Source organism: Shimazuella sp. NTD247, from assembly GCF_059510415.1.
On the sequence record NZ_JCAJZU010000007.1, the window covers coordinates 57,672 to 115,342 of the forward strand.

At 38.7% G+C, this 57,671-nt stretch carries 54 protein-coding genes (2 of these 54 cut by a window edge); 31 read left to right on the forward strand and 23 right to left on the reverse strand.

Annotated features, from left to right (window positions below; genetic code table 11):
- The 12 genes from agaB to AC5WOC_RS16825 all read left to right on the forward strand — a co-directional run.
- Positions 1-368, forward strand: partial view of a PTS galactosamine transporter subunit IIB gene (agaB, locus tag AC5WOC_RS16770; protein ID WP_496056568.1) — the 3' portion only. It extends 106 nt beyond the left edge of the window; only the last 368 of its 474 coding nucleotides appear in the window; its start codon lies off the left edge, out of view; the stop codon is at positions 366-368.
- Between the two features lie 13 nt (positions 369-381).
- Complete coding sequence (gene agaC, locus AC5WOC_RS16775; protein ID WP_496056569.1) at positions 382-1,185, forward strand: PTS galactosamine transporter subunit IIC; 804 nt, start codon at positions 382-384, stop codon at positions 1,183-1,185.
- A complete protein-coding gene (gene agaD / locus AC5WOC_RS16780) occupies positions 1,175-2,002 on the forward strand; it encodes a PTS galactosamine transporter subunit IID (RefSeq protein ID WP_496056570.1) in 828 nt (275 codons plus the stop codon). The genes agaC and agaD overlap by 11 nt, the downstream gene beginning before the upstream one ends.
- A gap of 63 nt (positions 2,003-2,065) precedes the next feature.
- Entirely contained in the window at positions 2,066-2,497 is a 432-nt protein-coding gene (gene agaF, locus AC5WOC_RS16785) for a PTS galactosamine/N-acetylgalactosamine transporter subunit IIA (protein WP_496056571.1), read from the forward strand.
- 28 nt (positions 2,498-2,525) lie between these two features.
- On the forward strand, positions 2,526-3,398 hold the full coding sequence (locus AC5WOC_RS16790) for a tagatose bisphosphate family class II aldolase (protein WP_496056572.1): 873 nt from the start codon (positions 2,526-2,528) through the stop codon (positions 3,396-3,398).
- Positions 3,385-4,341: a 1-phosphofructokinase gene (pfkB, locus tag AC5WOC_RS16795; RefSeq protein WP_496056781.1), complete on the forward strand. Its 957-nt coding sequence runs from the start codon at positions 3,385-3,387 to the stop codon at positions 4,339-4,341. Before AC5WOC_RS16790 ends, pfkB begins: the two co-directional genes overlap by 14 nt.
- 104 nt (positions 4,342-4,445) lie before the next feature.
- A complete protein-coding gene (locus AC5WOC_RS16800; RefSeq protein WP_496056573.1) occupies positions 4,446-5,024 on the forward strand; it encodes a GNAT family N-acetyltransferase in 579 nt (192 codons plus the stop codon).
- Positions 5,025-5,627: 603 nt separating this feature from the next.
- Positions 5,628-7,667, forward strand: a complete 2,040-nt coding sequence (locus AC5WOC_RS16805; protein ID WP_496056574.1) for an alpha-helical endospore appendage domain-containing protein — start codon at positions 5,628-5,630, stop codon at positions 7,665-7,667.
- Between the two features lie 22 nt (positions 7,668-7,689).
- Positions 7,690-9,342: an alpha-helical endospore appendage domain-containing protein gene (locus AC5WOC_RS16810; protein ID WP_496056575.1), complete on the forward strand. Its 1,653-nt coding sequence runs from the start codon at positions 7,690-7,692 to the stop codon at positions 9,340-9,342.
- Between the two features lie 35 nt (positions 9,343-9,377).
- Positions 9,378-11,000, forward strand: a complete 1,623-nt coding sequence (locus AC5WOC_RS16815; protein WP_496056576.1) for a DUF11 domain-containing protein — start codon at positions 9,378-9,380, stop codon at positions 10,998-11,000.
- A gap of 16 nt (positions 11,001-11,016) precedes the next feature.
- Positions 11,017-11,688, forward strand: coding sequence for an alpha-helical endospore appendage domain-containing protein (locus AC5WOC_RS16820; protein WP_496056577.1), 672 nt, complete (start codon positions 11,017-11,019; stop codon positions 11,686-11,688).
- Between the two features lie 18 nt (positions 11,689-11,706).
- Entirely contained in the window at positions 11,707-13,743 is a 2,037-nt protein-coding gene (locus AC5WOC_RS16825) for a DUF7507 domain-containing protein (protein ID WP_496056578.1), read from the forward strand.
- 49 nt (positions 13,744-13,792) lie between these two features.
- On the opposite strand, the gene AC5WOC_RS16830 is transcribed toward AC5WOC_RS16825, so the two are convergent.
- The 5 genes from AC5WOC_RS16830 to AC5WOC_RS16850 all read right to left on the reverse strand — a co-directional run bounded on the left by AC5WOC_RS16830 (position 13,793) and on the right by AC5WOC_RS16850 (position 19,545).
- Complete coding sequence (locus AC5WOC_RS16830; RefSeq protein ID WP_496056579.1) at positions 13,793-14,389, reverse strand: class I SAM-dependent methyltransferase; 597 nt, start codon at positions 14,387-14,389, stop codon at positions 13,793-13,795.
- A 175-nt stretch (positions 14,390-14,564) separates the two neighbouring features.
- Positions 14,565-15,278 carry a hypothetical protein gene (locus AC5WOC_RS16835; RefSeq protein ID WP_496056580.1) on the reverse strand — a complete coding sequence of 238 codons (714 nt, stop codon included), beginning with the start codon at positions 15,276-15,278 and terminating at the stop codon, positions 14,565-14,567.
- Between the two features lie 112 nt (positions 15,279-15,390).
- On the reverse strand, positions 15,391-16,791 hold the full coding sequence (locus AC5WOC_RS16840; protein WP_496056581.1) for a YfcC family protein: 1,401 nt from the start codon (positions 16,789-16,791) through the stop codon (positions 15,391-15,393).
- A gap of 17 nt (positions 16,792-16,808) precedes the next feature.
- On the reverse strand, positions 16,809-17,984 hold the full coding sequence (locus AC5WOC_RS16845) for a M20 family metallopeptidase (protein ID WP_496056582.1): 1,176 nt from the start codon (positions 17,982-17,984) through the stop codon (positions 16,809-16,811).
- Between the two features lie 337 nt (positions 17,985-18,321).
- The gene (locus AC5WOC_RS16850; RefSeq protein WP_496056583.1) at positions 18,322-19,545 is read right to left on the reverse strand and encodes a cytochrome P450 family protein; all 1,224 of its coding nucleotides are present in this window, start codon (positions 19,543-19,545) and stop codon (positions 18,322-18,324) included.
- 150 nt (positions 19,546-19,695) lie between these two features.
- Between AC5WOC_RS16850 and AC5WOC_RS16855 the strand changes: the two genes are divergently transcribed.
- Complete coding sequence (locus AC5WOC_RS16855) at positions 19,696-19,908, forward strand: hypothetical protein (protein WP_496056584.1); 213 nt, start codon at positions 19,696-19,698, stop codon at positions 19,906-19,908.
- Between the two features lie 152 nt (positions 19,909-20,060).
- Here AC5WOC_RS16855 and AC5WOC_RS16860 read toward each other — a convergent pair whose 3' ends face one another.
- Positions 20,061-20,276: a hypothetical protein gene (locus tag AC5WOC_RS16860; protein ID WP_496056585.1), complete on the reverse strand. Its 216-nt coding sequence runs from the start codon at positions 20,274-20,276 to the stop codon at positions 20,061-20,063.
- A gap of 8 nt (positions 20,277-20,284) precedes the next feature.
- Complete coding sequence (locus AC5WOC_RS16865; protein ID WP_496056586.1) at positions 20,285-21,496, reverse strand: NAD(P)/FAD-dependent oxidoreductase; 1,212 nt, start codon at positions 21,494-21,496, stop codon at positions 20,285-20,287.
- A gap of 170 nt (positions 21,497-21,666) precedes the next feature.
- Between AC5WOC_RS16865 and AC5WOC_RS16870 the strand changes: the two genes are divergently transcribed.
- On the forward strand, positions 21,667-22,272 hold the full coding sequence (locus AC5WOC_RS16870; protein ID WP_496056587.1) for a TetR/AcrR family transcriptional regulator: 606 nt from the start codon (positions 21,667-21,669) through the stop codon (positions 22,270-22,272).
- 125 nt (positions 22,273-22,397) lie between these two features.
- Here the strand turns inward: AC5WOC_RS16870 and AC5WOC_RS16875 are convergent, their stop codons facing one another.
- On the reverse strand, positions 22,398-23,294 hold the full coding sequence (locus AC5WOC_RS16875) for a LysR family transcriptional regulator (protein ID WP_496056588.1): 897 nt from the start codon (positions 23,292-23,294) through the stop codon (positions 22,398-22,400).
- 182 nt (positions 23,295-23,476) lie between these two features.
- On the opposite strand from AC5WOC_RS16875, the gene AC5WOC_RS16880 reads away from it, so the two are divergent.
- Positions 23,477-23,800 carry a hypothetical protein gene (locus tag AC5WOC_RS16880; protein ID WP_496056589.1) on the forward strand — a complete coding sequence of 108 codons (324 nt, stop codon included), beginning with the start codon at positions 23,477-23,479 and terminating at the stop codon, positions 23,798-23,800.
- 56 nt (positions 23,801-23,856) lie between these two features.
- On the opposite strand, the gene AC5WOC_RS16885 is transcribed toward AC5WOC_RS16880, so the two are convergent.
- From AC5WOC_RS16885 to AC5WOC_RS16900, 4 genes are all read right to left on the reverse strand, one after another.
- Positions 23,857-24,510, reverse strand: a complete 654-nt coding sequence (locus AC5WOC_RS16885) for an amino acid ABC transporter permease (protein WP_496056590.1) — start codon at positions 24,508-24,510, stop codon at positions 23,857-23,859.
- 11 nt (positions 24,511-24,521) lie between these two features.
- The gene (locus AC5WOC_RS16890) at positions 24,522-25,178 is read right to left on the reverse strand and encodes an amino acid ABC transporter permease (RefSeq protein WP_496056591.1); all 657 of its coding nucleotides are present in this window, start codon (positions 25,176-25,178) and stop codon (positions 24,522-24,524) included.
- A 96-nt stretch (positions 25,179-25,274) separates the two neighbouring features.
- Positions 25,275-26,111, reverse strand: a complete 837-nt coding sequence (locus AC5WOC_RS16895) for a glutamate ABC transporter substrate-binding protein (protein WP_496056592.1) — start codon at positions 26,109-26,111, stop codon at positions 25,275-25,277.
- 77 nt (positions 26,112-26,188) lie between these two features.
- Positions 26,189-26,917, reverse strand: a complete 729-nt coding sequence (locus tag AC5WOC_RS16900) for an amino acid ABC transporter ATP-binding protein (protein WP_496056782.1) — start codon at positions 26,915-26,917, stop codon at positions 26,189-26,191.
- Between the two features lie 359 nt (positions 26,918-27,276).
- On the opposite strand from AC5WOC_RS16900, the gene hisC reads away from it, so the two are divergent.
- The 4 genes from hisC to AC5WOC_RS16920 all read left to right on the forward strand — a co-directional run bounded on the left by hisC (position 27,277) and on the right by AC5WOC_RS16920 (position 31,620).
- A complete protein-coding gene (gene hisC, locus AC5WOC_RS16905; protein ID WP_496056593.1) occupies positions 27,277-28,377 on the forward strand; it encodes a histidinol-phosphate transaminase in 1,101 nt (366 codons plus the stop codon).
- A 140-nt stretch (positions 28,378-28,517) separates the two neighbouring features.
- Positions 28,518-29,576 (forward strand): NAD(P)/FAD-dependent oxidoreductase, encoded by a 1,059-nt coding sequence (locus AC5WOC_RS16910; RefSeq protein ID WP_496056594.1) that lies wholly within the window; start codon positions 28,518-28,520, stop codon positions 29,574-29,576.
- A gap of 160 nt (positions 29,577-29,736) precedes the next feature.
- Complete coding sequence (locus AC5WOC_RS16915) at positions 29,737-30,738, forward strand: DUF4097 family beta strand repeat-containing protein (protein ID WP_496056595.1); 1,002 nt, start codon at positions 29,737-29,739, stop codon at positions 30,736-30,738.
- Between the two features lie 18 nt (positions 30,739-30,756).
- Positions 30,757-31,620 (forward strand): hypothetical protein, encoded by an 864-nt coding sequence (locus AC5WOC_RS16920; protein ID WP_496056596.1) that lies wholly within the window; start codon positions 30,757-30,759, stop codon positions 31,618-31,620.
- 28 nt (positions 31,621-31,648) lie between these two features.
- Here the strand turns inward: AC5WOC_RS16920 and AC5WOC_RS16925 are convergent, their stop codons facing one another.
- Positions 31,649-32,212 (reverse strand): DUF2179 domain-containing protein, encoded by a 564-nt coding sequence (locus AC5WOC_RS16925; RefSeq protein WP_496056597.1) that lies wholly within the window; start codon positions 32,210-32,212, stop codon positions 31,649-31,651.
- Positions 32,213-32,609: 397 nt separating this feature from the next.
- Here AC5WOC_RS16925 and AC5WOC_RS16930 point away from each other — a divergent pair, with 397 nt between their 5' ends.
- Complete coding sequence (locus tag AC5WOC_RS16930; RefSeq protein WP_496056598.1) at positions 32,610-32,777, forward strand: hypothetical protein; 168 nt, start codon at positions 32,610-32,612, stop codon at positions 32,775-32,777.
- Positions 32,778-32,871: 94 nt separating this feature from the next.
- Here AC5WOC_RS16930 and AC5WOC_RS16935 read toward each other — a convergent pair whose 3' ends face one another.
- The 4 genes from AC5WOC_RS16935 to AC5WOC_RS16950 all read right to left on the reverse strand — a co-directional run bounded on the left by AC5WOC_RS16935 (position 32,872) and on the right by AC5WOC_RS16950 (position 39,809).
- Positions 32,872-33,990: a class II histone deacetylase gene (locus AC5WOC_RS16935; protein ID WP_496056599.1), complete on the reverse strand. Its 1,119-nt coding sequence runs from the start codon at positions 33,988-33,990 to the stop codon at positions 32,872-32,874.
- 338 nt (positions 33,991-34,328) lie between these two features.
- Positions 34,329-36,965 (reverse strand): phosphoenolpyruvate synthase, encoded by a 2,637-nt coding sequence (gene ppsA / locus AC5WOC_RS16940; RefSeq protein WP_496056600.1) that lies wholly within the window; start codon positions 36,963-36,965, stop codon positions 34,329-34,331.
- Positions 36,966-37,193: 228 nt separating this feature from the next.
- A complete protein-coding gene (locus AC5WOC_RS16945) occupies positions 37,194-39,233 on the reverse strand; it encodes a hypothetical protein (RefSeq protein ID WP_496056601.1) in 2,040 nt (679 codons plus the stop codon).
- 141 nt (positions 39,234-39,374) lie between these two features.
- Positions 39,375-39,809, reverse strand: a complete 435-nt coding sequence (locus tag AC5WOC_RS16950; RefSeq protein ID WP_496056602.1) for an Lrp/AsnC family transcriptional regulator — start codon at positions 39,807-39,809, stop codon at positions 39,375-39,377.
- A 155-nt stretch (positions 39,810-39,964) separates the two neighbouring features.
- Here AC5WOC_RS16950 and AC5WOC_RS16955 point away from each other — a divergent pair, with 155 nt between their 5' ends.
- Positions 39,965-40,966, forward strand: coding sequence for an oxidoreductase (locus AC5WOC_RS16955; RefSeq protein ID WP_496056603.1), 1,002 nt, complete (start codon positions 39,965-39,967; stop codon positions 40,964-40,966).
- A gap of 155 nt (positions 40,967-41,121) precedes the next feature.
- Here the strand turns inward: AC5WOC_RS16955 and AC5WOC_RS16960 are convergent, their stop codons facing one another.
- Positions 41,122-42,321, reverse strand: coding sequence for an MFS transporter (locus AC5WOC_RS16960; RefSeq protein WP_496056604.1), 1,200 nt, complete (start codon positions 42,319-42,321; stop codon positions 41,122-41,124).
- 191 nt (positions 42,322-42,512) lie between these two features.
- Between AC5WOC_RS16960 and AC5WOC_RS16965 the strand changes: the two genes are divergently transcribed.
- The 5 genes from AC5WOC_RS16965 (at position 42,513) to AC5WOC_RS16985 (ending at position 45,474) form a co-directional block, all read left to right on the forward strand.
- Positions 42,513-42,833, forward strand: a complete 321-nt coding sequence (locus AC5WOC_RS16965; RefSeq protein ID WP_496056605.1) for a MerR family transcriptional regulator — start codon at positions 42,513-42,515, stop codon at positions 42,831-42,833.
- A 369-nt stretch (positions 42,834-43,202) separates the two neighbouring features.
- A complete protein-coding gene (locus AC5WOC_RS16970) occupies positions 43,203-43,748 on the forward strand; it encodes an NAD(P)H-dependent oxidoreductase (RefSeq protein WP_496056606.1) in 546 nt (181 codons plus the stop codon).
- A 19-nt stretch (positions 43,749-43,767) separates the two neighbouring features.
- On the forward strand, positions 43,768-44,241 hold the full coding sequence (locus AC5WOC_RS16975; protein WP_496056607.1) for a hypothetical protein: 474 nt from the start codon (positions 43,768-43,770) through the stop codon (positions 44,239-44,241).
- A gap of 116 nt (positions 44,242-44,357) precedes the next feature.
- Positions 44,358-44,642, forward strand: coding sequence for a hypothetical protein (locus tag AC5WOC_RS16980; RefSeq protein ID WP_496056608.1), 285 nt, complete (start codon positions 44,358-44,360; stop codon positions 44,640-44,642).
- 430 nt (positions 44,643-45,072) lie between these two features.
- A complete protein-coding gene (locus AC5WOC_RS16985; protein WP_496056609.1) occupies positions 45,073-45,474 on the forward strand; it encodes a hypothetical protein in 402 nt (133 codons plus the stop codon).
- Positions 45,475-45,679: 205 nt separating this feature from the next.
- Here the strand turns inward: AC5WOC_RS16985 and AC5WOC_RS16990 are convergent, their stop codons facing one another.
- From AC5WOC_RS16990 to AC5WOC_RS17010, 5 genes are all read right to left on the reverse strand, one after another.
- Complete coding sequence (locus AC5WOC_RS16990) at positions 45,680-47,458, reverse strand: ankyrin repeat domain-containing protein (RefSeq protein ID WP_496056610.1); 1,779 nt, start codon at positions 47,456-47,458, stop codon at positions 45,680-45,682.
- Between the two features lie 273 nt (positions 47,459-47,731).
- Positions 47,732-48,118, reverse strand: a complete 387-nt coding sequence (locus AC5WOC_RS16995) for a hypothetical protein (RefSeq protein WP_496056611.1) — start codon at positions 48,116-48,118, stop codon at positions 47,732-47,734.
- A gap of 118 nt (positions 48,119-48,236) precedes the next feature.
- Positions 48,237-49,370, reverse strand: coding sequence for a Ger(x)C family spore germination protein (locus AC5WOC_RS17000; RefSeq protein WP_496056612.1), 1,134 nt, complete (start codon positions 49,368-49,370; stop codon positions 48,237-48,239).
- Complete coding sequence (locus AC5WOC_RS17005; protein ID WP_496056613.1) at positions 49,367-50,869, reverse strand: spore germination protein; 1,503 nt, start codon at positions 50,867-50,869, stop codon at positions 49,367-49,369. The genes AC5WOC_RS17000 and AC5WOC_RS17005 overlap by 4 nt, the downstream gene beginning before the upstream one ends.
- Positions 50,838-51,965 (reverse strand): endospore germination permease, encoded by a 1,128-nt coding sequence (locus AC5WOC_RS17010; RefSeq protein ID WP_496056614.1) that lies wholly within the window; start codon positions 51,963-51,965, stop codon positions 50,838-50,840. The genes AC5WOC_RS17005 and AC5WOC_RS17010 overlap by 32 nt, the downstream gene beginning before the upstream one ends.
- Before the next feature lie 157 nt (positions 51,966-52,122).
- On the opposite strand from AC5WOC_RS17010, the gene AC5WOC_RS17015 reads away from it, so the two are divergent.
- The 5 genes from AC5WOC_RS17015 to AC5WOC_RS17035 all read left to right on the forward strand — a co-directional run.
- Positions 52,123-53,658, forward strand: coding sequence for an FAD-dependent oxidoreductase (locus AC5WOC_RS17015; protein WP_496056783.1), 1,536 nt, complete (start codon positions 52,123-52,125; stop codon positions 53,656-53,658).
- 220 nt (positions 53,659-53,878) lie between these two features.
- Positions 53,879-54,376: an NUDIX hydrolase gene (locus tag AC5WOC_RS17020; protein ID WP_496056615.1), complete on the forward strand. Its 498-nt coding sequence runs from the start codon at positions 53,879-53,881 to the stop codon at positions 54,374-54,376.
- A 192-nt stretch (positions 54,377-54,568) separates the two neighbouring features.
- Positions 54,569-55,084 carry a hypothetical protein gene (locus AC5WOC_RS17025; RefSeq protein ID WP_496056616.1) on the forward strand — a complete coding sequence of 172 codons (516 nt, stop codon included), beginning with the start codon at positions 54,569-54,571 and terminating at the stop codon, positions 55,082-55,084.
- Between the two features lie 109 nt (positions 55,085-55,193).
- Positions 55,194-57,242 carry an NHL repeat-containing protein gene (locus AC5WOC_RS17030; RefSeq protein ID WP_496056617.1) on the forward strand — a complete coding sequence of 683 codons (2,049 nt, stop codon included), beginning with the start codon at positions 55,194-55,196 and terminating at the stop codon, positions 57,240-57,242.
- A 109-nt stretch (positions 57,243-57,351) separates the two neighbouring features.
- Positions 57,352-57,671: the 5' portion of a DUF4397 domain-containing protein gene (locus AC5WOC_RS17035; RefSeq protein WP_496056618.1), read on the forward strand. The gene runs 274 nt beyond the window's last position; 320 of the gene's 594 nt are visible here — the first part of the coding sequence; the start codon lies at positions 57,352-57,354; its stop codon lies off the right edge, out of view.

Here is a 57,671-nt window from a genome sequence, read left to right on the forward strand (position 1 = left end):
TTGATGATGACGCGGCAAATGATCCATTGCAACAGCAATTGATGTCAGTTACTGCGGAGTCATCTGGTGCAGGTATTCGATTTTTCACAATTCAAAAGACCATTGACATTATTCATAAAGCGGCAGAACGCCAAAAAATGTTTTTGATCTGTCGCACCCCTGAAGTAGTTCGTAAATTGGTTGATGGCGGTGTGCCGATTGATAAATTAAATGTGGGAAATATGCATTTCTCCTCCGGAAAAAGACAGCTTACCAAAAAAGTATTTGTCGATGATAAGGATCTCGATGATCTGCACTATATTCAATCCAAAGGAGTACAAGTATTTATTCAAGATGTACCAGGAGACACCAAACATTCGATTGATTAAGAGGTGAGGAGTTTTGGATATTACACTTACACAGGGGATACTATTAGCAATCCTCGCTATCATTGTAGGATTTGATTTTTGGTTAGAAGCGCTATATATATTTCGACCGATTATTGTTTGTACATTGACAGGTTTTATTTTGGGTGATGTGACCTTGGGCGTGATTGCTGGAGGATTAACTGAATTGGCATTTGCCGGATTGACTCCTGCTGGAGGTACACAACCACCGAACCCCATTCTAGCAGGTATTATGACGGTTGTGATTGCTCATACAACAGGAAAGACTCCTGCGACAGCAATTGGTCTGGCGCTGCCATTTAGTTTCTTGATGCAATATATCATTTTATTTTATTACTCTATCTTTTCTGTGTTTATGGAGAAAGCAGACAAATATGCAGAAGAAGCAGATACGAAATCTTTTGCTCGTATAACGATTATTCCGATGGTGATCGTGGCGATTACCTATGGTATTGTCGTATTTTTATCAGCATATATAGCACAAGGACCAATGAAAAGCTTGGTTGAGGCAATGCCGACTTGGTTGAGCCATGGTTTTGAAATTGCTGGAGGAATTTTGCCGGCTGTAGGTTTTGCCTTGCTCTTAAAAGTAATGTTGAAAGGCAGATTCTTTGCTTATTTATTGCTTGGATTTTTAGTTGCTTCCTTTATCCATTATGGAAACTTACTCCCTGTAGCTGTACTTGGGATTGCAGTAGCGTTGTATCAGTTCTACAACGATAAAGAACGTCAAAAGTTAGTAGCAGCGATGGCTGCATCGAATCAAACGGCGAGGGAGGACTATGAAGATGGAATCTAACAACGTAGAGAACGTAGAACAAGAGCCAAAACGTGTGCTTTCGAAAAAAGATATTACCAAATTAGGTTTTCGCTCAGTGCTCCTTCAAGCAAGTTTTAACTATCAACGAATGCAAGCTGGTGGATGGTTATATTCTCAACTCCCTTTTCTCAAAAAAATATATAAAGATGATAAAAAAGGTCTTTCCGAGTCTATGAAAGATAACATGGAGTTCATCAATACAAGTCCACCGCTTGTTTCGATGTTGATGGGGCTGCTATTGTCACTGGAAGAAAATAAAGAGAAAAGAAGTACGATCAAAGGATTAAAGCTGGCCTTATTTGGTCCGATGGCTGGTATCGGTGATGCGATTTTTTGGTTTACTTTGCTGCCGGTAATTGCAGGAATATCTGCTTCACTCAGTCAATCTGGAAGTTTATTAGGTCCGATTATCTTTTTCCTCGTGTATTTGGCTGTATTCTTTATGAGGGTTTTTTGGGCTCATGCAGGATATAACTTAGGTGTTCGAGCCATTTCTAAAATCAAAGAGAACTCAGAAGTGGTATCAAAAGCGGCTACGATTCTTGGGGTTACTGTAATCGGCGGATTGATTGCAACTTATGTTCATATTGATGTCGCTCTATCATGGGCAATCAGCAAAGGACATGAATTTTCTGTGCAAAAAGATTTCTTCGATCGTATTTTTCCAAACATCTTGCCTTTGGGCTATACGTTCCTAATGTATTACTTTTTGAAATATAAAAACGCCAATCCAGTAGTGTTAATCCTTGTTACGTTTGTGTTAGCGATTCTTCTGTCTTTCCTTGGCGTTTTATAAGACTGATCCATATTCCATGTTTTTATACATGGAATATTTCATCTTGTATGTATGGAGTTGAGAATGATGATTGGTTTGATTATTTGTGGACATGGAAATTTTGCTACGGGTTTGCGAACTTCTTTGCAGCTCATTGCAGGTGAGCAGCGATTTGTTCAGTTTGTTGATTTTGCAGCAGATGATTCTACTGAAGCACTGGATGAAAATATAAGATCAGCGATTGCCGCATTAGCAGAGACAGATGGGATTCTCGTGTTAAGTGATTTAGTTGGAGGTTCTCCTTTTAAAACGGCAGTCACCATAGCAGCGAATGACATCAATATGCAAGTAGTAGGTGGTACGAATTTGGCGATGGTGCTGGAAGCTTCTTTATCCAGAGAGTTTACTTCTTTAGAAGAATTAGCAAAACAAGCAGTTGATGTGGGTAAAGCAGGGATACAGCTTTTTGAACACAGAGAAAAAGCTCAAACAATGGCAGAAGACGACGGAATTTAATGATGTTTGAAGAAAGGTTGGCATGATGATGAGTACAAACACGGCAGCGAAAATCGTAAATACAAAAGAAATGTTCTCCAAAGCATACGCGGGAAAATACGCAATTCCAGCGTTTAATATTCATAATCTAGAGACGATCCAAGTGGTAGTCGAAACAGCAGCTGAATTGCATTCTCCTGTTATTTTGGCAGGTACTCCAAGTACTATCGATTATGCGGGCGGGGATTATTTGGTAGCCATTGTGGAAACAGCAGCGCGAAAATATAACATTCCGATTGCCCTTCATCTCGATCATTTTGAGAGTTTTGCAGAGATAAAAAAATATCTTGATCTAGGTGTTCGTTCATGTATGATTGATGCGTCACATCATAGCTTTGAAGATAATGTTCGTATTGTGTCAGAGGTTGTTGCCTATGCTCATAAAGTCGGTGCTACCGTCGAAGCAGAGCTTGGACGACTCGGCGGAATCGAAGATGATTTGGTCGTGGATGAAAAAGATGCCAAATATACAAATCCGAAACAAGCCAAAGAATTTGTAGAGCGAACCAATATTGATTCCCTTGCGGTTGCCATTGGTACAGCTCATGGTTTATACCATGGTACTCCAAAACTCGACTTTGAGCGCTTGGAAGAAATTCACGCAGAAGTCGATTTACCTCTTGTATTACATGGTGCATCAGATATTCCCGAAGCAGATGTGAAACGGACCATCCAGCAAGGTATTTGCAAAGTGAATATCGCGACGGATCTAAAAATTCCATTTTCCGATGCTGTTAAAAAATACTTTGCCGAAAATCCAGATGCTAATGATCCACGTAAATACCTTACACCCGGGAAACAAGCGATGAAGCAAATTGTAATCAATAAGATTAAGATGTGTGGCAGTGATGGAAAAGCCTAAAAAAATCATCACAGTAACGTTAAATCCTGCTGTGGATATGACTTATACATTTGGGCATTTTCAACTTGGGCATGCCCATCGTCCATTAGAACGATCAAAAACAGCTGGAGGAAAAGGGATCAATGTTTCTCGTGTCAGTCGTATCCTTGGTGAAGATGTGAAAGCCACTGGTTTTTTGGGCGGTGCAGATGGACAATTTATCCATGATCAAATTCAATCACTGGGAATTGAAACAGATTTTGTCTCCATTGAAGAGGAAACGAGAAGAGCTTATGCGTTTATCGATCAAACAGGTAGGGAACAAACCGAAATCATGGAACAAGGGCCGGTTATTTCCCGGGAAAAACAAGCGCATATCAAACAGAAATTTTTAATGCTTTTAGACGAAGCGTCAGTAGTTGTTGTGAGTGGTTCTGTACCAAAAGGCGTGACACTTGAACTATATCGCTTCTTTTTGCAGGAATCACAGAAAAAAGGTATTCGCCTTCTTTTGGATACAAGTGGTCAGATGTTGGGAGACTGCTTATCTTACAAGCCATATTTAGTAAAGCCAAATCGGCAGGAAGTAGAACAAATCGTAGGTCACTCCTTAAATACGGAACAAGCTATTTGGAAAGCAGCAGAAGGCATTGCAAATAATGGTATTGAGCTTGTTGTTATATCTGATGGGGCAAATGGTTCATTTGTTATTTATAAGGGAAAAAAGTATCGAGTCAAAACTCCTTGTATAAATGTCGTCAATCCAGTTGGATCAGGTGATTCATTTGTTGCCGGAGTGGCAGTAGGATTAATTCGCGGTCTGTCCATAAGAGAAATTCTCGCTCTTGCTTCAGCCTGTGGTGCAGCCAATGCCATGGAATTGAAAACAGGATTTGTACAGGTAGAGAATGTAGAAACTATTCTTCAGAATATTATCATAGAGAAATTGGAGCGGGATTTTTAACAGAGTTTCGCTTTTTTTTTATTTGGACATTAGTTATTTCTGGTAAACTGTGAGTAAGCCTATATTGGCAACCAACACTCTCAACTAGTCATCTTGGAGCTGTAGTGACCAAGCTTGTTTTCCCCATGGCCAATCAGCGTCCGATTCTCTCGACCGTCACAAGGGACGATATGAGGATCATCCTCGTGCCGAGGAAGCTCAGTTGGACGAAGAAGTGGGTGAGGGAAGTATTCCTTCCGTTCTGTCTGGACGTCGACTGGAAGTTCTTCAACAAGGAGCGTTCCCACGTCACCAAGGACACGCCTGAAAAGGCGATGAGCGGTCACCTCCTGCGAGCTCGTACGGAGTTCTTCAAGGAGAAGAAGCGCATCACTTGGGACATTTACGACGAGCATGGTAACCTGATCGGTAGCCGCGCAGTTACGGATATCAATCTGGAGAACGCCTTGGGTGTCCTCGGTTGGGCCGTGGTTCGTAAGCAGTATCGTGGAATGGGTATCATGCCCGCTGCGACTGAGGTTCTGGTGGAATGGCTTCGGGAGTACGGTTTTCGAACGCTGGAGGCGCACATCCACGAGGATAATGTCGCATCTCAGCGGCACATCAGCAAGGCTGGTTTTGTGCGAGCCGAGCGCAAGAAGGAGGGTGAGCCCACCTTCATCTGGCGCCGAGAACTGGTGTAAGCACTTGGCACTTGCTCCAGAGTGTTGCTCCCTATCAGTATGTAGTACCTGGTAGGGAGATGCTGCGCATAATAAATTGAATATTCACAAAATAAATGAATCCCTTGTCTATGAATACCTTAGTTGAAAACGATTTGTATTTATCATCTATTAGTGACTCATTATTTTATTATTTATCATTATGGATTTCGTAGATAAAGAAGAAATAATCAACTCTCGCTGATAGTGGGAGATATTTTTCATATAAAAGAATTCCCTCCAAATTGATTATATCTAATATCCCACAATTATACAATTCTTACTTTTTAATATTTTTTATTTATTTTTTGGGTTGACATACTATTTTGTACATATGTTACAATGTTGAAAGAAATACAGGAATATTTCTCCAATTTCCTGTATAGAGTGCTACTATGTTTTGTTTTGCAGAACAGTTATCGTTGTAGAAATAGTAGAACGGACAATTGAATATATTTTCATTTTTACTCTGCGCCGAAGTTAGTAGTGGTTTTCCCCTGCCCAGATATGGGTTGTTTTGTATGCAAAACAAAAACAGACCCTCTTTTGTCCCATCAATTATTTTTCCTCGAAAGGATGAAGTGGATGGCATTGCTTCGGCGGTTCTCTACTACCACCAAAGGCGCGATGACCTTTACAGGTAATACGCTTGGTTATGGAGAACTCAACACCAGTTACAATGATATTGGTGCATTTCTTACCCTCGATGTCTCGTTACAAGTTTCTGGCTATCCTCTTGGAAGTACGTTGGATTGGAAAAAAAATTCTTCGATGGCGTATTTAAATCTCCCATCTAGCAGTGAAGTGTTATATGCAGAACTGATTTGGGGCGGTTCGACCAAATCAGGAAAAGAAGATGTAACAAGTGAAATAAATACATCTATTTCGTTGATGGACTCCAATGGAGGTCTGCACTCTATCTCTCCTGATTCTACTACTGCACAACAAATTACCCATGAGTCTCAAATATTTTATATCAGATCTTCTGATATCACCGATGTAGTGAAAAATAACGGAGCCGGCTCCTATATTGTAGGAGGTGTACCTGCTACTGTTTTGCATCCGAGCAGAAGCAATGCGGCTGGGTGGACTTTAGCCGTTATCTATCAAGATGCTTCATTCGCTATGCGCAATATGAATCTTTATGTAGGTGCTGCTTCCATTGACCGAACAGGATACGCTGATCAAACTATTACTGGTTTTGCGACACCAGATTCTCTCCCATTTGGTGCAAGAGCCCTATTAACTGCTATCGAAGGGGATAGTTTTATTCCCAAAGATCAATTTCTATTTGGTCTAGATACGAGTAAATTGCAAGTGATATCTGGTCCGAATAATTTAGCTGATAATTTCTTTGCCTCCCAGATCAATGATGATAATGGCAATTTAGATACAAATGGTACAGCAGGTACAAATAATGTTATACCTGGTCAGAAACAATCTGCTAATCGATACGGCTGGGATATTACCAATGTCGATGTTTCCGGCGCTATGGAAACTTCCCAGACTTCGGCAGTTGCACGTTTGGCGACAAAAGGGGACGGTTTTGTTTTAACAGGACTTGGACTGCAGATCGATGTAAATAGCCCGGATATTCAGATGGAAAAGACAGTAGATAAAGATATTGCTGTTGTTGGGGATGTATTAACGTACATCATTCTCGTATCCAACAATGGATTGGCAGAAGCAGAAAATGCAATTTTTACAGATACACTTCCTGTTGGTGTCACGTTTATTCCAGGAAGTTTGCAAATAGACGGGATTGCTCAGCCGGCAGCTGATCCTGCCAAAGGCGTAAATATAGGTTCTGTGTCGATTGAAGGACCAGTGGAAATTGTATTTCAAGCAGAAGTAACATCGGTTCCTCCCAGTGGGAAAATACCGAACAAAGGCAAGCTGGATTATGAGTTTCACAGTGCACCAAGTCTGCCTGTCAGCTATGGCAGTAATGAATCCAACGAAGTAGAGACGATTGTTAAACGTATTCAGGTAGATGCCGTGAAGATGGAAGATAAATCGGTTTACGACAAGGAAAATGAAGTAATCACTTACACAGTTCTGGTATCCAATAATGGTGATGTGAATGTGAACAGCATTTTGGTAAAAGATGCGATTCCTGTTGGTACAGCACTCATTCTTGGTAGTGTTCAAGTAAATGGAACAGCTGTAACTGGTGATTTGACAACAGGTATACCTGTGGGATCACTCTCTCCAGATCAAAGTGTGGAAGTCACGTTTCAAGTATCCGTTCTCGCTCCGCTGCCGCCTCAAGTAGATAATCAAGCAGAAGTGAACTATGACTATCAGTTAAAGCCAGATGGTGAGGTTGTATCCGAAAGTGAAACAACAAACGTTATCACGGCAGTTATTTTAACAGAATGCCAAAAAGCGCAAAATCAAATTTTTGAATCGGTAGCTCAGCAAGAAGTGGCACTTGCCCGATTATTACAAGCTGAAAGCACAAAAGTAAAAACGGCAGTAGAAGCATTTACCGACGGAAGGATTACGGTTAATCAATTGGTTCGAATCAATCAAAGTGCTGAACGAGTCACTCGAAAAATTGCACAATTAGAAAGTATTCTCAAACAAAAATTAGATTTAGCCAAGAAAATTTGTTGCTCGTAAATCAAGGCAAAGGGGGAGAAGCATGCCATTTTATCAACGCTTTACGAAAACGACAAATGGGCAATTGACTTTTACTGGTAATACGTTGGGCTATGCTGATGGCAGCACTGATATTGGAGCATTCATCACTGTTGATACTTCCAAACAGGTCAGTGGCTATCCGGCGGGAAGTACAATGAATTGGTGGGAGAACTCTTCATCTGCTGTTTTACGGATGGTTGATGATGCAGAAGTACTCTATGCGGAGCTGATGTGGGGCGGATCAACGAATTCAGATTCCGAAAACGTGATCGGTTCCATTAATACAGCAATTACTTTTACTACACCAGTAGGTACTTATTCGATAAGTCCTGATCCATTGACAGCTAGAGAAGAACCATCTCAAAATGGCCAAGTGTTTTATGCTCGTTCGGCGAATGTGACAAGTTTGGTGCAGGCGGGGGGTGCTGGAGTATATACAACGGGTGGGGTTCCCGGAACGGTTCGGCCAAAAATTGCAGAAACTGATACAGCAGGATGGACATTGGCGGTAGCTTATAAGCATCCTAGTTTGAAAATTCGGAATATGAATATTTACGCAGGTTCTCAATTAATTACCCAATTTAATCCACCAGTTGATGAGCGCTTATATGGATTTATGACATTAGAAGCAGGGGAAGTCAAAGGTCGAGTAATGCTCACAGCAATGGAAGGAAACTCCAATCTTCCAGGTGATCGCTTTGAATTTGGTCCAAATACCTCTTCCATGCAAGTTATCTCTGGACCAAATAATCCAGCGAATAACTTCTTCGCTTCACAGATTAATGATGATAATGGAAATTTGGATACAAGTGGAACAGCAGGGACATTAAACAAACCGATTGGTTCTGATGGATTTGGTGTTCGATCAGGCTGGGATATTACCAATGTTGATGTATCGCATACGCTGCAAAATAGCCAAGGAGAGGCTATTGTACGCATCGCCACTGCTCAAGACACGTATTTAGTGAGCGGTTATGGGGTCCAATTGGATGCCAATAGCCCAATAGTAAAGATGTATAAGTCAGCAGATAAGACAAAAGCTGTGGTAAACGAGATTGTCACCTACACGTTAGAAGTCAAAAATGAGGGCTTTGTGCCTGCTACCAATATTATTTTTCAAGATTTTCTCGATCCAGAGCTGGAGTATCTGTCAGATAGTTTGCGAGTGCGCGGCGTTCCTTTACCAGGTGAAGATATTGCAGCAGGGGTAAATGTTGGTACGATTGCTGTTGGCGAGACGATCATTATTACGTATCAAGCGAAAATTATCAAAGAACCTCCGAGTAAAGTGGTTCATAACAAAGCATCAATGACCTTTGATTTTCAGAGCAGACCTGATCTGCCGATTTCTACAGCAACTGTAATCAGCAATGTACCGGGAATTGATGTTATTGAACCGCCGCCATGTGATGAGAGCAAAAATGAAATCATTAAAACGGTTGCCGAAGCAGAAAAGGGTATCGCTCGTATTATTCGTGCAGAAGCAGAAAAAGTTGAGGCTGTATCCAATGCTTTTCAAACTGATACAGTTCTCATTCGTGATTTGATTGCAGTAAATGACAGTGTAGAACAAATGCTAGATGCAGTTATCGGATTAGAGAAAAAATTAATAGATAAGTTATCAACTGTCAAAGGTGTCTGTGATTATTGCTAGGAAAGTAGATGTTCAAATAGAGAGGAAGGTGTGCAATGGCACTTATTCGCCGCTATGCAGCTACGATTAATGGGGCGATTACTTTTACAGGTAATACATTGGGTCTTGCAAATCTCAGTACGGGAACGTTTTATATCGATACTTTTCTTACTACTGACACTTCCGAACAGGTATCAGGTTTTCCACCAGGGACAACAACAGATTGGAATAAAAACAACTCGGCTGCTGTCTTACGATTGACCAGCGGTGCAGAAGTACAATATGCAGAGCTGATTTGGGGTGGTACAACAGATGCAAGTGTAAGTGATGCATTAAACAACTCTATTGATTTTACTACTCCAAATGGAACTGTGTCTATTACACCAGATCCAGCAACAGCACAGCAAAATGGCAATTTTTATGTTCGTTCTGCTGATGTGACTGACTTGGTAAAAGCAGCAGGAGCAGGTACGTATATAACAGGCAGAGTTCCGGCAACTTTAGGGGCGGTTGGCTGGACATTGGCAGTTGCTTATAAAGATACAGCATTGCCGAGTCGAAATATCACTTTCTTTGTAAATGATACATTTATTTACAATGGTTCACCACAATCGATTGAGATTACTGATTTTGGTACTCCAGTCTCTGGCTCTGTGAATGCACGTTTACTTGTGACAGCAATGCAAGGAGACACAAATCTCATCGGTGACCAGTTATTGTTTGGCCCTACCGATTCGACTTTGCAACCCATGAGTGGACCAAACAATCCCGCGAGCAACTTCTTTGCTACACAGATCAATGATGACAATGGAAACTTGGATACAAGCGGGACAGCAGGAAATCTAAATCCTGTCATTGGAGGCTCCAGTGGAATATCGCGTTATGGCTGGGATATCACCAATGTGGATGCTTCATCAGCAATGATCAACAGTCAAAATCGCGCAGTTGCTCGTTTTACTTCAAATAGTGACGCTTACCTCATATCTGGCGTAGCGGTACAAATTGATGTGGACAGTCCAAAAATCGAGATGCAAAAAACAGTAAATCTCGGAGAAGCAAAAGTACGAGATGTAGTCACCTACAAAGTATTATTAGTGAACACAAAAGATGTGGAAGCAATGGATGCAGTTTGGACTGATATTTTACCGTCAGAATTGCAATTTGTTCCTGGAAGTATCCAAGTGGACGGCGTTGCTCAGCCAAGCAGTGATCCTGTGACTGGTGTTTCACTTAGTACAGTAAGCTTAAACCAGCCAGTAGAGATTACGTTTCAAGCAAAAATTGTCAATGTGCCTTCTGATGAAATAATTAAAAACAAGGCATCTGTCACTTATAAATTCGAAAGTGCTCCAGGGGTGCCGATTGCGGAAGGAGAAGCTACAAGTACAGTTGCGGAAACAAAAGTGATCGTTCGTCCGCCTACACCCTGTGAGCAGAACAAAGATTTGATCGAGAACTCTATCCGCCAAGAAGAACAAAATATCCAGTTGCTTAAGGACGCAGAATTACTCAAAGTCGAGGCAGCGAACCAAGCATTTGCCGCAGGTGTGATCACTGCTGCTGAACAGGCACAAATTATCCAGAGTGCAAGTGGTGTCTCTGATGCCATTCAAATTTTACAACAAGCACTCGATGCCAAAAGAGCTGGCCTTACAGATTTATGCAGCGGATGCAAATAGAGAGGAGTGGTGAAAGATGGCTGAAAAACCAGAAGTGGTGCTGGCAAAAGAAGTAGATAAAACCGATGCAGTCGTTGGAGATATTTTGACTTATACGGTGTTTTTGACAAATGACAGCTTGACGGAAGCAGGAAACGTGACTTTTAAAGATGATTTGCCCGAGGAATTAGCATTTGTTGAAGGAAGTGTAAAGATTGACGATGTTCCTAATCCAAGTGCTGATCCGACAGTTGGATTTCCTCTTTCCCCGATATCCATCGAAGGTCCGATTGTAGTTACCTTTGAAGTTGAAGTGGTCAAAGCGGATCCAAGCGGAGTTATTTATAATACAGCGAATGCGTCATATGAGTATGAAGGCGACCCGGGAGATCCACCAATCAAAGACTCTGCTACAAGCAACGAAGTGGAAACAAATGTACCAGCTGGTCGGACTGCTTGTGAATGGGCAAGAGATTTGATTCTACACTCTGTTGCACAAGAACAAAAGGCGATTGCCGGTGTGATCGATATCGAAGGTGAAAAGATTCAGGCGGCTTCGCAGTTATTCCGTGCGGGACTGCTTACAGTGGCGGAACTGTTGGAGATCAATCAAAGTGCGACAGATACAGTTCGCTCGATTTCTCAATTGGAAGATGTGTTGATTCAAAAGATAGATCAAAGCAAAGATATTTGTTGTGGTTGTAGCTAAAAGGAAAGGATAGATGTCATGAGCTTTCAAAGGCGTTATTCAACGACGACAAATGGTGCAGTTACTTTTACCGGAAATACGCTTGGTTTGAGCAATACCAACACGATTTATTCCGATATTGGGGCATTTATCACCCTTGATACAACGAAACAAGTCACTGGTTATCCTCCAGGATCCACGTTGGATTGGCAGGAAAATGGTTCTGCAGCAAGATTGCAAATCCCAACAGGTGCCACCGTGTTGTATGCAGAGCTGATATGGGCAGGGTCTACGAAGACGAGTACAGAAGATGTGACCAGTGAGATTGATCGAGCGATCACGTTCACTTCACCAGCAAATACCTATACGATCTCCCCGGATTCTACTACATCTCAACAAGTAAACCAAGCGAACCAAACGTTTTATGTCCGTTCTGCCAATGTAACCAGTTTGGTTGCCACAGATGGTGCTGGTACGTACATGGTTAGCGGAGTACCTGCCACCGTACAGCGATTCAAAAGTAATAATGTTGCAGGCTGGACACTGCAAGTTGTTTATCAAGATGCGTCATTGCCATTGCGCAATATGAATGTATATGTAGGAGCTGCTTCTATTGAACGGGCTGGGGCAATCAATCAAGCTATTACTGGTTTTGCCACTCCAGATGCAGGTGATGTGAAGGCGAGGTTACTAGTGACAGCAATGGAAGGGGATTCTAGAATTCCCGGAGATCAACTATTATTTGGTAAAGATCTCACTTCGCTTTCTCCGGTTGCTGGACCAAACAATCCTGTAGATAACTTCTTTACTTCTCAGATCAATGATGATGATGGAAACCTTGATACAAGTGGAACAGATGGTTCTTTGAATGTTACACCAGGAAGTGTTGCAGGGGCAGTACGTTACAGCTGGGATATAACCAATGTGGATGTTTCCGATGCCATGGAAAATTCACAGACAGATGCAGTACTTCAGTTCACTTCAAAATCAGACGGGTATATTGTCACTGGAATTGGTGTGCAAATCGATGTCAACAGCCCAGAAATAGAGGTTATCAAATCAGTCGATAAATCAGCAGAAGTTGTTGGAGAGATTTTAACCTATACTATTTTCATTACAAATAATGGACTTACAGAAGCACAGCATACTATTTTAAAAGATACGCTGCCATCCGAACTATCTTTTATTCCAGGAAGCCTCGTGATTGATGGCATAACTTATCCTAGCGATGATCCAACAATGGGAGTGAATATTGGAGCTGTGTCCATTGAAGGTCCAATTGAAGTTACTTTCCAAGCAAAAGTGAATGCTGTACCAGACGATAACCTAGCTGTAAACAAAGCAAATGTCGTGTATGATTTCCAAAGCGGTCCAGGACTGCCAACTTCAACTGGTTCAGCAGAAAGTAATGAAGCGACAACTGTGATTCGTAAAGTCCAAGTAGAAATAGTGAAAAGAGAAGATATTCCCGTTTATAACAAGGCTGGAAATACCATTTTGTATACAGTAGAGATTAGTAACACAGGGGATACTGACTTAACCAATGTAGTTGTCGAAGATATCATTCCTGATGGTACCAAATACGTTCCCGGAAGTTTGCAGCGTGACGGCACACCGCTAAGCGGGAATATTTCGACTGGGGTCAATATTGGAACGGTCGAACCAGGTAAATTAGTTTTGGTGACGTTTGAAGTGGAGATCGATAGTCCTGAGCCGGACCAAGTTGACAATACAGCAGAAGTGTCATATGAGTATGAATTAATCCCTGGTGGAGTAGTATTTACGAAAGATGTGACGACCAACCAAGTAACAGCAAAATTAGTCGCAAATTGCAAAGAGGCACAAAAACTGATCCTTGGGAAAATAGGAGAAGATGAACTGGCGATAGCAGGGGAGATCGTTGCTGAAAAAGTAAAAATACAAGATACGATCCGTTCCATCTTCATGGGCACAAAAGAACCAGAAGACCTGCTAACTGTAAACCAGTTACTGAACCGTAAACTAAATCAAATCATTATAAGAGAAACACAACTGATTTCTACACTAGGCAAAGGAAAGAAATTTTGCTGTGATTAAAGAAACCAAACCATACTTTCGAGTATGGTTTTTGTTTTCTTCATTTTTGTTATTTACGTTTAGTCAAAATGACAAGACCACCGTGTAACAAAGAAGGTCTTCCATCATGCATTTCTAGAGGATATACAGAAGTAGTATCGAATGCATCACCAAAAAATGATTGTATTGCCTCATCAGTAATGGCTTGGAACCGTTCATTACTGGTCTCTCTACAACCACGCATAAAAATTTTGCCGCCGGGTTTTAGTAAACGAGCCATTTCTTTTGCATAATTAGGTCGAATATCATCAGGTATTACATGAAAACAGCCGCGGTCATTGATCAGATCAACAGATTGTTCAGTAAGGGGGACATGAAGTATGTTTGCTTCTTGAAAGGTGATATCTAATCCCAAATCTTTTGCACGCTGTGTAGCAATCTTGAGCGCTTCTACACTTTGATCAAATCCATACGTTGTAAATCCACATTGTGCTAAAAAAATCGCTTCTGTTCCCGCACCACAACCTACATCAATAGCAGTTTTTCCAACATTTGAACCAAGACTAGCAGCAAAACCGACTAACTCCTGCGATGGATGTGGCATTCCCCATAGTTTTTGGTATTCTCCCGTGCGGTAAGCTTCATCCCACTGAGAAAATATTGGCATTTTTCAATCACCTCACTTTATATTGTAAAATATGGTATTGATCAATGCAAAACATAATTACTTTATTTATTTTAATTGTATATTCATTTTAGACGGGGACTGGCTGGATCACATGATCCAGCCAGTCTTGCTGCCTTCACAGGCAGCTCCCACAAGGTTCCCCGCACAGGAGAAGTTATTTCTTGCTGCCGGCGAGCTTCCCCTTGGCGGACTCGAACAGCTTGACGATCTTGTCCATGTAGGGCTTGTTCGCCTCCATGATCTCGATCGTCTTGTCGTCCATGCGGTTCTTGTACTCCCTCAGCATGTCCTTGACGAACGGAAGCTGGAAGAAGCGGATCACCTGCAGAATGAACAGGTACAGCGAGACCAGACCGATCCCGAACACGACCAGCCCGTACACCAGCTCGATGTCGTGCTGGTACGCGAACAAGTCACTCAGCTGGCGGTAGGCCGTTGCGACGATCTGACCCTCCTGACGGCTTGCCAGGTAGTCGTAGTTGTCCGAGGTGTCGAGGTTCATCGATGCGGCACCCCAGTAGTTGCTTCCGTTGGAAGTGCCCGTCCATGCGATGACCGCAAACACGATGCTGTTGATGATGCTCGCATCACCGGGTCGTGCGGATTCGAACGCCTTGATGCCGTTGGAATTCTTTCGACCAGACAGGAGCAGCTTGAGGCTGACCGTACCGAACAGTACACCTCCGATCAAGTCAAAGATGACCGAAAAGTGCATCTGCTCGATCAGATGGCGGTAGTCGGAGTCGACAGACGCCACAATGGTGTAGTAGGCCTTGATCTGGCTGTCGAAGTAGATCTGGCTGAGCGAGTATACGCTCATGACAGCCAACCACACCGTGACGAGCAGAGCAGTCTTGTTGATACGCATCTCTTTCTCCTGGGAGATCGCTTGCGGGTGAATGTAATTTAAATATAACATAAAAAATCAAACAATATGAAAATGAACAAGATCATCCCATGGAATGATCTTGTTCTCCTGTTTACGTATAGTTAATTAAGTTAGCAATAACCACAAAAACGGCTCCAATAATTACCCAAATGAGCATAAGCGGCCACATAAATTTGATCCATTTTTGATAGGTGATACCCGATACCGATAAACTTCCCATCAGCATCGAAGATGTCGGTAAAATAATATTAGTAAATCCATCTCCCATTTGATAAGCGAGTACTGCTGTCTGCCGGGTGACATGGATTAGATCGGCTAGTGGAACCATGATAGGCATGGTGGTAGCTGCGAGTCCTGTACCAGATGTGATAAACACGTTCATGATTGTTTGGAAGAAATACATCCCTAATACTTGAATGGAACTTGGCAAATGACCGATGAGCCCTGATAACGAATAAACGATGGAGTCGATAATATGTCCTTCTTCAAACACCATCAAAATACCGCGGGCTAGACCAATAATAAGTGCACCGTACGTCATTGCCTTTGCTCCGATAACAAACTCTTTGGCGACTTTACTCGGACCAAATCCGGAAAGAAAGCCGGAGATGACTCCCATACTTAAAAAGAGTGCGGATAATTCTTCAATCCACCAGTCTTGGGTAGAAACTCCCCATACTAAGCTGCTGAATCCTACGAGCAATGTGAGTAGAACGAAGTAATGTTTCCATTCCATTTTTGGGATGTCCACTTTATCGAGAGAGGAATCAGTATCCTTTTCTTTTTCTAGATCAGCGACATAAGATGTTTCTGGGTTTCTTTTTACTCGCTGTGCATAACGGATCAAATAATAACTTGTGATGATAAGCAAGATAATCAGCAAGATAGCACGCAGCCAAAGTCCAGAAAACATGGGGATTTGTGCGATAGTTTGTGCAATTCCTACATTAAAGGGATTTAATAATCCTGCCGTAAATCCGATTGATGCTCCAAGGGAGACCATTGCGGTGCCGACGATGGCATCATAACCGAGTGACCGGGCTACAGCTATTCCGATGGGGACAAACACCATACACTCGGTTGACATTCCCATACTAAATCCACCGACGGAAAATAAGGTGAGGAAAATAGGGATGATCAATTTATCTTTGTTTTGAAACCGATTTGCAATTCGACCAGTGATCGCATTGATGGTTCCGGATGCGGTAATAATTTGAAAAGCTCCACCAACGATAAAAATAAACATGATGATATCTGCCGAATCATTTAATCCTTTGACAATCATTTTGGGGACTTGGATAAGACTGACAGCACTAGATTCGATATGGTGATAGGAACCAGGAACTATCTCGGTTTGATCTGTTTTTTTATCTTCGATTCGTTTGAATTCTCCGGATGGGATCAGATAAGTGAAAAAGGAAGCAATGATAATTAGTAAAACCAGCAGCACATACGTATGCGGAAACTTAAAAAATCTCATGACTTTGTTCACATGCATCTACCCCTGTTCTAAGATGATTGATTTTGTTTCCAAGCTAGGAATTCTTGTCGCACTAGGCGGAATGATTCAGGGTTTGCAATCAAGTCATATGCAGTCATCGCTAACGCTTTGGATGCATGAATGAGCCCTTGCATTCCATCTTCTGATCCTGCCTGTGCGGCAAATTCCGGTGTATGTGTTATTACATCTCCAATTTGAATATATGGATGGATAGTAGCGGTTACTTGTCCTACATTTCCGATGTCTGATGAGCCTAATCCTCCATTGGTGGGCGGTTCACTTACTTCTATTCCCATTGATTCGAGGTTTTCTCGGAAAAGATTAGCCAGAACATGGTTGTTATTTCGTTCTGCGTAAATAAGTCCTTCGGTGATTTTACATGTCGCACCAACAGCGGCAGAAGCATGTTCGATAGCGTTGTAAACCTTTTGTTTCACTTCTTCGAGCCCTCTTTTGGTCGCTGCCCGCATTAAAAATTTCGCTTCGGTAAAATCAGGAACAACATTGGTGGCTTCCCCTCCATGAGTGATAATGCCGTGGATTCGCACATCATCGGTGAAAAATTGACGAAGTGCATTGATTGCATTATATGCGGATATTAGAGCCTCTAAGGCGCTAATCCCCTTCTCTGGTGCAGAAGAGGCATGGGATTGTTTGCCGAAAAATTGGATGGTAGCATCAACACAAGCTAATCCGCCACGAAGTACCCATGTTTTCTTTTGTGGATGACAGAGCATTACAGCATCTACCTCATCAAAAACACCATCATCAGCCATCAATATTTTCCCGCCTCCTTCTTCTTCGGCAGGAGTTCCGATAACAAGTATTTTTCCTTGCAGATTTGGGACAGCATCCTTTAAGGCAAGTGCAGCACCAACAGCAGATGTGCCGATGATGTTGTGTCCACAGGCATGTCCAATTTTCGGTAAAGCATCATATTCTGCTAAAAAAGCAATGACAGGTCCTGGGCCGTTATCCCATGTTGCACGAAAGGAAGTTTCCAGACCTGATAATCCTCTCTCAATCTGAAAACCAGCTTGTTTAAGCGGTTCTATCAGCCATTTTTGTGCTCGATGTTCTTCGAAACTCAATTCGGGATTGGCATGAATCTTTAGTGCTAACTCTTTTAGTTGCGTGCTTCTATTATCTATGGCGTTTTGAATGCTTTTTTTCTTGTTTTCCACGATAGAAATATCCTTCCTGAAAGAAAAAATATGATAGCGCTATCATTAAGTAGATTTTACTTTCTATCGTAGAATATGGGAATTAAAGAGTTTTTTGGTCTAATCTTAAAATTTTTTTGGTTGAAAATGATTATTGATTGGAATGAACAGACTAGCATTTATTTTGCCTAAATCTTTCTCGAATCATTATTAGTGGAGTAAAACATGTGCAAACAGAATCTTATGCTGCGAGGGCGTATCTTCAGATACGCCCTCGCAGCATAAGGTTGTAGTTATTCGTAAATTTTAGATTGGATCAATGATTTGGCTGTCTGAGTAGGATAATTTACTCCAAACATTAAAACACAACTGGTAATTCTATTAATCCGCGCATCAAATAAATGGGACGCCATTTCAATGTTTCAGCATCTGCATTCAGTTGTAATTTAGGCATTCTGTGCAGTAAAGTGCGAAGGGCAATCTGACCTTCCAATCGTGCTAGTGGGGCACCCATACAGTAATGAATTCCCATACCAAAGGCGAGATGCCGATTGTTCTCCCGAGTAATATCAAATAGATCTGGATTTTTAAACTGTGTTTCATCACGGTTAGCTGAAGCCAAAGCTACTACAATCATATCTCCCTTTCGTATCAGTTTCCCATGTAACAGAACATCTTCACCTGCCCATCGACTAGTCCCTAATTCTACAGGTCCGTAGAAACGTAATATTTCTTCCATCGCAGAGGTGATAAGTTCAGGATTGCTCTTGAGCTTTTCTAATTGTTCAGGATGCTGCAACAGAGCGAATACACCATTACCAATCAAATTAACCGTAGTTTCATGTCCAGCAATAATGAGCAAAAAAACCATCGAAAACAATTCATTTTCTGTAAGTTTTTCTCCTTCCGACTCAGCTTGAATCAAGGCACTCACAAGGTCTTCCGCTGGATTTTGTCGTCTCTCTTCAATTAGAAGATTCATATATTGAATAAAGGAACGAATCTTAGGAAGTGCCTCCTGCATTTTTTCGGGGAGGTTGGCAGCCTCAATGATAGCATTAGACCATTCTCGGAACTGATCACGATTTCCGCTAGGGATCCCCAGCATTTCACAAATAACAATGATAGGTAAAGGGAAAGCAAATTCATCAATGACATTCATTTCTCTTTTGTTCTGAACCTTATCTAAAAGAGAGTCAGTTAACTCTTGAATTCGACCGCGCAATTCCTCGATCATTTTTGGTGTGAATGCTTTTTGCACCAAGCTACGTAAACGGGTATGATCTGGGGGATCAGCGGCCACCATATTGTTCATGATTAAATCCCTTTCCATCATGGGCATCATCTTATTCAGTTGTTCTTGGCTCAACATTTTTTTGGGATTCTTAATAAACCGATGGTCTTTTAATGCTGCCAGTGCATCTTCGTAACGTGTGAGAAGCCAAGCAATTTGACCGTTCGGAAGCAGGAAACGATATACGGGCTCCTTTTCCCTGAGTTTTGCGTAAAAAGAATAGGCTTTCCCTTTAAATTCAGAAGAAAACAAATCGAGTTGAGGTGCTTGATGATTCGAAATGGACATAGTTAGTTCTCCTTTTTTATGCTTACATTTATGTTTTTCTAAAGTCTAAATAATCATCTTATCTATAAAATAAAATTCATTTCTATAAAGAGTAATCTGTATTATACTGATTGTAAGTTCAATGCTGACCTCTGATTGGGAGAAGTAATTATGACGTTGATTCAGTCTACTGACACTAAGGACGAAATTCGGGCGCTGCTGGATGAGGCAAAGTCCATGGCCGAAGAGGCGATGACTCTCGCGAAGAAGCAGTTTCCGGACGCAGTCGAGGAGGAGCGGCGCTTGCGCCTCACCGAATCCGTCAACATGTGTTCCAACCTCGTCACCGCCATCGCTCTCGCTGGTCAGGCGGGAGTCGAGTAACAAGGTCAGTCCCCACATAGAAAACATGTGCGCTACACCAGCATCCTTCTATGTGGGACTACTTTTTATTTAATTGTTGCGTACAACATGAGTGGAGGATCAAGTTTTAGATTTTTTAATACTTCATCCTCATTACCTCTCATATTTTGTACTCAGATGAGCTTTGTAAAAAGGAAAATTCTCTTTTTTCCTCTTGCTGCAAACCATTTCTTTTTCATATCATCTATAACAAACCGAATCGCTGCTTTCAGGAGGATATATGTCATGGTTATCAGTTTACGATTCTTATAATCGATAAAGATTGCTCCGATAATCCCACCAGTAATATCAAATCTAGGTTCACCCAGCGAAAATGTATAAAATATCATGCTCCTCATCATATTAATTGTGTTTCTATCGGAAGCTTACTGCCTGAATCCCATGCAGCATTCCTGAATTTCCACGCAGGCTTTCCAGTTACAACTATATCTAGTCCCCATTTGCGCCCCCAAACCAATCCTCGATTTTCACCTAGACCGATACAGTAAAAGTCCAACGGCACCGATTTGTGTACTGGTGCAGGGTGGCCCTCCAAATCTGCCACCACGATTTTTCCCAGGCGATCTTCTTGCAGTGCAATCTCTCCACACCTCATAAGAGCTGCCTTGCCGTTTTTTGGATCGATGATTCTTGCACAGTCGCCAATGCTGTATACACCCGTTGTCCCATGGACCCGATAAGATTCATCTACTATCACTTGACCATCAGAGGTAAGAGGTAAACCCATCGTACGAAGAGCTGGATTTGGAATCAGACCAATCGTCCATATACATAGACCAACCGGCAGTTGATCGCCATTGTTCAGTGTCATCACTCCTTCTTCCTCCCGAATCACCTTACGATCATAAAGCACGGTCACTCCACATTCTTCGAGTATCTGATCCAGTTTTCGTCCGACTTTCTCAGGTCCTTCCATAAACAATCGCTTCTGTCCACTCACCAAATAGACAGAGATATCGGATGGGTTCAGTCCGAGTGACGCTGCTTCTTTCTGCATCTCAAGTACCAGCTCGGAGGATGTCTCCATTCCACTGATGCCCGCCCCCGCAATAGCAACTGTCATCATTCGTTTTCGTTCATTGGGATTGGTCTCATTGACAGCTTGTTTTAGATTGGCACGCCATTGCTCTTGTATAACTCTCGCGCTCTGTATATCGGTTAGAGAAATGCCTCCCTGATCCGGATTCGGTTGCCGAATAACGCTACCAACCGTTACTACTAAAAGGTCATAACAAATTTGGATATTATTTCCTTCTGCATCCTCATATCGAATCTGTTTTTCACTACTATCTACAGCCGTAACCGTACCTTGTACGAATTCGACTCCTTCTGAAAATTCATAATGCGTCCAAGGAATCATAATATCTTCTTCGCTCACAGCCGGTCGGAACAACAGCATTTTACGCACATGACCGGGCTGCTTATCCAACAGAACAAACTGAATTCGCTGTCCGTTCGCCATACTCTCCGTTCTTTCCTTAATTGCTTTTAGCGCTCCAATTCCAGCATGCCCGCCCCCGATAATGATACATGTCAAGTTCTTCATCATTCCTCTTCAACCCCCTTGATTTTTAGGTTATAATAAACAACACGTTGTTCTTTACACTTTGAATTATAAATATGGAACTAGTTGTGTTCAATAATCAAAAACCGAAGATGTGTCGTTTACCAAACACTACCTTTCATTGTGTTCGTTAATTTTTAAGGAGGAGAAGTAGTATGCGAAAATTGGATACCGATTTGCGTGTCATTCGGACAAAAGATGCTATTGGAGAGGCATTCGTAGAGCTGATAGAGGAAAAGGGCTTTGATTCCATTACAGTGAAAGATATTACAACAAGAGCAAAAATTAATAGAGGCACATTTTATGCACACTACCAAGACAAATTTGATTTAATGACTAGATCTCAAGAAAAGATTTTGGCAGAACTGGACGAGATAGCAAAACATAACTTCCCAAAAGTTATTTCAGAGCTGAGTGCTAATTCACCAACCTTAACACCTGTTGCCGTTATCTTTGAATATTTAAATAAAAATAGCGGTTTTATGAAAGCCGTGTTAGGTCCAAAAGGAGATATAACTTTTCAAACCAAATTGAAAGATTTTATATGGAAAATATTATTTGAAAAAAACCCATCCTTCGTGAATGAGAAGGATTTTCTGGTTCCGGGGAAATATTTGGTTTCTTATATATCATCAGCTTGCATGGGAGTTATTCAACAATGGTTGAATAGTGGTCGGAAAGAATCACCTCAAGAAATGGCACGAATTCTATCCACGATAGATATTAATGGTCCCTTGTATGCGATTGGTCTCAAAAAGTAGATATCTGAAACTGATAGAGAAGTACTTATAGAAAATAAGTACTTCCTCTAATGAAATAAAAATTTAAATTTTTCTCTTCAAATGATGAAAAGAGATTGGAGAAGCAAGAGGATTGTATAGGTGCTTTAATCAATGAAATTTTGTTTCATAAATGATATAAATTGACGTACGATTTTAAGTTGTTCCATCTCTTTTTTATGCAGCATCCAAGTAGTTCGTTTTAGTGGTTTTCCATCTTTTCCTGTTAGATCATAGGTATACAGATTATCTTGTTTATGAATAAAAATTCTAGGAACAATAGCATATCCCAGTCCATTTCTCACCATTTCTCTGCAAGTTTCATAGCTATCTACTTCCATTGTAATATAAGGAGGCTGATCATAATGATCATTCCACCATTGATCAATGCTGTGAGTGAATGTAGTATGAGAACTCGATTTTGCTTGGATGGAGCTGTTTGGTTCACGATAGTTTACTTTTGGTATATTCGGGAGTTCAGCAAGATTGATCGGACTCTCTGAGATAATACATATATTTTCTTCCTCCAAAAAATGTTTTTGCCCATACCAATGATAATCTCCTCGAATAATACCCACATGAAGTTCATCTTCCAATAAACCATCAATTAGTTCATTACTCATACCTGTTGTAACATGAATCTCGACTTTCGGAGAAGTAATTAGAAATAATTTTAGTAATGGAGGCAATCGATATAATGCAAAATAACTGGAAATACCAAGTCGCAAAATTCCACTTTCTTGATCCCTCATATTTTGTACAAAATCTTTTGTTCTGCGTAAATTTTTTAAGGTTCTTTCTGCATAGGCAAGCAAATACTCACCTTCTGGTGTAAATCGAACTCCTTTTTTCTCTTTTGTAATAATAGGTACTGCAAATTCCTTTTCAATTTGTTGCAAACGATAGGTGAGCGCAGGTTGAGTAATATATAATCGTTCCGCTGTTCGTGTTAAATTGTGTTCTTCATGTAAATATTTCAATAGGAGGCAGTCTTGTTCATTCATTCGTAATTTCCTTTCATTTTGGTATTTTTAGTATGAGCTTGATTGCTTTTGTTATGTGAAGGGTTAACACAATAATTTGCAAATATCAATTTAATCAGTAGGTTTTATAGTTAGCATGATATAATAATATTCACTAGATTGCTTTTATTTAGGGAGGAGGGATTACCATCGATAGACGTAAGATGGCGAGAGATATTGTAGAAATTATGGATGATATGGAAAACGTTCGTGATAATCGACAGTTTGTCATGGTTGAAATTTTAATTTTATCCGCGATTATTGGTTACTATTTCCACTCATGGCCTGTTTTCTTTGGTGCAGTAATTGTTCTTGCTATATTATTTGTTATCCCTTTTTTACGGATAGTTATCTTTGCGCTTTTGAGTGTGATATGGGGAGGGATCGGTTATGTGATACTCGGGTTTTTCCTGAGTGGAGGCTTGCCGATCATTGGCGGTGTATTGGTTGCAGTTCTAGTGTTTTTTATACACAAAGGCACCTCATGATTTTTCCATACAGAAAGGATCCTCACTTGATTTTATACAAGAAAGGATCCTTTTCTTTAATAGGAGAGAACTTTTTCAAGTTTTCTGCTTATCATCGATAAACTGTAATTAATCAAAAAGTAGATCACAGCTACAGTTAGCAGCAACGGAATCGTAGCATTAAAGCTTTTGTTATAAATAATTTGCGCATTATGTGTTAGTTCAGGCAGGCTGATTGCTACAGCAAGGGAAGTATCTTTTAACAGTGATACAAACTGGCTGACCATCGGCGGTATGGTGCGCTTAAATCCTTGCGGCATAATGACATGCCAAAGTGTTTGGATATAACTTAATCCTTGGGCTCGGGCGGCTTCTGTTTGTCCTTTATCAACGGAATTCATACCACTTCGTACAATTTCAGCGATTAACGCAGATGTAAAGATAGTCATACTGATAATAACAGAGGTTGTAATTGGCAAATCGATATTCAACTCTTTTAAACCGAAGTATCCAAAAAAGATCACAAGTAAAAACGGAATGTTACGGATGGTTTCAATATACAAAATAGCCAAATGCGATAAGAACGGTAGTTTGGTATAACGTAAAATACCTAGGATAGTTCCAAATACAAAACTAAACACAATTGCTAGAAATGCAACTTCTAAAGTAACAATAAGACCATCCCACAAAAATAAAAGATGAGATTTGACAAAAACAGCTTGAAAATCCATTGGCACACCTCCTATCTAGAACCTTGTTTTGCCCAGCGTTTTTCCATATAGTTTACAACTAAGCTCAGCGGGATAGTCAGTAGCAGGTACAAACAAGCAACAAGGATATAAATTGGAATCACATCATAGTCAGTAGATGCTTCATCTGCTGCGTACATAATATCTCCACCAGCAATAAGTGCTAAAACAGAAGAGTTTTTTACGAGGTTAATAAACTGATTTCCTAGTGGAGGAACAATGATTTTAAATGCTTGCGGCAAAATGACATACCACATCGTTTGCACGTAATTAAGCCCTGAAGAACGTGCTGCCTCCATTTGTCCAATGTTGACAGATTGAATACCAGCCCGCACTGCTTCGGCAATAAATGAGCTTGTATAGATCGCTAACCCGAACGAAGCTACCATAAATTTTGATAGATCAATCCCGATGCTGGGTAAACCAAAATAAAAGAAAAATATTTGAATGACGAGCGGAGTGTTACGAAAAAATTCTACATAAGCAGTACCAAACCACTCTAGTGGTTTTACTTTGGAGATACGAAAGACTGCAATAAGGACACCGAGACACAAACTCAGTACAAGAGCGACGATGCTTACTTCAATTGTTGTGAGAAATCCGTCGATGAAACTATCTTTGTATACATCCAAAAAACTAAAATCCATCAAAACACTCCTTTCTTAAGAAAATTATTTTCGGAATGACTTATTTTCTATTAAAAAAGATGGGCGATTCTATACCCATCTTTTTGGTGAAGAAGATAATTAGTTCATTTGCAAGACGGAATCCGTTGGTAGTTCTTTTGGTGGTTCTTTTTTGAACCATTTTTTATAGAGGGTATCGTATTGTCCGTTATCCCATATTTCTTTTATGAAGGTGTTTAGTTCTTTTTGTAGTTCGCTATTTCCTTTTTTCACTGCAATACCATATGGTTCTTTGGTAAATTGTCCACCGACCAGTTTCAGATCTGGATTTTGTTGCTGCATCCCCATCAAGATACTATCATCTGTGGTGACAGCTTCCACTTTCCCAGATTTCAGTGCAGTTAATGCATCTGCGTAGTTTTCATACTCTTCTACTACCGCATCAGGTGCCATTTGTTTTATGTTTTTCGCACTAGTGGACCCTTTAGAAGTAGAAACCTTTTTTCCTTTCAAATCGCTAATGGATTTGATGGTGCTATCATTTTTTACAAGTAAAGACTGACCTGCTAAAAAATAAATATGAGAGAAATCAACTTGTTTTTTACGTTCTTCAGAAACAGTCATAGTTGCAGCGATCAAGTCAATATCGCCAGCATTAAGTAATTTGATCCTAGTTTTCGATGTCACTTCTTTGAATTCGACTTTGTTTTCATCACCTAAAAGTTTTTTAGCAAACGCCTTCATCAAATCTACTTCGAATCCTTTTACTTGGTTATCGTTAGGATCTTTATAACCGAATAAATAAGTATCATATTTCACACCAGCAACTAATTTTCCACGTTTTTTGATAGCATCGATTGTACTGCCAGCTTGGTCATTGTTAGTACTTGAACAAGCTGTTACCACAAATACCATCAAAATCGTGAGAAGACCAACAACCCATTTATTAAAACGCATGAAACTCCTCCTCAATGTGTAAGAAAAGTGCAAATTCATTTAGTAAGCGCTTACTTGATAGCTAATAATATAGAGTACTAGTGCTTTAAAATTCGGCTTAAAAATTGTTTGGTGCGTTCATTCTTTGGATTCTCAAAAAATTCGCCAGGTTTCGTCATTTCCAATATTCTTCCTTCATCCATAAAAATAATACGGTCAGCTACTTCTCTGGCAAATCCCATCTCGTGGGTGACGATAGCCATTGTCATCCCCTCTTTTGCCAGATCACGCATAACGTCTAATACTTCGCCAATCATTTCTGGATCAAGCGCTGAAGTTGGTTCATCAAATAGCATGATTTTCGGTTTCATGGCAAGTCCTCTTGCGATTGCAACTCGTTGTTGTTGTCCTCCTGATAGCTGAGAGGGATATGATTTTGCTTTATCAGGAATACCGACTTTCGTGAGGTATTGCATTGCTGTTTCTTCAGCATCTTTTTTGTTAAGTTTGCGAACACGCGTAGGAGCTAATGTGATGTTATCTAGCACGGTTTTGTGAGGATACAGATTAAAATGTTGAAAGACCATTCCAATTTCTTGCCGTAATTTATTGAGATTCGTTTTTTTATCGTTTACTTTGTATCCGTTTACAATCAACTCACCTTCAGAAACAGTTTCCAATTGATTGATGCAACGGAGCAAAGTACTTTTTCCTGAGCCACTGGGACCTAGAATAACTACAACTTCTCCAGCGTTGATTTCTAAGTTAATATCTTTCAGAACTTGGAAATCTCCATACCACTTATTAACTTCCGAAAACTGTATGATTTTTCATCACCTCCAAAAGCTTCTTTAAAAATATTATCGATAATAAATATAAAACTATTTAATAGTTGTAGATAAAATATACATTTTATCTTAAGGTACGTCAAGATAGGTGAAGAATTTATGAAGGGTTGAATGATGTAATTATATTTATTGATTTGTTTTTTTACATAAATAATCAAGTTGCGGCTTTTTCTAATGGTAAAGCTCAAATTTTTCTTTGATTGAGCGATATAGAAAAAATAGCATTTTTTTATTTTAATATAAATAAGAAAATATTAGTTAATATTATAAATTTATTTACTATTTCCCTATAATTGATGATAATATTTATCAATCAATAGTAGAAGGAGTCTACCAATATGATTAAATCAAAAAAATCGATCCAAGATTTGATTGTATATCAACCAGGAAAACCGATCGAAGAAATGGAGAGAGAGTATGGTAGAAAAGACTCTATAAAGCTTGTTTCCAATGAAAATCCTTTTGGCTGTTCTCCGAAAGTAAAAGAGGCATTACAGCAAATAGATTTTTTGAATTTTTATCCCGAGCCAACTGCTCCGTTATTACGAGAACGATTAGCTCACTTTTATCAATTAGATGCGGCACAGTTTATTATAGGTAATGGATCAAGTGAGATAATTCAACTGCTCTGTCGGACTTTTTTAGAGTATGGTGAGGAGTCTATTCTTGTTGATTACACTTATTCTATCTATCAATCGGAAATAAAAATTGAAGGTGCGACTCCTGTACGGGTACCTTTATTCGATGGCAAGTACGATTTAGATGCGTTGTTGGCTGCTATTACGGAAAAAACAAAAATTATTTGGCTCTGTAATCCAAATAATCCTACTGGCGAGCTGATCTATCATGATCAATTGGTGACTTTTCTCCATCGTATTCCCGAAAATATATTGGTTGTAGTAGATGAGGCTTACATAGAATATGTGACAGATGATAGTCGTGCAGATAGCCTTTCTCTGTTGGCAAAATTCCCACAGTTGGTTATTTTACGTACTTTTTCGAAAATTTATGGATTGGCTGCGCTGCGTATTGGTTATGCAATAGCAAATCCTGCTGTCATTAGTGAATTACATCGTGTGAAACCTTCCTTTAATACAAATCGTTATGCGCAGCAGGCTGCAATCGCTGCATTGGATGATCAAAGGTTTGTGGAGTACTGGAAAATGATAAATGCTCGGGAGAGAGTACGGATCATGAGGAAAATGGAGGAATGGAATATAAATTATTATCCTTCACAAGGAAATTTTTTGTTATTTGATATAGGAGTTCCTTCTCAGGAAGTGTTTTGTTTTTTTCTGCAAGAAGGCATAATTATTCGAGATCGTTTAAAATATCCTACTCATGTTCGTTTGACAATTGGAACACCAGAGCAAAATGATCGTTTTCTTGATGTACTAGAGCGATTTTTAATCCAAATGCATGGAGGGGCTGTAGATTGAATTGCCTATAAACGAATCTGTAAAGATTTGTTGTACTCTACTAAAAAACGCCCATGTAAAAATGAATATTGATGAATATATAAAAAAGAGGTACATTGATGATAATGAGAATCGTTTTCAAATAAAGGGGCAGCACTTACATGGGACAAATATATGATGTAACGATAATTGGTGGAGGACCTGCTGGTCTTTACTCTGCATTTTATAGTGGTCTAAGAGGAATGAAAACGAAAATAATCGAGTTTCAAGCCCAATTAGGCGGGAAATTACATGTGTATCCAGAAAAAATGATCTGGGATGTTGGCGGTCAGCCTCCAATAACAGGCGAAAAGTTAATGAAACAATTGATAGAACAAGGTTTAACTTTTGATCCAACGGTAGTTTTGAATGAAAAAGTAGAGTCCATCCAACGTGATAAAAACGGTGTTTTTCAGCTGCAAACTGCTTCTGGGCAAGCACACTTCTCAAAAACAATTATTGTAGCGATAGGCAGTGGGATTTTGCAGCCGCAAAAATTAAAAATAACGGGAGCAGACAAATTTGAAGTCTCCAATCTTCACTACACCGTAAAGTCACTCTCTTACTTTAAAAATAAAACAATTATTATTTCGGGAGGTGGAGATTCGGCAATTGATTGGGCAAATGAACTGGAGCCAATTGCGAAAAAAATTCATCTGGTTTGTAGAAGAAGTGCTTTTACTTGCCATGAGGCACAAGCGATACAAATTAAAAAGAGTAGTGTAAGCAGTCATTTCCATTCAACCATAACAAAATTGATCTCCTATGATCAGCAAAGAATCAGCAGTGTAGCGTTAACCAATCATGTAACAGGATCAACTAAGTATATAGATATAGATGAGGTTATTGTAAGTCATGGATTTGATCAAGACATGTCTCTCATAAATAATAGTAAATTTCATGTAGATTTGATTGATAATTACTATATTAAAGGTACAGGTAATAGCGAATCTTCCATTGAGGGCTTGTATGCTGCTGGAGACATTTTGATGTATGAAGGGAAACTCAATTTAATTGCTGGCTGTTTTCAAGATGCAGCAAATGCGGTGAATAAAGCCAAACGATTTATTGAACCAAAGGCTGAAAAATTTGCTGTTGTTTCCTCTCATAATGAGATCTTTAAGGAGCAGAACCGTAAATTGGTTAAGCAGTGGATGAATCAGGATATGGTTCATATTTAATTATCATTTTAAGGCTTCCTAATGATCATAGAAGATCATTAGGTTTTTTGTAATGCCAAATAAGTTCATCAAGTAGACCAAAATATGAAAATATGTCAAAATGTATAGTATTAATTAAAAAAACTGGAATTTTATAAGGTGTAGAGCAAGGGGTGGCGGCTTGAAAAAGAGTGCAGCAATCGTTATTTCAATTTTGATTTTACTGGGTATTATTTGGGGGATTTTTTATTTCTTTACTGATTTCTTCCATTCCCCGCCAAAAGATGATCGGAAAATCGTAAATGATACGAAGAGTGTAGATAGTAATGTTGTTCAACAGATGGGAATTGATAGTGAAGGTGCTGATTTGATCCTTCATAAGAGCAATAATGGCAAGGTAGAAGCGAAATTGACTGGGAAGATTCCAAAAAATAATAAGGTGCAGCTGCAAGTAAAAAAATCCGGCACAAAGATTTACATAGCTATTATTAAAGATGAGGTTTTCACTAAAAAAGCAAATGATGAAGATGAAACAGCAGGTTTCCCGGATCATTTGCAGTTAGATGTATCGATTCCAAGTCAGACCTATGATGCAATCCAGATCAATTCCGGAGATGGAAAAATAACTTCTGATGTTCCACTGGGTGCAAGTGAAGTCCAAGTAGACTCGCAAAATGGAGATGTTTCCTTATCCAGCTTAACAGGTGATCAGATTCATTTCGCAACAAATAACGGAGCTGTTCAGTTAAAAAATGTTGATGCTGGATATATGACAATCGATACGATGTATGGAGATATATTCGTCCAAGATTCGAAAGGACAGGTTGACGGGAAAACCGTTTCGGGAAATATTCAAATTCATCGTTTTGACGGCATGATGATATTAGATACTGATGCTGGAAACATCACAGTTAATCAAGCAGCTCCCTTAGTCGGCAGCAATGAGATTTCGACAGATAGTGGAAAAGTCACGGTTCAATTTCAAAAGGTTCCAGTTAATCTTTATTTGGCTCTAACTAGCCAAACTGGAACATTAAAAAACGATTTACCGATCAAAAAGATAGTCGATAAAGATGCGGAATATTATCAGAAACGTTATATAAAAGGTACGATCGGAAATGGAACTGGGAATTTGGTGATTGATACGAATAATGGAAGCGTTAGTGTGTCAGTAAAAAAATAAAGCGACAGGGAGTTCATCATGATACGAAGAACTTATTGGCAACATCTCGTTGTAGTTGCATGCATTTTCATTTTGCTTACTGCATGCTCTGCATCACCAGAAAAGAAAGCAATAAAACCACTGATCAAGGAACAAGTGATGGAAAAAGTGTCGCAGCAATTGAAGAAACAAACAAAGCTGGTTCCAGCGAAATATAACCATAAAGAAACAATGATGAGTGGAACTGAAGAAACAGAAGTTGATTATTATTCAGATAAAGAATATCATACTAAATTTGCAATAGATGACAGTGATGACCAAACCTATCAATTCCCAGAATTTCAGTATTATCGAGATATTTACGAAAAAGGCCAGAAAAAAATGTGGGAAAAAGTCCCTTATGGAAAAACATTTCAGGAGATGGCAAAGTTAAGTATACACACCTTAACATTAGGTGGGAAAATTGATGATCTCAAAGCGCAAACTTATTTTTCCATCCTACAATCTGTTCCTGAAAAAGTACAAATGAAAGAAACGAATGACGCATACGAATTGGATTTAACCAGTACTGATACCATGTCCAATTTTAAATGGATGAATAATTATGTTCAAAACAATGCAGATGCGATTGATCCAAATGAAATTGAATTTCAAAAATATCATATTAAAATGTTGATTGATAAAAAGACCTTTAAAGTCTCATCGATTGAAAATAATGTTGATTTTACAAGACAAACACTGAATTTGGATAATGGTCAGAAAGGAATCAAAAAGCTAAACATACAAGTACAGATTACGTATCCTGCAACAAATAAAATGGTTGTTCCAAAAGAAGTAGTAACAGAAGCGGAGAACAATGATCCGGCAAAATTAATAGAACAATATATGAAGCAGTCACAATAAAGAACAGCTCGAATGAGCTGTTCTTTATTTATAATGAAACTGCTTTTTTCTTTTTAGAAATCGTCCATGCATTAGAAGCTCTGCGAAAAGGCTGGAAGGAAAACCCGCCTTGGAAGTGTTTTGGTTCATAAGCAACCATGAATGCTTGCGGGTCTAACTCTGCGATTTGTTTGGACAGTCTGTTTTGTTGTTTGCGATGTGCAGTGATGGATAAAATCAAGCGTTCCCCTTCCATTCCTTCCCCTATCCATGCAGTTACTCCATAGCCTGCATCTCTAAGCTGCTGAACGAGTTGAACATTGTTTTTGTTAGTAATAACAGAAATATTGAGATATCCAAGTGCGAGCTTTTCTTCTAATTTCATTCCTAAAAATAACCCGACACCATAACTAACACAATAAACAATTAAATTGATAGGTTGATCTAAATTATCCAATACAATTTTAAAACCGATCACATAAACCAGTACATCTACAGCACTGAGTAATGCCGCCATAAATTGATAGCCTTTGATCGTCAAGATTGTTCGAACCGTCAGCATAGAGACATAAACAAGCTGCAAAACAACAATGAGCAGTAAAGTGGTGAACATAAGGCATCCTTCTTTTCTGATAAAATGACTGTTTAAACCCGTATAGAGCGATATCCTATGGTAAAGGATGATATAAGTGCACAAAATGGAGGATATCTCTCATTTACATAATGATTCTCACGTTTAGACGAGATGATTATACAACTGTAGGTTTGGAATTCGCAATAGGTTTTTGCGAATTATTTTTCCTTTTTGTATTAAATAATTTTATAGTTCGCGAAAATCATATGAAGCGAGTGATACAATAAAATTGTTTCCAACCCGTCATAAAAACAAAAGGCTGAAACATGATTAGCATGATGGCTATGGATCTCGATGGCACGCTGCTGGATAAGAGAAGAGAATTCATCCCAATGATCGGAAGGCAGTCATTTCCCTCGCAAAGGCAGGTCTTCATGTGGCATTTGCCACTGGACAAAATGTATTTGAAGCAAATTTGTCTATTCGTGAAGTGTTCGCTCTTGGCATCGCATTTGTCCTCAAAATGGGGCAATTGTTGATATGTTTAAAGAAGAGTGGATTCTTGAATATTATTTTGATGATACCTATGTTATCTCCTCTGTAGCACAGGCGGTGAAATGATTTTTGATAGAAAGAAATAGAAACTAAAAAAATCTGATCTATTTCGAAGATAGATCAGACACACCCACTCGGTATGTTTATGCCAGTTTCCAATAGTCACGATGAAGTTGCTTGACATACTCCACTACGGTCTTTTGGTGATCAAGTAAAACATTGGTTGGAAGCGATTCCACTCCTAATTGAAAAGGATCTTCGATCACTTTACTTTGGCGCTCACTAATCGCTTCAATCACACGTAAGGTGCAAAATGGTACATATGCAGAACTATAACCGCCTTCGTGACATACCACTAATCGAGACGAACAGTGTTTATCAGCTATTTGTTTTACTTTCGTTGCAATTTGATAGAAACCTTCCGCTGTAACCATCATTTGGGCTAGTGGATCGAATACACTAGGGTCTTGACCTGCAGATACTAATACGAGATCAGGTTGGAATTGTTCTGCTAAAGGAGTGAGCACTTTATCAATTGCGTATAAATAACCAGCATTTCCTGTACCAGCAGGTAATGGGATATTGATGTTGTATCCTTGCCCGTCTCCTTCTCCTACCACTTCTGCTATACCGCGGTTCGGAGGAAAAGAAAACTCTTGATGGATGGAGAAGAAGAGAACATTGGGATCATGCAAAAATGCGTTTTCAGTACCATTTCCATGATGTACATCCCAATCCACAATCAGTATTTTTTTTAGTCCATATTTTTTTCGAGCATAGTGAGCTGCAATTACTACATTGTTAAAAAGACAGAATCCCATCCCAAAACTTTTTTCCGCATGATGACCAGGAGGGCGTGTTAAAACGTAGACATTATCAACCTGATTATTCATTACTGCGTCTACTCCTGTTAGTGCACCACCTGCAGATAAGAGTGCAATTTCATAGGAACCTGTACCAACGATTGCTGCTTCTCCAGCATCTCCGCCCATTCCATCACTCAGTGATTTAACCTTTTGAATATAATCAGGAGTATGATAGTAAGCGATTTCATTTTCGGTTGCACTTCGCGGTTCGATGGAAACTAGTTCACGAATAAATCCAGTGCGGTCTAACAAATTTTTGACCCGGCGTTTGGTCGCAGGATTCTCGGAGTGAATATCTGTTTCAATCCAACCACCTGGCCGCATAAATAATGCACCATTACCAGTATCATGCCAAAAGTAACTCTCATCATAAATAAAGCCTGTCCTTTTTGTCATATTGATCGTCCTCCTAGATGAACTTCGTGGTGGTTATGTGTGATCAATGGATAAGAAGAGACTCCTTTTGAAAAAGTTCCTACTCAATCATTTTATCAGATGATTAGGCAGGAACAATATTATTTGTTGGTAGTAACTGATAATCTTTTATTGAAAAAGCGAGCAAACTTGGTTTTCGTCTGTCACGAATATACATTATGGGAATGTTTGTTTGTAAAATTGCTTTTTCCAAAGGTTGAACTAGTGAAGGAAAATTCCTTACCCTCGTTCAACGCTCGCTTTCATCCCACGATTTAAACCGTGGGTTTTCTCGCTCGCAATGTTATTATAAGATGATCTCAGTCCAAAATTTCGATATAACCTTCTGTGCCGTTCAGTCGAATACGTTGTCCATCTTTTATCAGTTTGGTGGCATTTTCTACTCCAACAACTGCTGGTAAGCCATATTCGCGTGCGATGACTGCTCCGTGTGTCATTAGACCACCCACTTCAGTGACTAGACCTTTGATGGATACAAACAAAGGTGTCCAGCTGGGGTCTGTAAAGGCAGTAACTAAAATATCTCCATCTTTTAGTTCAGCCTTCTCCATATTTAATATTACACGTGCTCTTCCTTCTATCACCCCGGAAGAAACTGGCAGACCAATAATCGCTTCGTTGGGTAGATTTTCTCGTTTGTATTTACCTGCAATGATTTCTCCATCAGATGTAATAACTCGCGGGGGAGTTAGTTTTTCATATTGTTTGTACTTGTCTTTTCGTTTGCGAATGATTTGGTAGTCTAGTTGGTTTGTGTGTATAACTTCGCGAAGCTCTTCAAAAGTGAGATAGTATATGTCTTCTTTTTCTTGAATAACTTTGGTTTCTGCAAGATGTTCGGCCTCTTTCAGTAATGCCTGCTTATAGATGAAATAGCGATTAATCATACTGTATTTTGGATATTCTCGATAACCGATAAAATTCCGGATCAAGCTGATCATTCGTTTTGTTTTTTTAGCTTTTCGTTTACCACTTGGTAATTGTTGCAATCGCTCTAATAACTCTTGCTCTTTTTTTAAGGCTTCTTGTCGTCCTTGTTCGAATTTATGTCTGCTAGCATTCGGTTCAAAATTTTTGATGTTACTGAGTATCATTGGGATGAGTGTAGATGGCTTTTCATTCCATCGAGTTTTTGTAATATCAATTTCTCCAGTACACCGCATTCCGTATTTGTTGAGATAAGCAATAATCGCTTCTTGTGCCTTTTGTCCACCTTTTAATGTAACCAGTTTTTCTAAAAAGTTGTAATTCTCTTTTACATGTTGCAAATAATTAATCACTTCTGGATAAGGGCGAATTATATCAGCAACATCCAATAGCGCAAGACCCATTTCGGAAGTAACATTGTTTGGTACTGATAGAGAAAGCGTGTCTGCAACGTTTTTTTCACCCAGCCATTTCTTCATTTTTTTATTGATCCATGAGGAAGCATATACAGCAACCATTATCGCGCCTAAACTTTGAGGATTATATAAAACCTTTTTTAGTTGCTTGTAATCTTCTAGAATAAAATCAATTAAGTCTAATCCTGATTTTGTTTTGATGTTTTGTTTTAACTCTGCTATGGATAGTTCACTGCTTTTTATCAAATTAGGAACGATTGTCGGATTATTTTGGAAATAGACTTTCATCATTTGTACCAGAATCCCCCAGGACATACCTTCATTCCTTTTGCTAATACTTAATATCTTTTTACCAGTTGGTAACGATTTTATAAAATTTTTTCGCTCTATTAATTTCATGATCGCATCTTTTATAAGTGGATCTGATTGTCCCATCATATTCAACAAAATTTTCCTATTGATAGGTGAAGCCAGATCATGTGTGAAATCAATAAATAGTCTCCCGCCTGCGTGTCGCAAAGGTTGATCCGTTGTTAATAAATGAAAGAAAGACATACCTAGGGGCAAGATTGGTTCCGTCATCATTTGTTGATGTCCAATCGAAACATAGACACGATTTGCTCGGTCATCGGATTCTGGGACAGGATATAATGTAGTAATAGGACGGCTTTGTACGATATAAAATGCCTCGTCAGATAGACACCATTCAATATCTTGAGGACAAGCAAAATGAGCTTCAATCTGTTTTCCAATTCGTGCAAGCTGTAAAATTTGTTGATCAGTAAGTGTCTGCGTTTTTTGTTGATCAGAGTTGAGTTGCTGTGTTTCGGTTCCGCCTTCTTTTGAAGCATAGATTGCTAGCTTTTTGGTTGCAATCATCTTATCGATGATTTTCTCTTCTTGTACTTTGTAGCAGTCGGCAGATACTAAGCCGGATACAAGAGCCTCACCTAGTCCAAAACTAGCATCGATCGATATTACTTTTCGATTAGAAGTAATTGGATCAGCAGTAAATAAAATACCAGATGATTGTGGGAAAATCATCCGTTGAACGACAACAGATAGATAAACTTTTCGATGGTCAAATCCATTTTGTATGCGGTAGATTACTGCACGATCTGTAAATAGAGAAGCCCAGCATTTGTTAATATGGTGTAAGATGGATTCTTCTCCTAAAATATTTAAATAAGTATCTTGCTGACCAGCAAAAGAGGCATACGGTAAATCTTCTGCTGTTGCACTTGAGCGCACGGCATAAGCTTGTTTATCGCCATGTTGGGTTAGATAGTAAGCAACAGTTTTCACCACATCGGAAGGGATTTCAACCTCCATAATGGTTTGTCGAATCTTTTTGCTGATTTCCTCTATTTGCTCTTGATCCCCTACTTTTAGCAGTGTTAGTTGATCCAATAATGATTGAAATACTTCATTATGTTCGAGTGCTTTTTGGTAAGCTGCTGTCGTAACACAAAATCCTTCTGGTACTTGTATCCCTTGAATCTTTGACAGTTCTCCTAAATTCAACCCTTTCCCACCAACGAGCAAGAACTGTGTACTTTTCACTTTCTGAAAATCGAGGATATAGGAACTCATTCGATATCACTCCTGACTATTCTCTTTTTTGATTTTTAAGATATATATTTTTATTTCTTTGTAACTTGCAGATCATTTGGATTAATCGGTTCATCTTTAAGCAATTTCTTGGTTTTGCATGTCATTCTAAACATAAAAAACCAGGAAGATTGCTCTGCCTAGTTTTATTATGAAATGCCCAGTTCTCTATCTGTCCCGCAGACAGAAACGGTTTATGGAGTTGTATCATCAAAAAAAGTGACGTGTTATTTGATTCATTGGAAGATTTGGATGCTGCTTCTTTTTACGTTTTGACGGATTTGGACTATATTTTAAATATGATATCAATCCTCCCATCCCGATGAGCGAAAGAATAACAAACAAACCTAAACCAGTCCAATGAATACCAAACCATTTGTAGGTGGGAACGTTTTTAAAAATCAGCTCCAACAAACCACTAAATAAAACAACAGGAAATCCGAAGATTGTAATAAGCACAATCAAGCGATTTGTTTTCAAATTTGTGTGATTATCAATAATTTGTTCCAATTCAGAAATAGATTCATACAGTTCCTGCAACTGCGAATGCAATGTCCATCGTTTTTCGATCGTTTCACGAAACTGTCGGAGGTGATAGTCTGAGGAGGAAAACATGGTAGTTAAAATAGTATAGCGGATTCTCGTCTTATTGCTGCTAATCCAATGATTGATTTCGATTAATTTCGAATTGGACAGTGTTTGTTTATTCGCTAACCACTCTAAAACTTTGGACATCATTTGGATACAGTCTTCGTGAATTTCTTGGAAAAGGGTTACTTGTTCCACTACATTTTGTACTTGTTGTTGGTAGGAGACTAGATCAAGCGGTTCAGTGTTCCAATCATCCAGTAAAAAAATGCCGTTTTCATGCACAATAGCATAGCCAAATGGAGTTTCCATAAAATCAAAAGAACTTTCCAGCGGTAATGGATAGATGGGTGGAATTTCCTCTTCTTGAACTCTTGATGCACAAATGGCTAGATAGCGTTGTAAAGTAGGAGAAGTAACTAATACCTGTTGTTGACCGAGTGAGTTCCACTTTGCCGCGGTTAAAAATTTTGCACCAGACCAAATAGGTTTGCATTCGTATATTCGACAAGCATTCCCAACTAACGTATCAGATAAATATGGATTCACAGTGATAGATTTAGCTGGGTTGTATAGTTCCCATATGATATTAATAACATCTGACCAGAGAACTTTTGTGTGTTCTTTTTGATGATTTTTGCATTTTGGTGCTGCTATTGTTTGATATTTTCCTTCTTGATTATGCCAATGACAATCAATTGGTCTGTGATTGTCCCATCGTTTCTCTTCTAATTCTTCTAATCGTAACCACAAATCTTTTAAATGCACATTTTGCCCAGATGTTACTTGGATGACAATATCACGACCAGTCCCTATCAACTCCGGCCGATAAATAGCAAAAAACTGGAAACCAGATTCGAGCCAAGTACGCTCACTATCATGAGTCAAAAATGACTTTAATAAGCCAATATAAGTGTTTTCGGTAGTGATGAAGGCATCCATTAAAACGGTCTTATTTGAATCTTTTATGGGTAACTCCAATTGAGTGATCGTGGCTTGTTTGATTGTAAGTTCATATTTTTGATGTTCTTTTTTTAAATAAAGGAGGGCACGGTTATATTCCTCGATGTGATTGGAATGAGGAATCTCGTATGGCAGAACATGATCCATCATGAGAGAAATCGCTAAATATATGCACGCTTGCAATCCCTCTGTAACTTGAGATTCGTCGATGATGGTAAACATTTTTCCGCTTTCATCGATTTGTTCTTCGATTAGAAAATACGAATGTGCAAGTGCGTTGTGTAAACATCCCCAAGATTCATAAGGTTTCCCGGTTGTTTTAAAATCATCTAATTCCCATCGAATTGTGTAATCGATCCACTCAAATGGAAAATCTTTTCGATCAACGCCATGGTGTCGACAGTAGAACATAATAAAAGTTAGACAAGCATCAAGAGATAAGTCTTCGAAGTAAAAGGAATATTGCTGAAAAGGTTTGTTATGCAGCAGATGAAGTTCTTCCAAGTGGTATAACATTTCCGTAGTAGAATCAAACCCATCATTTTGGAAATGGCAGATGAGTTTGTTTTGATAATAAGAGAACAATTCATTCCCAAAAAAGACTTCATGATCATTTTCGGGAATTTTGTTTGGTTTGTAATAAATGGTAACATCCTGCAACTCATTATATAACTGCTGTAAACAATCGATAAGTTGCATGTTCCACTCCCTTTGTTTGAATAATATGAACCATAAAATTATTTTATCGAAAAGGAAAAATGAATTCAAACATAAAAGGGCCTCATATCGTATTTCTTTATAATGATTTTATATATATTTACATTTTTGTAAATATTATTATTAATCTGCCGGAATTACCATTGGTTTAATATTTGTTGGTTCAGATATTACCGTCATAGTAGTAGAGAATCCATATGGGGAACAAGCATGGATAAATTCTTCCAATGTTCGCATGGACTGTGTCATCACTTTAATCATGTAATTGTACCGGCCACTAAGTTGATATGTTTCAACTACTTCATCGGATTGATTACAAAACGCAACTAATTTTCCACAGTCGTTTGTTTCAATAAGTAAAAAAGCAGTAATATTTTTACCCAATTTTTCTGGATCAAGGATTACTTGATATCCTTTTATTATACCTTTTTCTTCCAATTTCCGAATGCGCTCTCCTACTGCTGGTTGTGTCATATTGATCAATCTTCCAATTTGGGAGATGGTAATACGTGCATTTTCTTGTAATAATGCAATGATTTTAGTATCTGTTGTGTCCATACATGTATCACCTCTATTATATTGCTTTGAATTTAAAGCTAAAGCGAATCAATGCTTATAAATAATAAGTAATTTGTCTGAAATGCTTTTTCTTTCCCATGTAATTAAATGATTCTATCTACTAAACTGGATATACCAACTAGGAGGGAAACAAGATGACAACTATTTTAAGCCCTATTAAATTAGGGAAACTAGAACTCAAAAATCGCCTAATAATGGCTCCTATGCAGACAAATAAAGGTACGATTCAGTCATTTGCTACTGATTATCATATCAAACATTATGCTGATCGGGCAGATGGAATTTCGATGATGATTATTGAATCTACTGCTGTATCTGCAGATGGCAGATTATTTCCTGACGATATCGGTATTTTCAGTGATGAACACATCCAACCGCTAAAAGGCATTGTTAAAGCCGTTCATGATAAAGGAACAAAGATATTTATTCAATTATCTCATGGTGGTCGGAAATCTTCACCACAAGTTACACAAAATCTGTTAGCACCAAGTTCAATCGCTTTCGATGAGGAATCTGCAGAGCCAAATGAAATGAATGATCAAGACATTATGAATGTTATTGAACAATACCGTCTGGCAGCAAGAAGAAGTCTACAGGCAGGTTTTGATGGAATTGAATTGCATGCAGCACATGGCTTTTTGCTACATGAATTTCTTTCTCCATTATCAAATATACGTACCGATAAATATGGGGGTTCCGTTGAAAATCGCGTTCGCTTGTTGCGTGAAGTATTGGAAGCTATTCGCGAGGAAGTAGGAAAAGATTATCCGGTGATTATTCGTGTTTCTGCATCAGAGTTCGATGCAAATGGATTAAAACCAGCAGATTTAGGACATGCGCTGACATATTTAGAATCTTATTTGGATGCAGTTGATGTATCTGCAGGTGGATTAATACCTACGATACCTTTATCAACGCATGATGCATATCAAGTTCCCTATGCTTCTATTATTAAGCAATATATAAGAATACCGGTCATTGCTGTCGGAAAGATTTATACACCAGAGTTAGCAAATTCAATATTATTAGATCAGCTGGCAGATATTATTGCGATCGGCAGACCGTTATTAACGGATACAAAGTTTGCGGAGAAAATGTTAACAACATCTTTGAAAGAACCAGCAAATATATTTTAAGGGAACCTTCCTTTTATTTCGTTAAACTATGTCACGAGATTTGGTGAGAAAATGGTTCTTTGACTTTGCTTGTTTAATGCAGTTGTGTGAAATATTTGCGTGATCATATTTGAAAACACGAAAAACCTAGTGGGAATATACTAGGTTTTTCGTGTTTAATTTTCTCTTTTAATAAAGAATGCTATCCCCAAGGCGATACCGAGAAGGGCTGCAAGGATTTCAAATGTAAACATATATCCAACAAGCGGGACAAGATTCATTACAAGAGATGGTCCAATCGTTGCTCCTAAAAATAAAATAAATGTATAAACGGAAACAGCTGTGCTTCGCAATTCCCCGCCTAATCGATTGACGATTCCAATGAGATTAGGGATATTCATCGCGATTCCTCCAACAAAAACTACACTCATTACAACCATAAAAGGAAGATTTGTAGCTGCTCCTAGTAATGCCAATCCGATTACAGATAAAGCTAAACCAATTCGAAGTACTTTCACATCACCGAACTTCGCTGCAAGCTTTCCTGTAAACAAAGCAGTTATCATCCCTATGATTCCGACTGCTCGAATAGAGATTAATGTATTGGCATTTACTCCTTGAAATAATTGAACAAGATAGTTGCTAAGTGTTGTATACATACCAACAAATGCGAGTAATACCGTGATCGCTATCAAGTAACAGAGCAGCAAATTTTTGTTTATCCAAATATTACCAAAATCTTGTAAGGAAGGAAATAGATTTATTTTTCTATCAATCGGTTGATCTTTCTTGATGACAAACAAACAAATAACAAAAGTAGAAAAATAGATAATCCCGATCCAGTAAAAAACATACTCCCATTCATATGTTTGGCTAATTATACTACTAAATAGTTGTCCCAGCACACCTGCTGTAAGTAAACCAAAGCTAACGAAACCGATCGCTGTCCCTCTTCTTTTCATGGGAAATATGTTTACGATATAAGTAAGAGTAGCAGGGAAAAACGTTGCAGCTATTAGCCCTTGCAGTCCCCTTAATACAAGCAAAACTTCAAATTGATGAATAAATCCAATGAAGGGAGAGACAATGGTCAATAATCCTAAGCAGATCAAAATCATTCTCTTGCTGCCAAACCGTTCTCCAAAGGAACCAAACAGCAAAAACCCAATTGCATAACACAACGAAAAAACACTTCCAGACCATGCTGCTTCTGCTAATGAGATATGATATGCGGTTGAGATATTAGGGAACAACGGTATCGTCACATATAGACTTGATACTATAACCAATCCACACCAAAACAGTAGTGCCGTAATAAGGGAATAGTTTCTTTTCATTACAAAAGAAGTTGATGATGATCTCATAATTTTTTGCATAGTGATCCTCCTCAAGATGGTTCTATGGAAATAAATTTTAAATCAATGCAGATAAGTAACTTTGATTGTTTATTAGTTACATTAATTGTAGTTTATTTACAACGAAAGTCAATACGTTACTTGTAGGTTTTGCGCTTTTATTTCATTTGATGTAGAATACTTACAATCATTGTAAAAAAGGGGGAAGAAAAATGAAGGAGGAAGATCTGTTTTTCGACTATCAATTGTTGAGTAAGCTAGTCATTGGTATAGGAGAAGTTGCTGAGATAACTGGATTACCAACACGAAAAATACGTTACTGGGAAGAAAAAGGAATTATTCAGTCTAAAAAAGACGGGGAAGGAACAACAAGGAAATACAGTTATTTGGATATCAAAAAAATTATCCTTATCCAAGAGTTGTTAGAGGATGGATACACGCTTGATGCTGCTGCAAAAAAAGTAGAGAATCGCATCAAAAATGTAAATCAAACAATGTTAGATTTAAGTAAATACGTAGATAAACAAGACTAGCCGTGTAAAGATATAAGTATTCATAGATGCTTCAATGGATTATCGCATCGAGTGATGCGATTTTTGCGTTTGCTTTGGTCAATAGCATTAAGAGAATTGATTGTTAAAGAAACAAATAAAGGATAGAAAATAATGGAAAACAGGATATGACACTTAGTTTATAACTCCTTTATTCATTTCATGTACTTAAATTTTCATGTTGTTCAAATTTCCTTCGCCAAATGAATGATTCTTTTGATATAATCATACAGGGAATCAGTTTGTTTGTGTTTAGATTTGAAGAATATTCGTATGGAAAAGCATTAGGATTGACACCCTATTACAGAAGAAGAAAACCTAATGTAAAGTCAGTATCAGGAGGAAAGCATAATGAAAGTTTATGTTGTTTATGATAGTGAAGGTGGGCACACAGAATCCTTAGCAAAGGCCGTAGCACAAGGGGCAAGTGGTGTGGAAGGTGCAGAAGTACATATTCAACATGTCAATGATGCGGATGTATATCAAATGGTAGATATGGACGCTATTATTTGGGGATGTCCTGGACATTTTGGCACAATTAGTGCAGGATTAAAAACTTGGATTGATAAATTGGGTTATTTATGGGCAGAAGGAAAGCTTATCAATAAAATCGGAGGAGTTTTTTGTACAACAGCTACTCATCACGGTGGTTTAGAAGCTACTATGCTTAACTTGATCACTCCAATGCTGCATCAAGGGATGATTGTTGTCGGTTTACCTGCTGATGTACCTGAAAACGCACTCTACGGTTCTTATTATGGCGTAGGTATCACATGCCCTGTTGAAGATACACCAGGCGTATCCACTACTTTAACTGCAAATGATACTGCGCTTGGTAGAGCCCTTGGAAAAAGAGTAGCAGAGGTAACCAAGCAATTTGTAGAAAATCGAGCATAGGTAAGGGAGAGTCAGCCCCATGGTTATACCAATAGTATGTTTTGCAATAGCTGCTATTTTATTGATACTACTCGTAGTTATTAATGTTCGGGCACAATCAAGCCGCCGGGAAGCACAAGAAGAAAATGCTGTAGAGATAGCAGATACAACAGTAGAGTTGAATAATGAAGAGCAGTCACCAGCTGATTCTACCATTCAAAAAATAGCAGAAGAAGTGACTGCAGAAGAAGACGAATTTGAAAAAGAAAGATTAGAAGCTGGTCACGAAGAAAGACAAGAGCAACAAGAAGAAGATGGTATTGCTTCATCGGCACAAGAAGTCCAGACAGAACCGAAAAAAGAAACAAAATCATTTAAAATAGAAGACAGCAGTTATCGTGAGGCTTTGAAAAAGTTTCAAGCGAAGAAACCGGAACTAGCAAAAAAGAAAAAACAAATTTCTGATTCTGATTACCGGAATGCACTTCGTTCCATGCAAAAGAAAGATCAATAAGCAAATCCCCTTCAAATAAGGGGATTTGCTTATTTTTTTAAAATCTAGTTATCTACCTTATTCAAATTATTATCTTCTTCATATGATATAGCAAACAACAGAAAGGAGGTAATAGTTTGAGAGTATTTCATGAGGGAGATCGAGATCGTAACCGCCGTCGCCGTTTTCGCACGGAGGTTATTTTCTTACGCCGAGGTCAGACAGCTACTCGTACCTGTGGTACCTTTTCGGGAAGAACGATAACTCGCACGCTCCGCAGAGGAGAAGTATTAGTTGCTATTTGCCGTTCGAGCCGCCGTCGATTTGTTTTTGTATGTGGAACACCTCGCTTTACAAGAACCATTGTTCTTGAAAGAGGAACAAGAATCAGAGTAACATGTCGCAGAAGAGATAACGATTAAATTGTAAAGTTTACCTCCGGCTCTTAGGAGTCGGAGTACATAAAATTACATGAATAAAGCATGCATTGTATGTTGATTTAAGATTATAGCATTGCGTGCGAGAAAACCCACGGTTTAAATCGTGGGATGAAAGCGAGTGTTGAACGAGGGTAAGGAATTTTCCTTCACTGGTTCAACCTTTGGAAAAAGCGAGTTTACAAACAAACATTCCCATGGTAATAGATGTATAGTCGTGACAGACGAAAACCAAGTTTGCTCGCGGCAAGGAAGAAATCAACAAACATAAACCGTGGGGCGCACGGGGTTAGCTTGGTAATGAAATAGTCGTGAGGCTATCGTCCCAAGAATCCAACGGCTTTAGCCGTATGGAGTTGTCAATTGGGGTAATATTTTAGTAAGTTACCATTTCACTTAGGACAAGGACAAAGTTATGTCTGTACGTACCATTCGGTTCCACACTTCTACAGCAAAGTTTGTTGTTCTTTGTTTGCTCTGTGTCTCTAAGATCATCTTGGTTGACAAAACAGCACAGGTAAAGAAGAATATTCGTCTGTTTTGTGAGCTTGGTCCCCATGATTACCTGTTGTTCTTCGCTGCTTTTCTGTTTGTATGGAATGTGCAGTGGCCAGCTAGGAAGAAACTCTGGATCAACCGAGTACTTTCTTTGTGCGATACAGGTCTATTTTTGGCCATGATTTGGGTTACAGCAGACATTGTCTGGCTTTGCAAGTTTGTGCTTCCTTCATCTGCTGGTTCATCTACTTCAGTTATTTGGGCTATGCAATTTGGAAAAAGCAGAATCGCAAGAAGGCAGAGCAGGAGATTGTTGTGACGGAAAATAGCAAAGTCAATGATCAGCAAACTTCAAAAGTAAACGAGACACAGGGGCTTGTTCATGTAGAAATGTAAAGACAATGGTTCTATTCCTAGGTGTGCGTAGATTGCCAGATCTGCTAAGATTATCCAATCAACGCACCTGAATACTATGAAATATCTATAAAAAACACATCTGTTTGATGTGTATTTGTTTTTCTCTCTTATTTTGTTTTTTGCATATCCCGATAAAAGGGTGTGTTCCATAAAGATTTTAATCCAGATTGCAAATACGCATTACTGCAATCATATAACTGCTGAATAGTATCTTCCTTCCCTGTGAGCGAGTAATGGGAAATGAGGTCATTTTCTGAAAAAATTGCTTTCGTCTTTTCAACCAAAGCATCCGGACAACGAAAATGAAATTGTGTGTAGTCGATTCCTTGTTCATCATTCCACCAATTGATATACATCATCCAAGCATCTGGATAATCAGGATGGAAGGCATAATATTGCGTTACATTCATCTCATCATCATGATCTACTTTTTGCATAAGCAATGTTTCACGAGCAAAAAAGTAGGTGATTTTATCTGCGCTGGTGGAAGAAAAAGATTTGTAGATATGAGGAAAACCGAGTTTATGAGCGACAGATAAAAACTTTGTTTGATTCCAACGGCTGAAAACCGCATCATTCCAGTCATCATCAAGAAAAAAATGAGACAGCTCTTCGGATAAAGAGATATCTTCTGCTGTTGGCGGCAGTGAAATCTCTGGTGCGGGTATTCCTCTTTCGGTTAAAACTTCGTTTAATAGATGCACGATCTCTCTTTGTTGGGAGAAAACTGCTCGTTTATATGGAGATATCCCAGTTTCATCGGTAGAAGCAATATCTGCTCCTTTTTCAATTAACCAATGAATAAGTTTTTTGTTTCTACTAGTAATCGCTTGTTGAAGCGGAGTTACACCGGTTTTATTTGGTTTATTGATATCTGCTCCCAATTCAATTAAGCATTCGATGATGGGTTGATTTCCGATATCAATCGCTTTTATCAATGGAGTTTCGTCTATCCTGCTTATAAATTCCAAAAGTTCCGGTCGATGCTGGACAAGTGTTTTTATGATTTTAGGGTGTTCTTCTGTTGTCTGATCTGGCCTGCGGATCGCATCGTGAATAATATACAATTTGTCTAAAGGAGCACCATAAGCGATAAATTCTTGTAGTAATGCATCGTTTCCTACATTGACACAAGCTTCCCAACATGCTTGATCTAATTGTTCAGGTGTAGCTTTGGCTCCGTATTTATGTAAAGCGCGTGCAGTGAAACTGTTGTATGCAGAACGGTAAAGAGACACATTTTTATGTACGTTTGGGTTTGCTCCATATTGCAGCATCAAGTCGACAATGCGATGGTAACCGATGTAAATAGTTTTATGGAGTGGAGTGTCTTCCCAGTGATCAACTTGAAAATCCTCATGATTGAGTAAATTTGGATCTACTCCAGAAGACAGCATATAACGTATTGCTGCTTCTTTTCCTTGTTTTGCAGCTTCATAGAAAGTGATATGCTGTAGATTTTCGTCTAACCTTTTCTCTGCATTTTGCCTTGTATTGACAAATAAGTCACAAGCAGCAGGAGTTAAAGCAAGCTGATAAGGCTTTTGACCCCATCGATTTTCCGCTTTTGTATCCGCATTGTTTCGTAAGTATATGGGAATGGTTTCTACAAAACCTTCATATGCTGCCAAATGTAAGGGTGTGTTGCCCCACTCGTCCTTGTGATGAACAGATAATCCCTGTTCTATCAAAAAAACTGCCATTTCCTCTGATTTACTAAAATAAAGAAGTGTAATCTTATTAGAGGTTTCCTGCTGGAGATGGTTTGAATACTCTTTTAATCTCTCTTTTAGTTTGGCTAGTTCATCATTACGCACCAGATTACAAGTATGCCAAAATTCTTTATCAGATTTGTCGATATGTTTTAAGAAACGGATAGGAAACACTCCTTATATCAATTTTGTATATCATTATATAAGAAAAAACATTTACATGTGTTAATGTGTATTTTTATAAAAATCATATAGAAATCCAATTTAGAGGTGTGTTTGATTTATGCACATATAAAACAAAACCACATTCGTTTATTGAATGTGGTTTTTAATCATATCAACTGATGCTGTTTCCATTTATAGCTGAAAAAAATGTATATTATGTTTTAATGATTGCGCCCCAGATATCGCCTAAACAACATCTGGGACAATAACCGCTAGGAAAACTTATCGCCGGATACTCAGTTCCTGGATTTCAATGATTTTCTTATCATCACCAAAACCAATCATGAGACGCTTTCCAGAGCAAGTTTTGATACTCATATGGAAAGCCCTGTATCTCGGATCATCCTTCGGCAAATGATGCGAATTGGAAAGGTCAATACCTACCTCGTAAGCGTCACCTTCATACTTCTTGCCCTTATGGGTAATTGAGTACTTGGCAATAGGAGCAGTGGGATCTGCAGTATTTTCATCCATGAAGATAATAAGATCCTCAGTATTTGAATTGTACTGCCAATCTGCTTTTGGATCTGTACAGCGGATGTACCCCTGCCCATGTTTCAGTGTAAAGGTGCTCTGCTTACTCTTCTTGTAGTCACCAGGAAGCGCCATGTTTTTCTCCAATTTTCTCGTTCCATGGTCATATTTATTATAGCAAATAGCCTTTTGTCTTGACACTATCAAATTCTGATAACATTGGTGACTTTAGTTCCACTGTCTGATAAATAATTTAATCAACTAGTGTTTCATTTTTTAAAAAACCTGTATTGATGATATGCGCTTTTACTTGAACAGAGATTGTATCGTGAGAGAAAGGTTTATTTGTTATTCGCTTCCACAACTGTGGATTTTTTTGGTATGTCTGAAATCGTAATCGAAATATGTCTAGTTCATTTTTTGCCGCCATTTGATAGGTGGAAATTACTTCTTGTGCTATTTTCTCTTCCAGTATTCGTTCCAATTTTCTAATAGGGATGTTGGTATTGGTGTGAATTAATTCTGCTTTGGCGTGTATGTTTAATTGATAATGCGCTTGACCGTTTTTGCCTAAAGACGTATGAATATCTACACTCGGATTTTGTGCGGTAACAGTTACACTTTCATTCTTTTTTATTGTAAGAAAAACAGGAGTATCAAGAGTTTGTTTGCTTACCCATCTTAGACCTAAGAGTGCTTTTAATGGATACGAGTATGTTGGCTTAGATTTACTAAGAACATAAGCCCCTGATATTTTTAATTGAGGTAAATCTTTTTGTTCATTTTTCCATGTGTTTTTTGTGATTGCTAGTGTTGGTATGATGGTTACATTATCAGGTTCATTGATCTGGCTTGTAAATTGGTTTAGTCGAATAGGCGGTACAAAGGAATCTTGCTTAAATGTTTCCATCGGTTGACTATAAATAGAGAAATAAGGTGTTTTTGTCAGGAATGGAGTGATTGATAATAATTTATCCATTGGTTCGTCTGAAGCAAAAAACCAAGGAGTTAGTCTGGTTAAACGAGATCGAAAAATTTGATCCAAAATTGCTTGTTTCTTTTCCTTTAAAATTCCCGGACCAAAAATAAAAGCGGTCAGATGTGATGAACTGAGTGTGTTCGAAGATGATCGTAACTTATAAAAAGCATTCTCCAAAATAGGATCAGATGCTTTCCCGATCCATAAATTATTTGTTTCTTGAGGTGGACCAATCTTATCTCCGCCGGCAATGGTGGAGAAGTTTATAATTTGCCCGGATACTTCATATTTTCCCTCTTTATAGTCTATTCCAAGAGCAAATATAAAGAGCATATCTTGAAGTCTGCGGCCATCACAAGCACAACAGAGTAAACAGATCGACAAGATGAGAAGGATTGTTTTTTTCATGGTGTATCGTCCCCTTGCAGCGTTGTATCTTTTGTTTTCAACATCGAAGGTCGATTTTTAATGTTTCCCCAGGTTGGACGAAAAACAGTGCGTATAAAATCTTGTGGATACAAAGGAGAAATTGGTGCCATATATGGAACACCAAAACTTTTTAATTGAGATAAATAAAGAATGATGAGAAAAAGAGCCAAGACGAACCCAAAAATGCCTAAAAATGCGGAAAAAAACAAGATAAAAAACCGAAAAAAACTGACAATCCCTATCACCGATTGATTCACTAGAGTAGAGCTGGCAACAAAAGACAGGGCAATGATTACAACGGTACTTGGACTAGTCAAACCTGAGCGTATTGCCGCATCTCCAACAATTAACCCACCGACAACAGACAGGGTTTGCCCGACTTGAAGCGGTAACCGTAATCCAGCTTCACGGAAAATCTCAAAAATAAGCAGCATAATAATCGTCTCTATCGGTATAGGAAAAGGTATTCCTCTTTTGGACATGACTAAAGTAGCTAATAAACTAAACGGAATTTGATTGGGATGAAAAAATGTGATTGCTGTCCAAAAAGCAGGAAGCAACAAAGAAATCAAAAGTCCAGTTAAACGCAGGATAAATTGTGCACTATTGACAATAAACATATTGTGTATATCTTCACTGCTTTTCAAAAGCAGCGTTATATTTGCTGGTGCAATAGGAACAGTTGGATTTCCATCGACGATTAAACAAAATCGGCCATGGTTTAGAATAGAAGCAATATAATCAGGTCGACTTGTATAGTCAAATAAAGGGAGTAACCGAAAATTTTTCCCTCCGATTAGTTCTTGCAGCTGCTGGCTGCTGTCCAGTGTTTCAATTTCAATATTGGAGATACGTTTCTGAACATCCTGAATAATTTCTGATTGAATAATATCTTCCACATACAATAGTGCTACTTTTGTCTTGCTCCTTGTTCCAACATCATATATTTTGCACTTTAGTGACCCTGTTTTCATCCGTTTGCGAACCAAAGCGATATTCGTTGTAATGCTTTCTGTAAAACCATCTCTTGAGCCACGAACAGAAGTTTCAGAGGGTGTATCTTCGGGCTGCCTCTGTGGGAAATTTGCGATGTCAAAACAAAAAGCATGGTCAATCCCATCGATAAGACAAATGAAAAAACCTTCGAATAAGTAATCGATGGTAGACAGATCATCTTTACTAATTTGCATCGTTGAAAAGGGAATGCTTGCTTGATCAAACTTCTCCTCTTCTATCCATTTGTATATTTCTGCGATTATTTCGTCGTTCAAGCGCTTGGAATCGATTAAACCTAAACTATAAAAATAGGCAAAAGCCCGATTAGTAGCATTTGTCACTACTTTTTTGGTGTCTGATGATACATCACCGCAGTCTTTTATTTGCTTTTCAATAATTTTTATATTTTCACTAAGCTGCTTAACAAGTTTGGTTGGTTTGGAGACCATATTACGAATTTGAGGTGTTTTTTTGCTCTGCATAGGTATCATTCCCAGATGATTTATTTCGAAAGTATTTGTAAGTGCTTACCATGAGTAATAAAAAAAATATGACTGTTGTGATGGCTAAATGAAGAGGCAGGATATAACTTGTAGTAATATTCCAGAAAGAAACATCGCCAATCGAAATTCTTGTCACTAAGAAGAAAAAGATAGAACTAATCACAATTAACCATGTTTTTGTTTTCGATTTTAAGGGAAATAAATGTGCCAATAAATACAGTTGTAAAGAGATCCGCATAAATGAACCTATCCACCATTGGTAGATGGAAAAAAAATCTACATGTTCTACTAATAGACCGAGAGTGAGTAATCTCCATTGTTCATATGCTGGGTAGCGAAGTTGGCTTGAAGTGACAGCTCCAAATTCTGTTAATGATCCAATAATTGGTCCAAGTGTTATGAATACAAGGAAAAACCCCGATATCCATAGTGTCGAGAAACGCATTTTTGTTTTCAGATTTTGTTGAAAAAAGAAGACTGCAATAATATCCATCCATCCAGATGAAGCGTACATGATTCCTAACCAAATGGGTTTCCAGCCATTTTGTAATAATGGAAATAATAAACTGTGGTCTTTCATAGGAATGTTTCCAAACATCACAAACACTCCTAATAAAATAACAATTGGTAGTAAAATACCGTTTGCAATTGCGATTGTTTCTAATCCAAGTAAGGCGGCAATCGCACATGCGATAATGGCGAGAATGGCAATAATCCATGTTGGTGTCCCTGGTAAATATGCTGTGTTTGTCCAGCGGATGGTGTCGTAGTAACTGATAAAAATGCCAATACATAGATGAATGATAAACAGGAAACTGATCAACCAAAAAAAAATCGGATGCGTATTTTTTTGAAACCAAAAATATAGCGGTGCTTGGTTTGTTTGCTTCATAATAAAATGAATACCTATTAAAACGATAAAGAAAATACATGCACCGATAATGACAGCCAGCCACGAATCTCTTTTGGATACTCCTAAAATTGCAGGCAATGTTATGACATGACAGGTTATCCCTATATATGCCAGACATAGAAAGAAAAACTGCAATGAATTAATTGATTTTGTTTGATCCATTTTTTCCCTCGTTTTCAAACATGTTGATTACTAAGATGTGTTTGAAATAAAAAAAGTATTCATTAATTCACATGTATAAGATGGGACTTTTTCGAGAAGTTTACAATCGTGAAGCTACTTATGTAATTAATGGAGGAATTTCACGGTGAATAGACGAATGCCAACGTTCCCAGAACCATATTGGAGAGACCCAAATCCTCTTTTGTCATTTTCTGCTTTGCAAGAAGACAAAAAAACAGAGGTAGTAGTAATAGGTGGAGGAATTTCTGGAATTACTACTGCCTACTTACTTGCAAAAGAAGGAAAAGAAGTTGTTTTGGTTGATGCAGGAAAACTTGCAAATGGAACGACTGGACATACTACAGCAAAAATAACCGCCCAACATGATGTGATCTATGATGAATTGATTCAACATTTCGGTTCAGCGAAAGCACAAGACTATTATCAAGCTAATATGGGTGCCAAAAAATTTATTGAAGATACTATTCAACAATTAAAGATTGACTGTGATTTTAAGCATGAAGATGCTTATCTTTATACCATTGAAGCGGAAAATGTGCAGAAACTAGAGAAGGAAGCAAAAGCTTATCAAACTTTAGGAATCAATGGGGATATGGTAGATAAGTTACCATTTGCTTTGGGAGAAAAAGCTGCTCTTGTGATGCGTGAACAAGCACAGTTTCACCCTCTACGATATCTTCGTGGATTGTTAGATAAGTTTATTTCAGCGGGAGGTCAGGTATTTGAAAACACAACGGTAATCGATATCGAGGAAAAGGAAACACTTACAGTAGTAACTCGAAACAAAAAAAGAATTAATTGTCAACAAGTAGTAATGTGTTCCCATTTTCCTTTCTACGATAATGGCGGATTTTATTTCACACGTCTCCATGCTGATCGATCCTATGTTTTAGCAATAAAGCCTCAAAAAAACTTTTCAGGTGGAATGTATTTATCCATTGATAGTCCAGCTACTCGGTCTCTACGAGAAGTAACTATCCATGGAGAATCGTATGTTTTAGTAGGTGGACAATCCCATAAAACTGGTCATGGAATTTGTACGATGCAACATTATGAAATACTTGAGAAATTTGCAGAAGAAACATTAGGAATTAAAGCGTATCCATACCGATGGTCTGCACAAGATCTAATCACTTTGGACAAAGTTCCGTATATTGGCAGATTGACCGCTGATCATAAAAATATATTTGTTGCTACTGGATTCCGAAAATGGGGTATGTCACAAAGCACCGTTGCTGCTCAGCTGATAACAGATATGATTGTTGGCAGGGATAATCCTTATGAAGGTTTGTATACTCCTTCCAGATTTCAAACAGATCCAAGTTTACGTAATCTTATAGTTGAAAACTTGGATGTAGCTGGTTCTTTATTATCAGGAAAAATAGGAATAACATTTAAAGAACCAGATGAATTGAAAGACGATGAAGGTGCGATCGTCATGGTTAAAGGAAGAAAATGTGGTGCTTATCGTGACGCAGATGGAAAACTACATGTTGTAGATGCTACTTGTAAGCACTTAGGTTGTGAAGTTGAATGGAATCATGGGGATCGAACATGGGATTGCCCTTGTCATGGTTCTCGTTATTCGACAGATGGGGAAGTAATAGAAGGACCAGCGGAACAACCACTTGATCCTGTGGAACTAGAGAAAGTGGAACAAACCAATCGCTAATGGTTGGTTGATTTGTTTCAAAATAATATCTTGTTATTCAGTTTTCTACAGATTAGCAAATCAACGTGCTAAAGAAACAAAGGATTATTAAGGATTATCTTCCAATTCAGTTGAAAACATTTATGAAATCTAGATCATATATTCCAAAATTTTAAAAATACCTTGCATATTCAAGCGCTTACAAGTAACATAGTAATAGGCTAATAAAGAAAGGTGAAGCATGTTTTATTTGACTCCGCAGATAGAACCGCGAAGGATAGCAAAGGTTGTTCTCATCGATATCGGTGATCCTGCCAATCCAATTTTGGACAGTGACCAGTGGAAGGTCATCATTCCCCGTCGAATTGTTGGGGATCGTAGGCCTGAATCTAGTCAAGGTTTGGATTTGTTTGGAGGAACGGTACGGCGGAGTGAGTCTTTTGAACATGGAGCTATCCGCGAAGTACGCGAAGAATCTCAGCTCCGTGTCCCAATGGAATCGCTTCATTTTCTCAAAAGTCGAGAATTTTCATCTCAGACAGGTAACGGAATAACCATCATTCGCTGGTATGTAGCAGCATACCCTGGTGGACAGGTTATTCTAGAACCTAAAGAGCATGATATGTATTTCTCGATTCCTGTCAGTCAATTGCGCAAGGTTGAACCTTATCCTCCAAAATGGATGATGAGGCTGATTCGTGGGGGAGTGAAGACGCTTGAATCGGAGCGAATTAACTAGCGAATCAATACTGGGCAGTAGACAAAGGCGTCTGCTGTCCAACGGCAATTATCTTTAATCTATTCATAAATCAAGGTCATGCCATATTGGTATGGCCTTTTGTATTGCAGTTAATATAATATTTACAATAATCATTGAGTTTCATTTGCACTAACGGTAGGATAGTAATAGGTATCTACAGAAAGGTATCTGATGCTTACCGTAGCAGCAGAAGTAACTGGTGTTCGTCCGCAAAAAGCAATGAAAGTAGTGGCAAAGGCTGTTCCTGTCTATGTTGGTGACAGTCTTGTTTATCCAATTATGGATCCAGGAGAGTGGAGGGCCCTTATTCTCTATCGCTACACAGGTGATCGTAGGCCGGAAGCACCTGATGGACAAGATCTCGCAGGTGGTGTGGTAAGTACGAATAAAGACATTCCATCTTCATTGAGCATGACGAGGCTGCTAAAGAAGACACGAGAGGATACAGGGCTGATTGTACCTGCTTATCAAACTTACTTTATTGATCAACAGCCTCTGCCATTGCGGCCAGGCTATATTTTTTGGGCAGCTATGCCGGTGAATAAGAAAACTGTTGTTACTAATCGTCATGAATGTTTTGAGTGGGTGAAGGTCAAAGAGCTGGATTGCCGGAGTGATCTCCCCGATTGGATGTCCAAGCTAATTCGTTTGGGTGTTGAACGTCTTTGGGATGAGCTCAATCCCTAAGCCGTCTACTGGGCAGGAAGCATATGTTCTCTGCCCAGATCGATTATATATACTTTTTGATAAATTGTTTTCTAAGAATAAGATATAGCATGTAAGCCAGAATAGGAGTATGACATACTCTTACTCTAAAAAAAAGCGGAAAAGACGACATCTCTATCACTCTCTTATCTTTTTTGTTGGTCTCGGATTTGGTGTATGGTTACATGGAACCGTTTATGCAGATGAAATGGTAGATCTAGGACCTCAAGTCTATGATTTAACGCTATATAAATCCACTTTTGGAAAAGATTCCAAAGGCAACCCTGTTGTGTATGCCCCTATTGTAGGTAATCCAAGTAAGCTAGTTATTGCTGATTTGCAGACAAGAAAAGTAAAAAAGATTATTCCCATTCCTGGAGCCAAGGGTGCTTGGACTATTACTGTCGCAACAGATGGGAAGGTTTGGATCGGTACCTATAGTAATGGTCATGTATATCGTTATGATCCAGTTACGGAAATATTAATGGATATGGGCCGTTCGCCAACAGGCAGTAATGTTCTCTATGGTTTAATGCCAGGAAAAGATGGTTCTGTATACGGCGGCTCATTTGGTTCAGCGAAAATATTCGCTTATGGTTCTACAGGAAAATCGCATGATCTAGGATCTGTTTATCCAGATGTGTATGCACGTGATTTAGCATTAGATTCAGCAAATAATGTTCTTTATGCTGGTGTAGGAGCAGTTAGAGCAAATGTAGTTCGATATGATTTAACTTCAGGAGTAAAAACTCCTATTCTACCAGTTGAGTACCAAACTGATTCGTTTGCTTATGATTTGGATTTTGTAGCTAATAAATTATTTGTAAAATTGGAGCCTTCCTTTCGAGAACTCGTTTTAGATCCGGTTTCAGGGAAGCCAGATATTGTAACAGATGGTGTTACGAAAATAAAACAAGAATATTTCCCAATAGGTTCTCGTGGAGTGTCACCACTAGCTCCAGATGGTAGGTCTGTCTATTTCTCCTATAAATATCAATTATATCGGTATGATATGTATACCAAAATTTATCATCCAGTCCCAGGTGCTTCTTTAGCGAGTAACGTGATAAGTTGGGGATGGGAAGAATTTGATGAGCCGAGCTTTCCAGGAAAGACACTCATTGGCATGGTTGGCAATTATGATGGAAGGGCGTTTCGTTATAATCCTATAACTGGTGCTCATGAAGAGTTCATATTGCCCTTTCCTTCACAGCCGTTGGATTTGTATCATGTGATTGCTAGTCCCGATAAAAAAATTTATTCCAGTGCTTATATCAATGGTTCACTTGGTATTTATGATACTGAAACAGGAAAACATACACAGTTCCCTGGATTAGGGCAAGTCGAAAGCTGGATTTGGCACGACAATAAATTGTATGCAGGAACGTATCCAGAAGGAAAGATCTTGCTGTATGATCCAAGGCGAACATGGAAAGTGAAGCAAAACCCCATGGTTTTATTTCATTTAAAAGATCATGAACAAATTCGCCCTCTTTCGATTGCTATTCACAATAAAAAGCTCTATGTTGCCTCTAGATCAGAGTATGGAACATGGGGTGGAGCACTTTCCATTTATGACCTAGTAAAGAAAGGGAAGCCGATCGTCCTGCGGCATATTGTTCAAGATCAGACGATTTCTTCGCTTGCATTAAAAAATAATTCTTTATGGGTAGGTTCGAGTATTGAGGGTGGAGATGCAACTACACCAAAAGCATCTGAAGCTGTATTGTTTGAATTCGATACCAAAACGAATAAAAGACTAGGAACTTATAACCCACTAGTGAAAGGTACACCTTTTCGAATTAGTGGAATGACAATAGGACCAAATGGGAAATTATGGGGAGTTTCCGATGGTATATTGTTTCAATTTGATCCAGTGCAGAAAAAATCAATAAAACAAATGGTGCTTGCTAAAGGTGGAAGTTCCACAGGTGCATCTATCGTATTTCATCCTAATGGTTATGTGTATGTCACAACAGACGGAGGTTTGTATAAAGTCGATCCGAGAGCTTGGAGGGTCTGGAGAATACCTTATACAACAAATCTATATCGTCTCGTTCGTGTTGAAAATGATTTGTATATGAAAGCAGGTCCACAAGTGAATATTGGTGTGAATATCGTTAAATACACTCCAGAATGAATGGATTCTTAAGAGAGGCAATCAGCCTCTCTTTTTACTTTTTCAAACATGGGTTGATGATCATATGCATAGTATTAGTAAGAATAGTGTTCCGAAAGGAGGGAGTCGGGTGATAGCAGGAGTTAGAATTCTACATGCGAGTATACAAAAAGGTGAATTTGATATTTATATTAATGATCGTTTATGTACAGAACGATTTCCATTCACCGCTATTACCCAGTACATGCAACTCCCTGCTGGAGATAACTGGGTTGAAGTGTTTCGTTCAGATGATCAGAAAGCAATTTATCGAAGGATGATCTCGGTTCGGTCTGATAGATGTTATACAGTTTGCCTACAGCCGAAAAAAATATTTATTGTAGAAGATGGGTTGTTTATACAAAACCAGATGACAGGACCATATCTTCGTTTTATTCATTTATTGACTAG

What these genes read in the sequence shown, in the direction of transcription:
- AC5WOC_RS16965 (WP_496056605.1), top strand. Translation starts at nt 42,513, where the DNA reads ATGAAGGAGGAAGATCTGTTTTTCGACTATCAATTGTTGAGTAAGCTA.
- AC5WOC_RS17015 (WP_496056783.1), top strand. Translation starts at nt 52,123, where the DNA reads ATGCCAACGTTCCCAGAACCATATTGGAGAGACCCAAATCCTCTTTTG.
- AC5WOC_RS16955 (WP_496056603.1), top strand. Translation starts at nt 39,965, where the DNA reads ATGACAACTATTTTAAGCCCTATTAAATTAGGGAAACTAGAACTCAAA.
- AC5WOC_RS16925 (WP_496056597.1), bottom strand. Translation starts at nt 32,212, where the DNA reads ATGTTCACCACTTTACTGCTCATTGTTGTTTTGCAGCTTGTTTATGTC.
- AC5WOC_RS16815 (WP_496056576.1), top strand. Translation starts at nt 9,378, where the DNA reads ATGGCACTTATTCGCCGCTATGCAGCTACGATTAATGGGGCGATTACT.
- AC5WOC_RS16855 (WP_496056584.1), top strand. Translation starts at nt 19,696, where the DNA reads ATGACGTTGATTCAGTCTACTGACACTAAGGACGAAATTCGGGCGCTG.
- AC5WOC_RS16960 (WP_496056604.1), bottom strand. Translation starts at nt 42,321, where the DNA reads ATGCAAAAAATTATGAGATCATCATCAACTTCTTTTGTAATGAAAAGA.
- AC5WOC_RS16805 (WP_496056574.1), top strand. Translation starts at nt 5,628, where the DNA reads ATGGCATTGCTTCGGCGGTTCTCTACTACCACCAAAGGCGCGATGACC.
- AC5WOC_RS16820 (WP_496056577.1), top strand. Translation starts at nt 11,017, where the DNA reads ATGGCTGAAAAACCAGAAGTGGTGCTGGCAAAAGAAGTAGATAAAACC.
- AC5WOC_RS16835 (WP_496056580.1), bottom strand. Translation starts at nt 15,278, where the DNA reads ATGCGTATCAACAAGACTGCTCTGCTCGTCACGGTGTGGTTGGCTGTC.
- AC5WOC_RS16810 (WP_496056575.1), top strand. Translation starts at nt 7,690, where the DNA reads ATGCCATTTTATCAACGCTTTACGAAAACGACAAATGGGCAATTGACT.
- AC5WOC_RS16860 (WP_496056585.1), bottom strand. Translation starts at nt 20,276, where the DNA reads ATGATATTTTATACATTTTCGCTGGGTGAACCTAGATTTGATATTACT.
- AC5WOC_RS16970 (WP_496056606.1), top strand. Translation starts at nt 43,203, where the DNA reads ATGAAAGTTTATGTTGTTTATGATAGTGAAGGTGGGCACACAGAATCC.
- agaD (WP_496056570.1), top strand. Translation starts at nt 1,175, where the DNA reads ATGGAATCTAACAACGTAGAGAACGTAGAACAAGAGCCAAAACGTGTG.
- AC5WOC_RS16850 (WP_496056583.1), bottom strand. Translation starts at nt 19,545, where the DNA reads ATGTCCATTTCGAATCATCAAGCACCTCAACTCGATTTGTTTTCTTCT.
- AC5WOC_RS16975 (WP_496056607.1), top strand. Translation starts at nt 43,768, where the DNA reads ATGGTTATACCAATAGTATGTTTTGCAATAGCTGCTATTTTATTGATA.
- AC5WOC_RS16875 (WP_496056588.1), bottom strand. Translation starts at nt 23,294, where the DNA reads ATGAATGAACAAGACTGCCTCCTATTGAAATATTTACATGAAGAACAC.
- AC5WOC_RS16920 (WP_496056596.1), top strand. Translation starts at nt 30,757, where the DNA reads ATGATACGAAGAACTTATTGGCAACATCTCGTTGTAGTTGCATGCATT.
- AC5WOC_RS17010 (WP_496056614.1), bottom strand. Translation starts at nt 51,965, where the DNA reads ATGGATCAAACAAAATCAATTAATTCATTGCAGTTTTTCTTTCTATGT.
- AC5WOC_RS17000 (WP_496056612.1), bottom strand. Translation starts at nt 49,370, where the DNA reads ATGAAAAAAACAATCCTTCTCATCTTGTCGATCTGTTTACTCTGTTGT.
- AC5WOC_RS16945 (WP_496056601.1), bottom strand. Translation starts at nt 39,233, where the DNA reads ATGCAACTTATCGATTGTTTACAGCAGTTATATAATGAGTTGCAGGAT.
- AC5WOC_RS16885 (WP_496056590.1), bottom strand. Translation starts at nt 24,510, where the DNA reads ATGGATTTTCAAGCTGTTTTTGTCAAATCTCATCTTTTATTTTTGTGG.
- AC5WOC_RS17030 (WP_496056617.1), top strand. Translation starts at nt 55,194, where the DNA reads ATGACATACTCTTACTCTAAAAAAAAGCGGAAAAGACGACATCTCTAT.
- AC5WOC_RS16995 (WP_496056611.1), bottom strand. Translation starts at nt 48,118, where the DNA reads ATGGCGCTTCCTGGTGACTACAAGAAGAGTAAGCAGAGCACCTTTACA.
- AC5WOC_RS16950 (WP_496056602.1), bottom strand. Translation starts at nt 39,809, where the DNA reads ATGGACACAACAGATACTAAAATCATTGCATTATTACAAGAAAATGCA.
- AC5WOC_RS16880 (WP_496056589.1), top strand. Translation starts at nt 23,477, where the DNA reads ATGGCGAGAGATATTGTAGAAATTATGGATGATATGGAAAACGTTCGT.
- AC5WOC_RS16865 (WP_496056586.1), bottom strand. Translation starts at nt 21,496, where the DNA reads ATGATGAAGAACTTGACATGTATCATTATCGGGGGCGGGCATGCTGGA.
- AC5WOC_RS16935 (WP_496056599.1), bottom strand. Translation starts at nt 33,990, where the DNA reads ATGACAAAAAGGACAGGCTTTATTTATGATGAGAGTTACTTTTGGCAT.
- hisC (WP_496056593.1), top strand. Translation starts at nt 27,277, where the DNA reads ATGATTAAATCAAAAAAATCGATCCAAGATTTGATTGTATATCAACCA.
- AC5WOC_RS16895 (WP_496056592.1), bottom strand. Translation starts at nt 26,111, where the DNA reads ATGCGTTTTAATAAATGGGTTGTTGGTCTTCTCACGATTTTGATGGTA.
- AC5WOC_RS16825 (WP_496056578.1), top strand. Translation starts at nt 11,707, where the DNA reads ATGAGCTTTCAAAGGCGTTATTCAACGACGACAAATGGTGCAGTTACT.
- AC5WOC_RS16790 (WP_496056572.1), top strand. Translation starts at nt 2,526, where the DNA reads ATGAGTACAAACACGGCAGCGAAAATCGTAAATACAAAAGAAATGTTC.
- pfkB (WP_496056781.1), top strand. Translation starts at nt 3,385, where the DNA reads ATGGAAAAGCCTAAAAAAATCATCACAGTAACGTTAAATCCTGCTGTG.
- agaF (WP_496056571.1), top strand. Translation starts at nt 2,066, where the DNA reads ATGATGATTGGTTTGATTATTTGTGGACATGGAAATTTTGCTACGGGT.
- AC5WOC_RS17025 (WP_496056616.1), top strand. Translation starts at nt 54,569, where the DNA reads ATGCTTACCGTAGCAGCAGAAGTAACTGGTGTTCGTCCGCAAAAAGCA.
- AC5WOC_RS16830 (WP_496056579.1), bottom strand. Translation starts at nt 14,389, where the DNA reads ATGCCAATATTTTCTCAGTGGGATGAAGCTTACCGCACGGGAGAATAC.
- ppsA (WP_496056600.1), bottom strand. Translation starts at nt 36,965, where the DNA reads ATGAGTTCCTATATCCTCGATTTTCAGAAAGTGAAAAGTACACAGTTC.
- AC5WOC_RS16870 (WP_496056587.1), top strand. Translation starts at nt 21,667, where the DNA reads ATGCGAAAATTGGATACCGATTTGCGTGTCATTCGGACAAAAGATGCT.
- AC5WOC_RS16985 (WP_496056609.1), top strand. Translation starts at nt 45,073, where the DNA reads ATGTCTGTACGTACCATTCGGTTCCACACTTCTACAGCAAAGTTTGTT.
- AC5WOC_RS17020 (WP_496056615.1), top strand. Translation starts at nt 53,879, where the DNA reads ATGTTTTATTTGACTCCGCAGATAGAACCGCGAAGGATAGCAAAGGTT.
- AC5WOC_RS16910 (WP_496056594.1), top strand. Translation starts at nt 28,518, where the DNA reads ATGGGACAAATATATGATGTAACGATAATTGGTGGAGGACCTGCTGGT.
- AC5WOC_RS17005 (WP_496056613.1), bottom strand. Translation starts at nt 50,869, where the DNA reads ATGCAGAGCAAAAAAACACCTCAAATTCGTAATATGGTCTCCAAACCA.